Raw genomic sequence first — 57,671 nt, forward strand, 5'->3', positions numbered from 1 at the left:
TTTGGCAAAGCGATTAGGCGGCGAAGGCGAGAACTAGATTTATCCCAAGAAGAACTGGCTGAAAGGTCAGGGCTTCATCGTAACTACATCTCAGGTATCGAAAGCGGAGAGCGAAACCCTTCATTAAAAAATGTCGTCAAGCTAGTGGCAGCTTTGGAAATTTCTGTTTCTGGTCTCTTTGTTAATTACGGTATTGAGGTCAAAAGCGAACCGGAAAACGATGCCTAAAATTTGCTGATTACGACCAAAACACCAACGGTTGGGCTGGTTACGCTTCCCTTTGCCATAGAATCAAGTGGCAGTTTAAAAAGACGCAAAGTGAGCAGGCGATAGCTGAGGCGTGAGCGATCGCCACAAAATAAGTTTGCTATCGGAATGTCCTAACTGCGGAGCAAGGTTTAAGGTTCCAGCGTTGTGGGCTGATGGATGGTGTCATCAGTGTTTTTTGTCGTTTGTTGAGATGGGAAGGTATCAAAAAAATTTTTCAGTGTGAGTTTTTGAGTAATGGCAAGCATCATTAATGACAGAAGCCTTAAAACGAAGCATAAAGGTTGCTCACTCTGTCTCATCTACAGGATTGTTATGCCTCCTGCTACTGGTCAACATTCCGTACTGTCACTTCAAAATCATCACAAAGTTTATTAACCAGGTCTTCCATTTCTTTGAAAAAATAATCTCCAACTTGCTTCCGATTTAACACTTTATACTTGCGATATATTTTGGCAAACTCTTCATATATTTCATCTTCTGGAACATTTGATTTGATTTTGATAATCAAACGCTTTCCCTCCTCAGAATTCCGCACAGACTCAAATAAATCGCTAATTTTTGATTCAAATTCTTGAATACGTTCCCCTTTCAAGCTTTCTTGTTCATTACGCGCATCTAGGATAGCAAGAATATCAAATTGATACACTGTACTGCTAGGTTCTTTCCCTTCAGCAACTTTAGTCAGTTTCTTTTTCTTTAGTTCTGGCTCTTTTGTTTCGACTTCAATGATGCCGATTTGATTATCAAAATAGACTTCGATCGCGTCTTTAATATCATCAATACGGTGCAGTCTGTTATAGATGGTATTGAACAGACGCAGGAATGCTAACAAGCTAGGTTCGCTGTACTTCTCGTCCAGACTAATCACATACTCAATGCGGTTGAGGATGGTGAAATACTGGGCGGCTTTGGCTTTGGTGTCGGCAGTGCGCTTGGGGTTGGCATCAATATACTTTTCGATGCTGCTTTCTAAGTCGAGATAGCTTTCCGGATCATTGTGTTTTGCGTTATTGTTGAAAACTACGAGAAAGACATCAAAGAATTGTTCGTAAACATCAGATTTTTTAAGCTCTGTAAACAGAATCTCTAAAACTCGTTTGTCACTGTGAGGATCGAAGTCACTAACGACGACATCAGAAAAATGCTCGAAGGCATCTTTGATGTTTTGCACGTTGACATTGTTATAGGAAAAATCAACAATTTTACAGTCATTTTTATTTTTGGCAGTGCGGTTTACTCGTGAGATGGCCTGAATCGCGGCAATGCCTTTAATTTCTTTATCTAAAAATAGGGTATGCAGTTTTTTCTCGTCAAATCCGGTTTGTAGTTTGGCGACGACGATGATTAAGCTATTTTTCTTTAGGGCAAAGTTTTCTAAGACTTTTTCTTCGGTGAGTCCATCGTTTAACCCTGTGGCGCTTTGTTCGTCTTGGTTACTAGAATAGACAACATGAATGGGAGCGTCGGCATATTTGGCGTATTTGGGCTGTTTTACCAGTTCGTTGAAATGTTGGGTTACAGCCTGTTTGTAGGCGATCGCTGCTTTAATCGAATACACCGCTAGCATGGCTTTGCCTGTGCCCCGGATTTGCCGATAGACATCTTTTACCAGCAGATCGGCAACATATTTGGCAATAGCATCGATCCGTTCTCGGTTTTCGTAGATGTCTTTTTTGTCAGCGTCTTTATAGTTGGGTGCCTCAAAGCCCTCTAGTTCGTTGCTGGGTAGGTCAAACAGCATCTTGGAGGCGACGGGGACAATATTTTTGAGGGGGTTGAGAATAAAGCCATCTTCAATGGCTTCTTTCATGCTGTAGGAGTCGAAAGGAACCCAGAGCTTTTCGCTTTCGGCATAGCCACTGAACTCCCCAAAGCGGGCGAGGGTGTGGTCATCGGGGGTGGCGGTGAAGCCCACAATCAGGTTTTTCTTAGTCCGGAGCAGGTTGTACTGCCTTTGTTCGTCGAAGGGGGTTTGCAGTTCGTCAAAGATGTTGACCATTTCATCGTGCTGGTCGCCGCTGTTGGAACGGTGAATCTCGTCGATTAAAAAGACAATGCGGAGTTGAGCGAGTTTTTGTAGCGTATCCGCATCGAGCATTTCTCGCACAGCACCAAACTTTTGCAGGTTGACAATAACCAGGCGAGTGTCAGATTTGAGGGCTTCCTGGAAGGTCTTTTTGTTGTGTGCCTCAATGAACATCTTATTGTCGATGTTCATATTGAGCATTTTGGAGTCGATCTGGCTGCGGAGTTGCAGGCGATCGACCACGATCATGATTTTGTCGTAGACATATTGACCATTGCGGCGCAGGTCTTTGAGTTGCAGGGCTGTCCAGCCGATGATGTTGGATTTACCGAAGCCAGCGGCGTATTGCAGCAGCAGGGAATAGACATTTTTGTTGTTAGCGTAGGCTTTGCGCTTCTCAATCAGTTGGGCGCGTCTGGCGGTGGAAACATGAGCTAGCTGCTGTTCTAGCTGGTGAATGAAGTAGTCGTCTTCGGTTTCATGCGCTAAAAACTCGTCGATTTTAGCGAGGATTTCATCGGTGCCAAATTTTTGCTTGGGGCGAGGTGAAATCAGGTGCCCTAGCTCGTTTTTGAGTTCCTTTTTGCCATTGACGACATAGACATCGCGCTCGATGAAGTTGTAGTAGAGGATTTCCTTTTCAATGAAGCTTTTGCCGTAGTGGGCGGTGAAGAGTTCTTTGAGTTTGTTTTTCTTGTCTGCGTCGGGGTTAAGCAGCGGGTAGGGTTTGAAGACCTTGACGGCTCGTTTTTCGTATTCTTCGCGATCGAATTTTCCTTCGCGGCAAGTGGTGAGGATTTCGTCAAAAAAGTCAGAGATCGTGCGAATGACGTAAGTTTCGCCGATATCGGTGCTGGTGATGTGAACGGCTTTTTCAAAGATTTTGAGGAAGTCTTTGCGGTAGGAGTCTTTCTCTTTGTCGCTAAGTTGAGCGTTTTTATCAAACGTTTCGGCATAGACTTTGACGGCTTCAAAGTAGTCTTTGATGACTTTGCCACGCCCATTTTTACGGGCGGTCTGGTTGCTAAGGTTAGATTTTAGTTCGCTGTAGCCGAAGTAGATGCCATTGACGAAGAAGCACAGGTCTGGACGGAAGGAAAAGATTTGTTTGCCCTGATACTGGTATTTGTAGGGCAGTTCTTGAACAACGGAAAAAATATTTTGGGCAAAGAGGCTGCTGTCGTGAATTACGCTGTCGTCGGTGTAGAACAGGTGGAGCTTAATGCCTTGCAGAGTAACGGATTTATTGGCGTTGATGAAGAGTGCCATGTTACGACTGCTAGCGATACGCTCTTGAATCAGGGCGATCAGATATGCCAGCAGTTGTTGGGCGTTGCCGCCATATTTCTTGAGCAGTGTCTCGTAAGATTTTTGATTAAGGTCAGTTGTAGAGATAAAGGCTTGTAGGTCTTCTTCAATAATGAGGGAGTTCGTAACGGTGTTCGCTTTGACTTCCTGGTAGCCTAACTCCTCCCGAAAAAATGGGACGAGAAATTTATCTTGTAGGTGTGTTTCACTCATAGGTCAGACTACCTTTATTTTGCCTGTGACGACATCATTAATGAGAGTTTTACGGAGTTCTTTAAGCTTCTCGATTTGGGTATTGATGGTTTGAATAATTCGGTCAATGTGGGCAGTTTTGGTATCGAGATAATCAACGATCACTTTTTGCTCAGAGGGTAGGGGAAGTATAAAAGGAAAAATTTTGACATCATCGAATTTCATTGATTGTCGAAGTCCACCACCAAACCAGTAAAAGACTTTGGAAATGTCATAGACAAAGAGGAGGTAATAGGCGAAATTTGGATGAATATTTCTCAAAAATTCTAAACACAAATATGCTGAAGTTATAATTCCTCGTTCTTTAGCTAATCCAACTCGTAAACTTCTTTGATCATTTTGCAAGTCAGTCAATCTAAGAATGATATTTCCAGCTTCAACAATTTGATAGGTTTCAAAAGATTCAGGTAGTAAGCCAAAGCTAGTATCAATATCTCTTCTTTTGATCTTCCCATAACTTAAGGAAAGTAGGTTCTTTTCAACAAGTCCGGTGTTCTTTCTCTTTGATTGAACTGCTATACTGTTAATTCTTCTAGTTTGCCAATGTTCAGGAATTTCACCTATCCACTCGATGCCGCTATCTTTCATCGGTACAGATTTATCAAGCCCGCGTGTTACGGTTTCGTTGATGAGGGATTGTTTGAGGTTGCTGTATAGAGTTGCTTTTTGGGTGAGGAGGTCAATTTTGCGATCGATCTGTGTGGTTTTTGTGTCGAGGTAGTGGGCGATCGATTCTTGCTCAAGAATCGGGGGGAGAGTAACCCATAACCTTTTGATTGCTTCTTGGTTGATGTTGGGATCTTTCCTCGCACTATCAGCAAAAATCTCCCAATGAGGTCTGAAATATTGTATGTAGTACCACAGGTATTCTGAGACGAATCTTTTGTCATTTGGAAAGATGGCACAAACAGACTGATTGATGGTTACTTCTTCTTGAAGAATTGCATTCTTACCAATCGTTCCCATTCCTCCATACATCGCCAACAAAATACTTCTGATAGGAATAGAAATCAAGTTATAGTGTTCGCGTGCAAGATATGTAACCTTAAATTCTGAAGAGTACAATTTATTGTTGTTTAGATCTGTGGTGCGAACCCAAAAATGAGTTCCATTGTCATAATACTGACTCAATCCACTTTGAGGAGTAGTTCCTGATTTTGTTTTTGTTAGATTTTTGATTCTAAATAAACTCCAATGCTCAGGCACTTCATTTAACCACTCAATCTCAGTAGTTTTATAAGCTTTATGACGTTCAATCTTCATAACGCTAACTCCTCTTCAAGCCTCTTCAACTCCTCATCAAGGAACCGGATTTCCTTCAAAATATCTCCAACGTCCCGCAATTTTTCAGGTTTATAAAACACCTTATTAAAATTAATTTCTACTCCCACCACATTCTCTAAATACTCAAACGGCTTCGTGATGTACTTCGCCATAAAGGCTTCAATAGCTGCCCGGTTTGCTGCCTCATTCCGATGAAATGGAATGATCTCATAATCCTTCTGATAATTGGGCGTTAACTCTACTGTGATTTCAATTCGTTCTGGCTGGGTTTTCGTTGCCTTTTTCAACGCAGCTTTCACCACGATCCTGCCGCAGCCCAACGCTTCCTTCTGACCCAATGCCTCTTTAATCAGCGTTTCCTGATCGGCATCAAAGCTATACATTGCTTCTTTGGTCATCACTACCAACGGCTGCTCTTTGTAGTCCAGCGAATCTACAAATGGCTTAATGTCTTGCTCATATACCTCTAGCAATGAGCTAAACCGTTCCAAATCGTACTTCGTAATCGTAAATTCCGTAAGCGTTCGCTCTCCGTTTTCCAGCTTCACTGGCTTCAATTTCAGGCTGGTTTGATCTTCCTTGAGATGACTTGCAAAGGTTCTGCCCTGCTCATCTACATTCGTGAGCATGATCGCCTGCTTGTTGAAATAGAAAAACTCCTTGTCAAACACCCGTGCATAGTCGTTGTCTACAAAGTTCGTCAGGGTTTCCACAATTTCTAAGCGGCTGGCTTCATCCACCTCTTTTCGCTTCGACCCCTTATTCTTTTTCAGCGGCTTAAACTTCTCACTAGCATTAATTAACATCACCTGATCCCGACGTTTTTTATTCTTATTTAGTACCCAGAGATAGGTGTAAATGCCTGTGTTAAAGAACTCATCCGTCGGCAACTGGATCACCGCTTCCACAATGTCTGAATCCAGCATCCACTTGCGAATATTGCTCTCGGCTGACCCTGCATCGCCACTAAACAGCGTCGAGCCATTGTGAACCACAACCCCCATACCGTTGGCGTTCAGCTTTGAGATCAAATGCTGCATAAACAGCAACTGACCATCCGAAATCGACGGCAGATACTTAAACCGCTGGGTTTTGTCGTTTCTGAGATCCTTCTCGTATCCCTTCCAACTCACCCCATAGGGCGGGTTAGCCGTCACCACATCAAACTCATCGTTGTAGAACTTGTCATCTGTCAGCGTGTTGCCATGCTCGATCTTAGAATCGACCCTAAACCGACTCTCGATCTTAGCTAGAGCGTAAAGCGCATCATTCCAGTCCTGCCCAAAAGTTTGGGTCAGCCGCTTGACCTTAACTTTAATCCGGTCTTCCACCCCAAATAGCAGGTTGCCGCCGCCACAGGTGCAGTCGTAGATTTTCAGCAGGCGATCGGAATCCTCAATCTTAGAGGCAATAATCTCAGCAATCAGCGCGATCACGTCATCTGGCGTGTACTGTTCCCCCGCCGTCTCTGCTGAAATATCAGCCCAACGGCGCTTAATGTGTTCTTCTAGGGTTGTGATTGCCGAGTTATCAAAGGGTTTGAGGTCAATGCCGCTCCACTCCTTCGTATAGCCCAACAGCACCTTTTTTGCCTTGATCTTGGCAATTACACCTTTAATATCGAGAAACTTCTCGCCCTGCGTAGTATCCACGCCCAGCAGGTCTTTGGTTTCCCCGTCAAAGCCGTGCAGGTATCCCTCAAAGTCAATATCAAAGGATTTATCGTTCTGGCAGATGTCCTTCAGCGTTTGGTTCTTCTCAAAGATATAGGCGTTATAGCCCTGCCCCTTGTCCTGAATTAGCTCGATCAACTCGTCTTGAGAAATATCCGCCCAGGCCTCTTCCCCAATTTCCGCCTTCAGTTCGTCAAACATCCTCACCAAGCGGCTTTCAATCATCACTAGGGCAAAAAACGGCATCATAAATGACGGCCATTCAGATTCCTTGATGCCACAGCCCCGCAGCAGGTCAGCCGTTGCCCAGATTTTTGATTCGTATTGAAGGATATTAGGTATCATACAAAGGATTTTTTTACACTCAATATTAGAGTGAGCTTATTTTGGCAACAGGGATAGCAATTAATAACCAGCAAAACACAACGCCAAGCGCTTTGTTAACAGTAATTACACCCCATTAACAACAAGCTCTTAACTTATCCCCTACTTAAAGTCTCTAAGTTTCTCCTGCAACTGCTGATGAATGCAGTCCAACCACACCGGAATCACGGCATGACCTCGATCTATGGATGCGATCGCATCTTTCTTTTCAAATTCCTTTAATCGGAAATCTTTTTCCTTTTTATCCCAGACCAGCATAAATCGCTTCTGCACCACTGGATCGGAAAATTCCGGCGCTTTATGCTTCAAAGCCTGCAACGCCCTAGCCGCAACCTCAAAACTCAACCCCACCGATAGCCAGTATTGCATCACTGCCAACTCAGCTAACTCAGAACGAGAGTAATAAATACTCCGTCCTGTTCCAGTGGCACTAATCGGAGGTACAACAACTCCCCTTTCCCGCCAATATTGCAACTGGCGTAAACTACAGCCTGTAATCTCAGCTGCTTCCTTACTGCTAAAGAATCTTTCTGACATACCTCTGATTTTACAGAAGGCAGTTAATAATACATTTATGTCTGTATTAAACACTATTGTTTAAAAAGTATGAGCCAGATAACCGTTCAGTGTGTTTGTTTGCAAGTGAATAAACTCGCCATCCTCTTTGGAAACTGATGGCAGACCTGAACACGCCCTTAATTAACAAATTACTGGCGCAAATGGCTTAACATTCTGATTGGCGAAACAAGGGCAGTCTTCCGGCTGGAATAGTCAAACAATTGTGCCAACCCCTCAAAACTGACCCCCGATTCACTAATCAACCTGCACAGTTCTATACAAGTGGAAGGCGTCGCTGAATACGGGTATGATTCCCCAAAATTTAGAACGAGCCTTCGAGGTTCCAGCGATCACTTCATACCTGCATTCAGCAACGCCCAAGTGGAATTGCCGTTGTTGAATACATTTATGAATGCTGGTTTAAGTGATCGCCTTTCTTCTCTTGAAGCAAACGGTTGTGATGAAGCTTCAGCTCAGTTCAGCTAATTATTCTCCAGTTCAACTAATTATTCTCCAGTTCAGCTAACTATTCTCCTTTTACAAAGAATAAGAAACGTTATAACAGCTTATTCAACTGTTACCGATTTTGCCAAATTCCGAGGCTGGTCTACATCTAAACCGCGAAGCGCCGCAATGTGATAAGCCAACAGTTGCAACGGAATTACTGTGAGGATCGGAGAAAGCAACTCTTCCACAGCAGGAACGGGCAACAAATCATCAAATGTTTCCGCTGCCTCTGGGTCGTTCATCGGCGTCACACCAATTAAGCGGGAATCCCGCGCCTTCGCTTCCTGGGCATTCGAGAGGACTTTTTCGTAGACAGTCCCCGGCATGGCGATCGCTACTACGGGCACTTTCGCATCTAACAATGCAATCGGGCCGTGTTTCATCTCTCCCGCGGGATAACCTTCGGCATGGATATAGCTGATTTCTTTCAATTTCAGCGCCCCTTCCAAGGCAATCGGGAAATTAATCCCCCGTCCTAAAAAGATAAAATCTTTTGTTTCGGCAAAATCGTGAGTCAGATGTTCAATATACCGCTCCTGACTTTCTAAAATCAGTTCAATCTGGGCTGGCAACTGCCGCAAGCCAATTAAAATTTGCTCTAACCGGATTGCCGATACCGTTTGACGCCGATAAGCTAAATCCAGCGCCAAACAGTAAAATGCCATCAGCTGGGCAACAAAAGTTTTCGTCGCCGCCACTCCAATTTCAATTCCGGCATGGGTTTCGATAATCTGGGGCACCATCGTCCCCAAAGTGCTTTCTGGACGATTGGTAATCCCCAGCAATCGCGTCTGAAACTGGGGCGGCTGACTGGCACGACGCTGGGATTCCATTGCCAAAGCTGCCAGCGTATCCGCTGTTTCTCCAGATTGGGTTACGCCAATGGTCAGCGTATTGGCAGTGAGAGGCGCGGGTGCATAGCGAAACTCAGAGGCATACTGCACGATAGTGGGAATTCCCGCTAACTGTTCCAGCAGGTATTTACCCACCAGTCCGGCGTGCCAACTGGTACCGCAGGCAAGAATCTGAACGTGTTCTAAATTCTCGTACAGTGACGCTGGTAAATTCAGTTTAATCGGAGATTGACGAGAGTCGGCGGTCCAATCTGCGTTTAGGTAAGCTTCTAAACAAGCGCGAACCACCCCCGGTTGCTCATAAATTTCCTTGAGCATAAAGTGTTTGAATCCCTGTTTTTCCACCTGTACGGGATTCCAACTCAACGTCCGGGGACTTTTCTTCAGCCTATCGCCTGCGAAATTGTACACCTCAACGCCAATCGGGGTCATTCTTGCCAATTCACCATTTTCCAGGGTCAGGACGGCACGAGTGTGGGGAACCAGCGCCGGGGTATCAGAGGCGCAGAAAAACTCTCCTTGACCGAAACCAATGGTGAGGGGAGCTTGTTGCCGTGCCACAATCAATTCATCGGGATAGTCGGCACAGACAACTGCGATCGCAAACGCTCCCTCCAGTTTATTCACCGCCTGCCGTACCGCTTCTAAAAAGGAAGAATGCTGACTTGTCACCGCTGAGTTCTGTACCTGCTGTGTCATCACTTCAGCCATCAATTGCGGGATTGCCTCCGTGTCTGTCCCCGCCTTCGTCACTGCTTGCCGCACTGCCTCTAAAAACGGAAACTGTTGAGGTGTAGAAGCCGAGTTATGTACTTGCTGTGCCATTAGTTCGGCGATTAACTGGGGGATTAACTCCGTATCCGTCCCCGTTTTCGTCACCGCCTGCCGCACCGCCTCTAAAAACGGAAACGGTTGAGCTGTCGCCGCCGCTTGCTGCGCTTGCTGTGCCATTAGTTCGGCGATTAAGTGGGGAATCACCTCGGTATCGGTATCTGAGCGAAACTCGTGTCCTTTGGCTTTGAGTTCTTCTCGCAATTCCCGATAATTTTCAATAATCCCGTTTTGGACTACCGCGATTCGCTTCGCCGTATCTGTGTGGGGATGGGCGTTGTATTCTTCTGGCTTGCCGTGAGTCGCCCAACGGGTGTGTCCAATGCCAATCGTCGCCGGATTAACTTCTCGTTGTAGCTTTTCGCGCAGGTTGTAGAGTTTGCCCTTTGCCCGCACGCAATGGATATCACCTTCCAAGACTGTGGCGATACCGGCAGAATCGTAGCCCCGATACTCCAGTTTTTCCAAGCCTGCCAGCAAAATTTCTGTCGCCGCTTGAGTGCCAATATAGCCAACGATTCCGCACATATATCACAACACTCCTGTTCACACTTAATCTTAAAAGCTACTGGGCTATCCCAGGAACGTCAAGGTCAACAACATTGTATTGGTTACGGGCGATCGCGCTCTGATTCCGCAAAAAAGAGGGAGCAATTTGCCCCCTCAATGCCTTGGAATCGGAATGATAAAAAGTGTTTTCAAGCCAGCTTGTTAGTATGCCAAGCCCATGCTGCGAGTCGTTTCAGCATTGCTCAAATAAACTCGGATGCTCAAAAAGTCGGTAGGACAGGCAGTTTCGCACCGCTTGCAACCTACACAATCTTCAGTCCGAGGAGATGAGGCAATCTGTTGGGCTTTACAGCCATCCCAGGGAACCATCTCTAGGACGTCCGTTGGGCAAGCGCGAACGCATTGGGTGCATCCAATGCAGGTGTCATAGATTTTAACGGTATGAGACATCGAAAAACGGCTCCTTTCTGAGTGTTCTCTACTAATGACACTAGAATCAAGGCTTAGTTTACCGCAGGCGCATAGACGCCTCTGCAAAAGGCCACAGAACTTCAAACTCTGTAATAGATTGCCCCTAATTGCGACTTTCCGACAAAGGCGGGGAAATCCCTCTGTCTCAAGGCGGTTTGCCTCACCGGCAAAGCTGGGGTGCCTTCGACATCATAAAGAAGTGTGAACGAAAGGCTTAACTCAGTTGAACAAAATTCAATTCCAGCGTTCGACACAGAGAAGTTTTAACCCTTGGGAATCGACTATGACACTGATTCGTTGGCAACCTTTTCAAGAAATGGCAACCCTGCGCCGTCAAATGGATCGAATGTTTGACGAACTGGCAAGCGTTAATCGGGATGCTCCAATCACCTGGAAGCCTGCGATTGAGCTGCAAGATACAGAGGACAGCCTAATCCTGCGGGCACAAATTCCTGGCATCGAAGCCAAAGACCTTGATATCCGCATTTCTCGTGAAGCGGTTGTGATTACAGGCGAACGCCGCTACGAAAAGAAAGAACAAGAAGGCGGTTACGTCCGTTCTGAGTTCCGCTACGGAAACTTTCAGCGAGTAATTTCTCTGCCTGTTGCGATTCACAACGATCGCGTCCAGTCTGAATTTAAGGATGGTGTCCTGATGCTGACGCTGCCCAAAGTAACGTCAGTTCGCGATCGCGTGGTCAAGCTCAATCTAGCAGATAGCACCAGTGCGGCTCCAGAAGTCACCGACGCACCCGTTGCTGACACGAAGAAGCCCGAAGCAACTGAGAGTGCTGAACCGGCTAGCGTCTGGGATTAATCCAGATAATTTTCGGTTAATCCGTAGCCGCGAAAACTTCTTAGTCTAACCACTCAACCGCTGAGCATCAGCAAGGCGGTTATTTTTTCGCCTTCTTCCAGAAGTCGGGAAAATCCCCAAAAGGCAATTCGGTTTTCCTCACTGACGTAACCAGACTGTTTTGACATTATAAAAACGTGGGAACTAAAAGCTTCATCCCATTGAACAAATTTCAATTCAAGCATTTAGTCACTGCAAATTGGAGGTAACTGTTTTATGGCACTGATTCGTTGGCAACCCTTCCAAGAAATGGAAACTCTACGTCGTCAAATGGATCAAATGTTTGATGAACTTGCCGGAAGCGATCGCGTAGCTTCTCGCCAGTACAGCACAACTTGGAAGCCTGCCATTGAACTCCAAGACACTGAAGACCATCTGATCCTGCGGGCTGAAATTCCAGGCGTAGAAGGTAAGGACATTGATGTCCAAATCACTCGTGAAGCGATCGCCATTAGCGGCGAACATCGCTTTGAGAAGAAGAATGAAGAAAAAGGCTTCTTCCGCTCCGAGTTCCGCTATGGTAGCTTCCAGCGCGTGATTCCTCTACCAGTGCCGATTCAGAATGACCAAGCCAAGGCTGACTTCCAGAATGGCATCCTGACATTAACCCTGCCGAAAGTCACGGAAGCGCGGCGTACCGTCGTCAAACTCAATTTAGGAAGCACCACTACGACTCCAGAATTGACCAGTCAGTCAACTCCTGAAGCCAACCACGCCAACGTGAACTAATCTTGCCCTTGCCTTCCTGAAGGGTCTTGAGCCTGGGTAAGAAACAATAGCCTAATTTAGTTATTTAACCGCTGAGTGGTCTTCAGTAGAATCCTACCCTCCACTCAGCGGCTATTTTTTTGGCGTTGCACCTTGAAAAACTATTTATTTTAGAGACAATCCCTCAGTAAGTTGCCTCTAGAAAAAACCATCTCCTAATTGGACAATGTCATCTTTTTAGCTATCGTCAAGGACGATACACTTGTGCAAGATGCCTTCTTTGGGAAAAAACTCAAAATGCCAGATTCCTTGATGTATCGACAAGATGCCTTCGTTGTTCTGGAACCCAACCAACCAGAGCAATTCCTCACTCCCGCAGAAATGTTAGAAAAACTGAAGGCAATTTTGGCAACTCGTCAAGACAACCTACCGCCAGATTTGCAAAAATTTCCTTCAGTAGAAGCTCAAGCTGAATACCTGCTAGAAACGTCCTGCGAATTAGATATGGGGCCAGGACAATTTTTACAGTGGTATGTCGTGCGTTTAGAAAAATAAGAGCGGAGTTCCTCCGCCCCTACGTTTAGGGTGTAGCAATTAGCGCTACATCAACACGTTGTTCAGCTGGTTGAGTCACGGTTACGCGCACACCAGGGCCAAAAAACCCTTCTATTTTCTCCCGCTTCTGTTGCCAAACCTCTAGAGGGAAGAGCGGCGACTCAAATTCCAACACCAAAGCGTAAGCCCCATCGATCGCAGTTTCGTGTAATCCTGTTAGCACAGGTCTTTCTTCATCGGTTGGACTCAGCCCCAAGCTGCTCAAAGAGCTATCGAGATGAGCATCTTGACCGTAGCGATAGCGGGTGACATCTAGACGAATTTGATTTTGAGTTGCAGTGGCTTGCTGTTCTCGGAGTGCCAGTATGTCCTTGGAAGTCGGTTTGGTGAATGGTACGGGCGTAAGTTCTGAGGCTTTGAGGGCAAGCCCTCCCAGCAACAGAGGAACCCCATAGAAGAATCCGGCTAGATTCAGCGTCGGGTTGTCGGTAACGTAAGCAACCAGTCCCGCCAGAAATAAAACGCCACCGACACTTAAACCCAACGTTCCCAAAGAAGTTTGACGTAACATTTTAATTAGGATACCCAATTGACAATCTCTTCAGCTTTATTATCCTTGGCACTGGGTAACATCTCTAGTATGGGTGGGATTTTTGTTAAAACTACGTGCTTTGCTTTGGGTCGCGATTGAGAAGCACGAAGCTGAAGAAGTCTCCCTAATTTGATAGCCCTTGACGAATGAGTGCAGAGTCTGTAAAGTAGCCCATCAACCAACGGTAATTCATAACTCAGGGCGTTTACAAAAGGAACCCCTATTATCAAAATAAGTCGCTGTTGTCCGCCGCCATCAATTCATAACTGAGATAATAAAATGATTCAAGAAGACAATTCCGGGGCTACAAAAAAGAGTAAAGCCATCCTGGATCAACTCAAAACGCTGAAGCAGGAAGATGAAACGCTTTATAACATCTTGGCTGTAGATGTTTGGGCTTTAGCCAAAACAATGGATGAGTTTCAACCAGGATTTTGGTCGGCTTTTATGAAAAATCGGGAGAAGGCGCTGAAGCGGTTTATTTCTGAAGTGATTAAAAATAAGCCTACCGATCCGAAACGTCCTCCTTTCCTTCGCTAGGATTAATTATTGTAAATAAATAATCGACAGAGGAAGCAAACAATGGACCCACAAACACTCAAGCAATGGATTAGCCAGATTGAACTCAAGCGTGAGTCGCTGGTAAGGCTCCTGGAGGAACCAAACCTGGGAACTCTACGAATTGATGTTAATCAGGCACTCGAAGAAATTGATGACCTGATTGATGAATTTCGGCGCACCTTCCCAGAGGCAGATGCCAACTAGAAACTAACGCCTTGCCGAGCTGAACTCTAGCCAAGAGGCTACGGCAAGGACGCCAATCACTAATTGCGCCCCTTTCTAATGACTGACTGCCCGCTGCCCTAGCTGCTTGACTAGAGCAATCAGCTCTTGAGTAGCGGTGTCTTTTTTACAAAAAGCATCAATTCTGGCGGTTTGGCTCATCACCTCAATCTGCGGGTCTTCGACTGAGGAATAGGCAATAATCTGAGCGTGCGGATCGATGTGCTTGATCTGGGTAGATGCGCTCAAACCGTCTAATACTGGCATTTGTAGATCGAGAATAATCACATCAGGGTGGTGACGCTCGACCATCTCAACGGCTTCTTGACCGTTACTAGCCAATCCAACTAACTCGATGTTTGCCTGACTCTGGAATGCTAATTTCAGGCTAAAACGAGTTAGCTCGTGGTCATCAACAACAAGAACACGAAGAAGGGGGTGCTGACAGGACAACATAAGAGGATAACTATATCATCTGACGGTTCTAGTTTAGGGGCATAGGATACAAAAGTCCCTCTACCATCCGAGCGAACTGCTGCAAGAAATACTCATTTTACCTCCAAACTAAAGTAGATAATTTTCTAAAGTTTAAATATTTATAAAGAAATCTGGAAGTTTAGTTTTTATATGTTTAAACCAATTGAACAGCCGCTCGTTTCGCTTTTGTCTTTCTAGCGCGATCGCTCTTGCGTTTCAGCCATTCACTTCCAAGGATACCAAGACTGTTTCGGGCTGTCCTCTCCACCCAGAGGGATAGACTGAAAGAGCGATCGCGCTCTTGATTCGGTGGGGAGTGCGATCGCATCTTTGAAGTTTCTGATTTAAGAATTCAAAACTGACAGGAACTTCAAAATAGTCTAAATGCTTAGAATTCCTGTAAGAGTTGGCAGATAAGTTTTGAGGACTTCAGCTAGTTTACTGGCATCCGTAACAGCACTAGCAACACCCTTAAGGACATTCACAGCCATCGAGCAAAGTTAAGCCCCCGTCTTCCGGTGGCTTGTTCGCCTCTTATTCTATAGTTCCCACAGCGTCCAAAACATCTTTCTTGGCATTGTTAGAAAGGGTGGAATCAGTTTTAATTGATTGTTACAATTCTGCCAAAATCTTCTCCAAATTATTGCTATCAGCAGTATTAATTTCCTGGAGTTGCGGAATAGTATTTGTTACCTGAACGATAACATTGTCCACAATGCTAGCACCTGTAAAATCGCCACCACTCGTGACCTTATCTACCTTGTTTTATGTCTTTCATCCCTACTAACTATGTCCCCACCGATATTATTTCCTGTAATTTCTATTATTTCAACTCCACTGCTGATTTAATGAGATGTTGGCTTTTTAAGGTTGAATAGAGACTTGGTAAAACTAAAATCTGCTTAAAATCAAACAGGAATTTTGTATTTTAGTAACGCATATTAAAATTTAGGCAGAAATATCTGATGCCTAAAGAGTACAAAAAGATAAAGTTGGATTTCGCTGTTGGGCATTCTGTAACTAAGGATTATCTTCCAGAGGTGAGAAGCGAAAAGCTGCCAGGGGCTGTACCTTAGCGGTGAAGGGCTAGGAAGGAGTTTATGCAGATACAGACGCCAGATTGGGTTAAACACGCAGTTTTTTACCAGATTTTTCCGGATCGCTTTGCTAAAACGAAGCATTCTCACAAGCGGCTTTTGAAGGATACCCGATGGGAAGATTGGCACGAAATACCGACGCTTCAAGGGTACAAGGGCGGTGATTTGTGGGGGGTGATGGAACAGCTGGATTACTTGCAGGATGTAGGGATTAATGCGATTTACTTTACCCCCATTTTTCAATCGGCTAGCAATCACCGCTATCACACCCACGACTATTACCAAGTCGATCCGATGTTGGGGGGGAATGGCGCTTTTCGGGAGTTGCTGGAAGCTGCCCACGAACGGGATATTAAAGTTGTACTGGATGGGGTGTTTAATCACTCTAGTCGGGGCTTTTTCTTTTTCCACGATGTTCTGGAAAATGGCCCCCATTCGCCTTGGGTGGATTGGTTCAAGATTGAAGGCTGGCCTTTATCGGCGTATAACGGCGATTTTCCGGCGAATTATGAGGGCTGGGACGGAAATCGGGCGCTGCCAGTGTTCAACCATGAAAATCCGGAAGTGCGGGAATATATTATGGAGATTGCCGAATATTGGATTAAATTCGGCATCGATGGCTGGCGCTTGGATGTGCCGTTTGAGATTAAGGCTCAAGGATTTTGGCAGGAATTTCGCGATCGCGTAAAAGCCATTAACCCGGAAGCCTACATCGTGGGCGAAGTCTGGGGAGATTCCCGCGAGTGGCTGGATGGGACTCAGTTTGACGGGGTAATGAACTATTTATTTGCTGCGCCGACGATTGCTTTTGCCGCAGGCGATCGGGTAGACATTGAGCAAGTGAAAGATCGCTCTTACCATCCCTACCCGCCCCTCTTTGCACCAGAGTATGCCGAAAAAATCCAGCAATTGTTGGATTTTTATCCGTGGGATATTCAACTGACTCAGTTGAATTTGCTAGCTAGCCACGATACGGCGCGACTGATTTCTATTGCAGGCGGTGATAAGGAGAGTGTTCAACTAGCAACATTGCTGCTATTGACTTATCCCGGTGCGCCCAGCATCTACTATGGTGATGAAGTGGGATTACCGGGAAAACTCGATCCGGATTCGCGTCGGGGTTTTCCGATGGAAGCTCACTGGGAGCGTGATGTTCTAGATTATCACAAGCAACTCATCGCCCTGCGTCACCAATATCCTGCCTTGCGTACAGGTTCTTACCACGTTCTGTTTGCGGAAGGAACAGTTTACGTCTTTGCTCGGAAATTGGGAGATGAGGAACTGATTGTTGCCATTAACGTGGGGACGGCACCAGCAGATCATGTGAGTTTTGAGGTGACGGGGCTACAATCCAAGCCTAATCAGCAATTGTATGGCACTGCCGAGGTGTCATGGAGCGGTGAGGGAGAATCCAACCATCTGTCCTTGCATTTGCCAGCGCGTAGTGGATGCATCCTGGGTTAAACAAATTTCGCGAATGTTTGCCAAGAAGGGTGGATTGATTAACCTTTAATTGCCTGCGTAGGGGCCTGTTTGTGCTATGCCCTTACAGAATGTGAATTTGACCAATTATTTAATCCACATTCCTTGGCGATCGCCCAAATCAAAAGGAGGCACCTTTGCAAAGGTGCCTCCTTTTTTATGTCAGCAAATCGAATTTTAAATTTTTACGATGTCGTTTAGATCGCACTGACTCCAAATTTGCTTTTGTCTTACCATTACCCAGTTTTTGGTCAATAAATTCTGTCTGAAGACAGAAGTTAGCAGCAGAAATTAGTGCCTATTTAGACATTATCGTCGGTGTAAGTACTGAATCAATGACATGGATGACGCCGTTATCGGTAAGGATATCTGTTTTTAGCACCTTCGCATCATTCACTTTAAAACCGTCGTCGGTGCTATCAATCCCCAGAATGCCGCCCTCAACTGTCTCAGCGGAATCTATCTCGACGAAGTTATCAGTTCTAACATCCCCAAACAGGACGTGATACATTAAAATTTGCTTCAGCTTGGGGATGTTGTCCATCCAAGAAGCCAGTGTATCCTCTGGAATTTTGGCAAATGCTTCGTCGGTTGGAGCAAAGACAGTATAGGGTCCTGGACTCTTGAGAATCTCAAACAGACCAGCAGCCTCAAGAGCATTAACCAGAGTTTTGAAAGATCCTTCATTAGTGGCAGTTTCTAAAAGGTCAGCCATGCGTTTTGATGATTTTAAGTGAGTGTCCTGTTTAGAGATACTCGCTAGAAGACTTGCAGTGCATCCTTCAAAAGTATTGAAGGCGCGATCGCTAATAGGTTAGCACCCCTACCCATTTCACTTCATTTCGCTAGCGTGCAGCCACGCATCAGATCCCTCAACCCCTTACACAACTCAACTACTGGAACGAATGCCACGTTGTTGTAGCTGCTGAATAAAAAAGTCTTCCAGAGAAGGACGGGATAGGTTCATTGTTGCCAGATGGGCATCCATCAGCCGGAGACTAGCCAGAAACTCTTGGGGTTCGCCTTGTAAGTGTCCATGCCAACCATTATGCTCAAATGCCAAATCGGGTATCCAGCGTTTGAGAACCTCCAAGTTCCCGCCTTTGCCTCTGACATGGTAGGATTCGGCGGTACCTAGAAGTTCATCGAGGGAGCCGACGCAAATCAGATCGCCTTGGGCGAGGATAGCGACGCGATCGCATATCTGCTCCACTTCCGCCAGAACATGACTATTAAAGAAAATAGTTTTTCCCTGCTTTTTGAGCGATAAAATAATCTCTCGCATCTGGTATCGCCCCATTGGGTCAAGACCCGACATCGGCTCATCCAAAAATACCAGTTCTGGATCGTTAATCAGCGCTTGAGCCATGCCTACCCGTTGCAGCATCCCTTTAGAATACTGACGCATCTGCTTTTTACGGGCAGCAGATTGAGCCAATCCGACTAATTCCAGTAGTTGGGGGATGCGTTGACGTTGCACCGATTTCGGGATTTGAAATAATCCAGCCGTAAATTGCAAAAACTCCCAGCCGGTGAGAAAGTCGTAGAAATAGGCGTTTTCTGGTAAATAACCGATGCGTTGTTTCACTTCGCGATCGCCCAAAGGTTTTCCCAGAAGTACCCCTCGTCCACCCGTAGGGCGTACTATTCCCAAAAGCGTCTTTAACAGCGTCGTTTTCCCAGCCCCATTTGGTCCTAGCAGCCCAAACGTTTCCCCCTCAAACACTGACAGCGTGCAGCTTTTGAGAGATTCAATTTTTTGATTTAGCCAAAATCCGGTGCGATAAACCTTTCGCAGTTCAAAAGTCTGTACTACCGATTGACGGTAAACGGTAATCGGTTCCCCTGACTTATCTTCAACAGAATTCATATTAGTTCGGCAAGCGATCGCATTCTCTACAATATTATTGATTCCCTATTTTGCGGACTTTCGTATCAGTTTGGAATGATAGATGATATGAGTCCTATATCTGTTCTATTTCTTAGGGATAAACTGGGCGGATGCTTATCTTAACTGAAGCCGAGTTTCGAGAATCGGCAGAATCCTCTCTGCGTCTGGTTTTTCTGAACGACGACCCGTTTAACCAGCGTTTTGCACCAGATGTCCCGGCGCGAAGGATAATCTACGAGTATTTCTACCACATAGAGCCGCCGCTCATAGATGCTGTAGTTGCGGCTGCTTCCAGTGTGGGAGACACTGGTTGTTACCTCTCAAATCTATGGCGTAACAAAGAACAAAACGAACGCCCCAATCACTGGTATATCCCTTTTTCTGAGATTTCAGCTTACGTAGCAGCCGATGACAAAGTGTTTAACCATGCTTTGACTTCGGAGAATGTCCTCTATTCGCCGCAAGGAAAATGGGGAGTGATGATGTCTCACGAGCATCACGGTTTACTGGCGGGTACGCACGAGTTTATGGAAGAAATTCGTCGGCTAATACCAGACCTCGATCGCCAGGTGTATGGGTTCCTAGATTATTGGAAATACTGGTATAGCCAAGGTAAGAGTGCTGATGTAACTTGGCTACCGGGATTATTAACGCAGATTTACGGGCGAGAAACAGCAAAAACCATGCTGCGAGAAGCAGGTTTAAAGTCTATCTGGCGAAAATACAGTTCTGAACTTCCATTAACTTAGACTGGATTTAGGAGCTTTCAAGAGAAGAGAAACGAATGGATAGATCCAAAATAGTTGCAATTATCACTGGGGCAATTTCTATAATTCTAGCGATCGCCTATCTGCTGCTGGTTCAGTTACTAGACTTCCGGGGTGAAATGATACCCGCGCCCACAAGTCAATTGCCGCCAGTCGTGCAAGTTGCCCAAATATCCGCGATTCAGCTTTTATAAAGAGCAATGTCTAATCGGAGTTACGCCATCCTCGGAACAGGAGCGCTGGGGGGCTACTACGGAGCTAAACTACAACGAGCGGGGCTGAATGTCCACTTCCTGTTGCACAGCGATTACGAACAAGTCTGTCAACAGGGTTTAGTCATTGAGTCCCCAGACGGCGATTTTACCCTCCCCCACGTTAACGCCTACCCTGACGCTAACAAAATGCCACCTTGCGATGTGGTAGTTGTGGCGCTGAAAACGACGCAAAACCACCTGCTACCTGAAATGCTGCCATTTATGGTTAAGGATGATGGCGTTGTCTTAGTGCTGCAAAATGGTCTAGGAGTTGAAGAGAAAGTCGCCAAAATTGTGGGTTCCGAACGGGTGATGGGAGGCTTGTGCTTTCTCTGCTCTAATAAAGTGGGGCCAGGACACATCCGCCACCTAGACTATAAAGCGATTACACTCGGCGAATATACCCCCGATTATCAACCCGCTGGGATTACCGAGCGAATGCGTCAGATTGCGGGTGACTTTGAAAGTGCTGACATTCCCATCCAACTTGCTGAAGACTTGCTGTTTGCTCGTTGGCAGAAACTGGTATGGAATATTCCATACAACGGGCTTTCTGTTGTTCTTGATGCTACAACAGATGAGCTGATGAGCGATCTTCAGACTCGATTATTAGCTGAGCAGTTGATGGGTGAAGTGCTGGCAGGTGCATCTGCCGTTGGTCGGAGGATTCCTGATAGCTTTGTCGAAAAGATGCTCGATCACACGGCAAAGATGAAGCCGTACCGCACCAGTATGAAAATCGACTATGACGAAGGGCGTCCTCTAGAGGTGGAAACCATGTTCGGTAATCCCCTACGAACTGCACAAGCAGCAGGTGTTGATTTGCCGAAAATTGCGATGCTTTACCAGCAGCTAAAATTCTTGGATGCTAGAAATCGCCACAAATAGTATGTTCTTTTGGCATCCGATTTTTCATGACTTAAATATACCTAACACCCTGAAAAAAAACCTTAAATAATAATTAGTCATGAAAAAAGCGCCTTTAGAAAATCCGATTTTTACCGTCCCCAACGTTCTATCAAAAGCAGAGTGTGCCGAGTATATCGCCTTAACCGAAAACATAGGCTATACTCCGGCTGGTCTCACCGTAGGACAGGATGAATACATAATGGCTCCATCAATCCGAAATAACGATCGGGTGATTTTGGATGATGAAGAACTTGCAGCAAATTTATGGCATCGTGTGGAAACTTATGTCCCCAGAATCGGTAACTGGTGTGCAATGGGACTTAATGAGCGCTTGCGGTTCTACCGATACGATCCGGGTCAGCGCTTCGCACCGCATCACGATGGTAGTTATTGGCGAACAAACGGCGACCATAGCCGTTTAACTTTTATGATTTATCTGAGCGAAGACTTTGAGGGAGGCGAAACTCTGTTTTTTTCACCCAACGTCTCTATAGTTCCTCAAATCGGTATGGCGCTGTTCTTTATCCACGAAATAAAACATGAAGGCGCACCCGTAATCCAAGGTCGAAAGTATGTACTGCGTTCAGACGTGATGTACACGTATGCGAGCCAATAAAAATCGGGGGAAGTTGACTTTTAAAAAAGGGCGATCGCTCTACACAATTTCATTTAATTATTCTTTATTCTTCTGGTAAATAGTTGTAAGATAAAACTGCTATTCCCCCATTTATTTATACCCCATGTGTAACTTTTTATGTTATTGTCTTTGCTAACCCTGTACTGGGTTTTCCTCAGAAAAACAATTGAAAAAAAGTCTGCATATCTCGTATCTTTAATTCACCCAGTAGGAAGCTTTTAGAATTTGCATTGTTTAGCTTGGACGATAAGAAATAAAAAAGGAGATTGGGAAGTTTTGTGTTCCCAGTCTCCAATTGCTATGACGATGAATTTAAAACAGCAATTTAAAATTTGTTGAGCATCTGAAAAATCGTCATTTTATGAGCCATGAAAGAAAGTGAAAAAGTGAGCTTCTCTTTCTTTAGTCATTTTTGTAGATTTTGGCGATATATTCGGGTTTTTTGTCAGATCCTTTTTTGTCGGATAAGGTTCTTCCGCTAAAGGCGAAAAATATCCAGGTGAAGGCAATTGCGGCAATCGTTAATTCCATAGAAATTTCTCCAAGTTAAGCAAGCTGTCTTGTTAACCTTATTAATCAACTCAAGAATTGCTATATCCGGATAAATTTCAGGTTGGCAGATAAAATTTATTTGTAGATCAAGAGAATTTGCAAGCGCACCCTTAATCTGTAACCCAGAACTGGTATATTTCTGGGTGTTACCAATGAAGGAATATCGCTTCGCAAACGCTACTATTGTTGAGGCGGATCTGATTGGCGTTCCTCTTGCGGTTCTTTCGCTTCTGCTAAAGGTTTGACGACTCGCGCGATCGCTTCTTGCACAAATGTCTTGATAAACTCATCCCGGCGATTTAGCTGAAACTGTCGCTGCACAACTTCTGTGATTCCGCCATCGCCCCAATCTTGATCGTGACGGAAGTATTCAATAAAACTCTTCCCAGCAATTCGAGTCAAATAAGCGGCGGTAACGCCTTGAATCACCTTACCAATAGGATAGGCGGCGACACTCAGTTGGAGGACTCTAGAAAGCAACTCAATTGCTCCTTGGACAATTCCCAAACTCGCAAGAGTTTTCCCTAAAGAAAGCGCTAATTCGCGCCCTCGATCCATATTCAGCTCGCAACCGTAAATTCTGCCAATTTCTACAACCATTTGGGCATTTACAGCGGCGGTTGCTAGCAAATCCACCACTGGTAGGGGTGTCACGGTGATGACACCCGCCCCAATCCACTGAAAACGTTCTACCACCTTCTCCGCTTGGCGTCTGCGCTGAGCATCCAGCAGGCGTCGAGCTTCGTCTCCCAGTCTCTGAGATTGCAGTAGGATGTTGTCAGCCACTAGGTCTTCCCCTTCGGCTCTGAGAACCACCGCCATGCGGCGAATTAACGGCATCACATCCGGTTCAGGTTGGAAGGTTTCGCCACTTTCCAATTCAGCTAGCTGGGGATTCGCAGCGATCGCAACCACATCGGCGGTGGCGATAAATCCCCGCACTCGTTCCCGCAGACGTGCCAGAATTGTTTCCTTATCGGTGTCTGTATAAAGATCGGTTTTGTTGAGGATCAGCAGCGATCGCTTGCCAATCTCTGCCAAGGTTCGCAACGGGTTATACTCCGACTGCCGCAAGTCATTATCTACGACAAATAACAACAAATCTGCTTCAGTTGCCAATTGCCTTGCCAGTTGTTCTCTCTGGGTTCCCGCGACCCCTGCTTCTAAAATTCCGGGGGTATCGGTAATCAAAATTTGCCGATTTAATCCTTTCAACTTGAGAACGTAAGTTTCCCCTACCTCCGTCGTTCCCATTGGCGCGTCTACCCGTCCTACCATGCGCCCAATCAGGGCGTTCACCAGAGAAGTCTTGCCAGCAGAACCCGTGCCAAATACGACGACTAACAGTTCCCCACGCGCCAAATTTGCTTCAATTTCGCGCGATCGCTCAAGTAATGCCTGCCGCGACACCTCATCCTGAATCTGTGCCACTTGCTGCCGCACTGCTTTGAGGGTTTCTGAAGCCGCCTCTGTCTTCGCTTCCGGGACTTTCGGCAATCTGCGGCGTTGCCGCGAACCTTTTGCAGTCCCCTGAAGAATCATCACATAGTAGATAAATCCACCGATTAGCACCCCCAGTAGGACAATCAGCAACAAAAGCAGCAGATTTCCCAGTAAAGGTGCCGTAAAAGAAATCTGAATATACAGCCGATAGAGAGAATTAATCAGCCACAGCATCAGCCCCAGAATTACACTGAGGCCAACGATCAGCGTTAATAAGCGCGACAGGGGCATGAACGGGATTGTGGTAAGGAGATGCTTCTAATCTTAATCTCCCTATCATTGTCTGCTATCAGCAACAGGCAAGAGATGCTTCCACGAATAAAGTAGAGCCTGTTGCCGTGATTTTTTCTCGGCTAGATAATTAAAACAAAGCGTCTTTCTGAGTAATTTTAAAAAACAGTAAATTATAATACAAACTAGCTTTTAAAATTATCCCCCACCGGATAGATCGATGATCTCTGAGCCAAACGTCAGGAAGCCTCAGATACGCTTAGGCAGTGCGTTCCCTCACCCAGTCAGTATCACAGGCTGGCTCAGCCGGGTCACTGGTCGTTTCAGCGTTAGCCAAAAAATTAGTTATGGATATGGGCTAACCCTAGGCATTGCCGTTTTGGGAACGGCTGCCGGATTTATGATTGGAGATTACTATCAGCAACGAGCTACGAAGTTGCATGAATATAGCAACCAAGAACTCAACCTTCTCCATCGCTTGCAAAATGGCGTACTACAGGCACGTACGCACCAACAACAATTGATTCCGCTAGCAGAAAATCCGGAATTGTTTTGGGACGAATACTCTCATTTTCTGGAACATACTGCTGAAATTAAGCGGATATTGTCTCAAATCAAATCTTATACAAACAGCGCCGTTTATCAACGCGAGGCAGCGGCTCATGTACACGCTGATGGAATACCCAGTTTTCTAAAAACTTACGAAAACGTACCAGAAATCTATTTTCATCAGGTTGATGAATTAGTACAGCAAATTGAGCTGTCTCATTTAAAGCCAGATAAAATTCAGGAAGCACAAAAACTACTTTTAAATTTTACGAATGGTTCTGTAGCGCTAAATTTTGATGGTCTCTCAGACGACTTAACTGGAGTTATTCAGGGATCTTACCAGGATGTTAAGCAGACAGAACTGGCTTTGATTGCTGCGGAAACAATCCGATTTAAAATTATTGTTGCAAGTATTTTATTGTCAATTGCGATCGCTATCCTTTTAGCCATCTACACTTCTCGCGCCATCGTCCGTCCCCTGAAAGCTGCAACTGATGTAGCACAGCGGGCAACTCAAGAATCTAATTTTGGCTTGCAAGTGCCGATTACAACTGAAGATGAAGTGGGAATGTTGGCAACCTCCCTCAATCAGCTCATCCTACAGGTGGGGCACCTTTTGCAAGAACAAAAAGCAGACAGCGAGTTACGGTTAATCCAAAGTGAGAAAATGTCTAGTTTGGGACGAATGCTTGCCGGAGTCGCCCATGAAATCAATAATCCGGTCAACTTCATCTATGGCAACTTGGCTTATGCGGGTGACTACGTTAAAGAACTTCTCGCATTACTAGAAACTTACCAAGCTGAAATTACCAACCCTCCTAAAGCGATTCAAGTTCAAGCCGAAGAAATCGATATCGATTTTCTTAAACAAGACCTGCCTAAAGTTCTGCAATCGATGAAAGTCGGTTCTGACCGAGTTCGACAAATTGTTCTAAGTTTAAAAGATTTTTCTCGCCTCGATGAACCACAACCTAATTCTGTAGATTTGCACGCCTGTATTGATAGTACCCTGCTGATTTTGAACAATCGGATTAAAAATAATATCAATATTATTCAAAACTACGGCGATATCCCAGCCATCGAAGGTTACACCGGCTTGCTTTATCAGGTATTTATGAATTTACTCAGCAATGCGATTGATGCTCTAGAAGAGGCAAAAGAGCCTGGAGAAATCGTGATTTCTACAGAACGCCTAAACAAGGATACCGTTGGGGTGCGGATTGCTGACAATGGTTCTGGCATTTCACCAGAACATCAAGAGAAAATATTTGATGCCTTTTTTACCACGAAGCCGAGAGGCATTGGTACGGGCTTGGGTCTATCAATCAGCCATCAGATTATCGTAGAGAAACATGGCGGTAATTTTAGCTGCAAATCAGAAGTTGGTAAAGGGACAGAGTTAGCGATCGCTTTACCGATCAAACATCAAGTCGGTGTCGCATCAACATCAACAACAAAAATTCTCTGCTAATAGCTAGAGGCGAACTACAGTCCAAAAGTGAGACATTTTGTTCAAGTTATCGGAGTAGAAAGAGTTATGGGGCTTTTTGACCAAATTATCAATGCCTTAGACAGTCCAGATCGCGAAGCGACTCCCGGACAGATGGATAATATTTTTGGCACGGTGCAGCAGGTAGGCAATAATTATGGTGCCGACCCGTCAGCAGTGCAATCTACAATGTCCCTTGTAGGTAACTACGTGCGCTCTGCTCTACAACAGAAGCAAGCTACCGAAGGCCCTCAACAAGCGCAAGCCCTTGTCAATCAATATGGCGGCACTTCTCCCAATCCTCAAGCTGTTGATGCGCTTTTTGGTTTTTCTCAAGTGCCGCAAATCGTGCAAGTCATTGCTCAAAGAACCGGCTTGAATCCGGCGATGATTCAACAGATGTTGCCGATTCTCGTTCCCCTGGTGTTAAATCTTCTAAAAACTGGCTCCAGCGCTCAAAATCCGCACGGGTCGAATCCAGTTCTGAATACTTTCTTAGATGCCGACCGCGATGGCGATGTTGATATTGCTGATGCGATGCAGTTAGCAGCTCGCCATCTGGGTAGATAAAGCAGGGAATGGGTAATGGGTATCCCATTACTCATTACCCATTATTAATATCTAACCGCTCAACCCCCTCAATTTCCAAAATCAAATCGGCACCATAGACTTTGGAAGGCGTCTGAAAGCCGACACTCACCTGTCCGGCAAGCACCTTAGTAACAATAGCCAGCGCCGTCAGTGCTGTGAGCGTATAGCCTTCTGGACATTGCAGTCGGGATACCTTAGTTGCGCCATCATCTGACACCTCTCCCCACAATCTAGTTTTCCCCTGTTGCCTCTGTGCATCGGTTGGTCCTGGTGGTTGAGCTTGGATTAGACGTTTCTGTAAGCTTTGCATGGGTGGTGACCCCAATAACCAACCCAAATATCTACTTGCGACTAGCGCCCAGTAAGTGGAGGGAGGGGTTGCCATATAAACTTCAATATTGGGAATCCCTGTGCTGTAGAAAGCGGTAGACACATCTCCCCAAGGAAGTGTGGTGCCTAAAACAGGGCCTTCTCCAAAGTCGATGGTTCGAGTTTTCCAAGCAGTCGGAACCGGAGTCAGAACGCCACCCCGCCGCACTAAGCCTCCTTGCTTCTGAGCTTCCACGATTGTTGTGGCAGTTCCCCGCGATGTCTGACCGGCGGTGAAAGCCAGCGACAGACTTGTTGCTGAAGGCAGCTGTCTCTTGAGATGAGCCGCGAGACAGTCAGAAGGAACGACATCAAAACCGACGCCGGGAAGCAGCATTACGCCTGCTTTTGTTGCCTCAGCATCTTTGGCAGCGATCGCCTCGAATACTGCCACCTCTCCGGTAATATCCAGATAATGGGTTTTTGTCCGCAGGCACCCTTCAACCATTGGCTTAGACGTGCGCGAGAATGGCCCTGCACAGTGGAGTACCGCTGTGACATCGTTCAGTGCTGCATCCACAGTGGACTCATCTTCTAGGCTAAAGGCGCGGTGTTCTAAACCAAGCGATGTCGCTAACGGCTGCAACTTTTCAGAATTGCGTCCTGCCAGAATCGGGCGTAACCCTTGCCGCACTGCCAATCGCGCAATCAGGGTTCCGGTATAGCCATTCGCACCGTATAACAAAAAGTTTGAGGACATTAGTACAGAAGTTACGACACAGCAGAGATAGAAAGCGATCGCTCTTTTTATCCCGCTTTGTCAATTGAGGGTATAACAGTCGAGCGACTGCATACTTACTATTGTCCGCTTGGGAGTGTTTTCTTCAATACGGCAAAAGGTACAGGTAAGATGACAGAATGTTTGCTTGGCTTTGCTTCCCACCCTAGGATAGCTATGGCACTGATTCAATCGTCTCGCCCCTGAAACTATGTTGGCTGCAATTTTATTTGACTTGGATGGGACTCTGGTAAATACTGACCGAATCCATTACAAATCTTGGCAGGATATTTTAAAACAATACGATATTGATATTGACGAAAATTTTTACCAAAACCGGATTAGCGGACGCCTTAATCCAGTTATTATCCAAGATATTCTCCCTCAGTTATCCTTATCAGAAGGCGAACAACTCGCTGAAGCGAAAGAAGCTTATTTCCGAGAATTATCACCAGAACTTAAACCCCTGGCTGGACTTTCTAAAATTTTGGCATGGACAGAAGAATTAAAGTTGCAACGAGCAGTTGTCACAAATGCACCGCGTAAAAATGTCTACTTCATGCTAGAAGCTTTGGGTTTGGCAGATGCCTTCGCCACCGTTGTTTTAGCAGAAGAAGCGATCGCGGGCAAACCCGATCCGGCTCCCTATCAACTGGCGTTAGATTATTTTGGTATTAAAGCGAAACAAGCGATCGCTTTTGAGGACTCTCCCTCCGGCATTCGTTCATCGGTAGGCGCAGGCATTGTGACAATTGGCATTGCCTCAACCTACGACCCCAAAGTTCTCTGCGACTGCGGAGCAATTTTTGCAGTGCCTGATTTCACCTCTCCGCAGTTGTGGACGTGGCTAGATTCTCCCGCAAAAAACGATCCCGATCCTAATTGAATTTATTAACGCTACACTTTCTTCGCTATAAAGCACTGAGGACGAGTAAGAAGAGATCTCTCCGATTTTATGAATGAATTAGGATTGCGATATTTATATTTCTGTGGATGTACAGTTTGATTTTTGTAGAGGTAGGTTTGATAGCCAAAGACCTAATTTGCCCCTAAAATTGGGATAAAGCCGCCCTCCGCCACTTAGGAAAGGATAATGTGTAAATTCTAGGCGATCAGGATCTAAATAGCGCTGCTTAGTTTTACAATGAATTGGCGAAATCTGATAGCTCAAAGTCAAAAAATCAATGGGACCCTCTCTCAAGCTTCCTCAAAAAATTATGCTACTTGGTTCGGGAGAACTAGGCAAAGAATTTGTCATTGCTGCTCAACGTCTGGGCAACCATGTCATTGCAGTGGATCGCTATCATAATGCTCCAGCAATGCAAGTAGCTGATGAATTTGAAGTAATTTCTATGCTCAGTGCTGATGACCTAGAAGCCGTCGTGCAAAAACATCAGCCAAATTTAATTATTCCGGAAATTGAAGCGATTAGGACGGAGAAACTGATTGAATTTGAAAAGAGAGGGTTTACAGTCATTCCAACTGCTACTGCTACCCATTACACGATGAATCGAGACCGAATTAGAGAACTTGCCCATCAGCAATTAGGACTTAGAACTGCTAAATATGCGTATGCAACAACGCTGGAGGAATTTATTGATGCTTGTGACAAAATTGGGTTTCCCAATGTCGTGAAACCTGTGATGTCATCCTCTGGAAAAGGTCAATCGGTTGTCCATTCGAGCGATGAGGTTGAAGCGGCATGGAAGTATGCGATTGAAGGATCTAGAGGAGATACTCAAAAGGTTATTGTCGAAGAGTTCATTCCTTTTGAATTAGAAATAACCTTGCTAACCATTAAGCAGTGGAATGCTCCGACTATTTTCTGCCCTCCTATTGGTCATCGTCAAGAAAGAGGGGATTATCAAGAATCTTGGCAACCCGCAAAAATGCCAGAAAAATTGCTTTTGGAAGCACAGGCGATCGCGCAAAAAGTTACTGATGCTTTGGGAGGCGCTGGAATCTTCGGGGTGGAGTTCTTTATTACCAAGGATTCTGTAATTTTTTCCGAACTTTCTCCCAGACCTCATGATACGGGAATGGTGACATTAATTTCTCAAAACTTGAATGAATTTGAATTGCATCTAAGAGCGGTTTTAGGCTTACCAATTCCTAAAATAGAACTATTAGGGGATTCAGCAAGTGCAGTAATTCTGGCAAGTAAACATTCAAATTCAATCGCTTTTATGGAGGTGCAAGAGGCTTTATCTGAACCGAATGTAGATATCCGGTTATTTGGAAAGCCAAATTCTCGCCCTAACCGCAGAATGGGAGTCGCTTTGGCGAAAGCAAGTAATGTCCAAGAGGCGCGGAATAAAGCGACTAAAGCCGCTAGCAAGATTAAAATTGTTAATCAAGACGATCATTATTGATGCTTGATTATTAGAAATCCCCCAACCCCCCTTTTTAAGGGGGGCTAGGATAAGATTCTACCTTTTGCCAAAGAATATAGGGTGGAGCAAATATTTTGTCTTTAAATATGAGAATTGTATTAATAGGTAAATTAGAATTCAGGAGTTAGTCAAGTTGAACGAGCTTATCTTTTCTGATATTCAAAACCATTGGGCGCAAGAGTGTATCAAACAACTACATGAACGAAATCTAATTAGCGGCTATCCAGATGGTACCTTCCGTCCGAATGCACAGGTGACGCGGGCAGAGTTTGCGGCGCTGGTGCGAAAAGCGTTTCCCAATACTGTCCCGATTCGGAATGCGATTAACTTTGTGGATGTACCTTCAAGTCATTGGGCTTATCAGGCGATTCAAATTGTTTATCGGGCTGGTTTTTTGTCTGGCTATCCAGATCGCACATTTAAGCCCAGTCAGGCGATTCCGCGAGTGCAAGCTTTTGTAGCTTTGGCATCCGGGTTGAAGTATGGCGCTACCACAAATCCTAGCGAGATATTAAAGAAGTATTTTGAGGATGCGGCGCAGATTCCCAATTATGCAATTGGCGCGATCGCGTCTGCAACCGAAAAATATCTTGTCGTTAATTATCCGAATGTCCGACGCTTTAACCCCAATCAGAATGCCACGAGAGGCGAGATTGCGGCTTTGATTTGTCGCGCTTTGAGTATTCCTGGCGTGCCCTTGCAGTATATTCCAGGGATGGAATTTGTGGTGATTCAACCGCAATTTGATGAAGCTGAAGCTTTTTCGGAAGGATTGGCACGAGTCAAAATTGCTGACAAGTGGGGTTATATCGATAAAACAGGTAAACTCGTAATCTCGCCACAATTTGATGAAGCGGATGCTTTTTCTGAAGGAGTGGCACTGGTTAGACAATACGCGCCAAAGAGGCAGTAATGGAAACTCGCGGTGTCTGGATTACCACGACAGATAGCAAAGTCCTGAATTCTCGGCAAAACATTGCTGCGGCGATGGATTTCCTCGCTCAAACTGGGTTCAATGTGGTTTTTCCTGTTATTTGGAATAGTGCCTTTACGCTATATCCCAGTAAAGTGATGCGAGACAATTTTGGGGTCGAAATTGATCCGCGATATCGCGATCGCGATCCCTTAGCTGAAATGGTAACTGAGGCGCGTCGAGTTGGACTTGCGGTGATTCCCTGGTTTGAATACGGATTCGCCGCTTCTTACAATCAAAATGGCGGGCATATTCTAGCGAAAAAACCTGATTGGGGTGCCCGCGATAACAGCGGGAATTTAGTTAAAAAGAACAGTTTCGAGTGGATGAATGCTCTTGATTCTGAAGTGCAGGAATTCTTACTCAATTTAGTGCTAGAAGTTGTCAAAAACTACGAGATTAGCGGCATTCAAGGGGACGATCGCCTGCCTGCACTTCCAAGCGAAGGGGGCTACGATCGACGAACCAGCGATCGCTACTTTCAGCAGTTCCTCCAAAATCCTCCGCAAAACCCAAAAGATCCGCAATGGCTTCAGTGGCGTGCGGATATTCTCACCGATTTTTTAACTCGTCTCTACCAAGAAGTCATTAATATTAAGCCAGACTTGCTGATTTCACTGGCACCGAGTCCCCACGGTTGGGCACTTCAGGAATATCTGCAAGATCCCAAAGCTTGGAGCGATCGCGGGTTAGTTGATATGATGCATCCACAGTTGTATCGCCGCGATTTCTCTAGTTACAAACAACTGGTTGATAGTCTTGTCGCCCAGCAATTTACCGCCGCACAACTACCAACCCTGATACCCGGTATTTTACTCAAAGTCGGTGGATATCGCATCAGCGCCGAATACTTGTTGCAAGCGATCGCTTACAATCGCTTTCGTGGCATCCAAGGCGAAGTTTTCTTCTTCTACGAAGGTCTGCGAGAAGACAACGACGCCTTAGCCAAAGCCTTGCGTTCTGGCCCCTACTCCCAGCCTGAACCCTTTAATCCCTCACCATTAAAACAGCTTGGCTTTACCAGTCGGAGAATTGGCGGCAAATATAGCTATATCGACACGACCGGAAAAAGTGTCAGCCAGCCGCAATTTGACTGGGTGGATTCTTTTCATAGCGGGTTGGCGCGAGTCAAAATGGGCTATAAATGGAGCTTTATTGATAATACTGGAAAATTGATTAGCCGATTCCAATTTGATAGCGCTGAGTATTTTAGAGAAGGGATGGCAGCGATAAAAATTGGTAGCAAATATGGTTATCTCGATAATACGGGGAAACTCGTCGTTCCGCTGCAATTTGATGAAGCTAAGTCTTTTTCAGAAGGGTTGGCAGCAGTCAAGATAGAGAACAAGTGGGGCTACATCGATCGGAGGAACACTAAGGCGCTAGATGCTCCTCAGGGTTGGATCAACAACTTTCTGCTTCGCTTCCAAACTATTTTTAATCCAAACACCCTCACAATTCCTCCGCAATTTGATAGCGCTGATGCCTTTTCGGAAGGAATGGCACGCATTGGTGTTGGTGGAAAATATGGTTATATTGACACGACGGGAAAGCTGGTAATATTGCCACAATTTGAGGACGCTAAATCTTTTTCAGAAAAATTAGCAGCGGTAAAACTTGCTGGGAAATGGCAGTATATCGATAAAACTGGGAAGGTGGTAATTTTGCCGCAATTTGAGGATGCTGAGTCTTTTGTAGAAGGGCTAGCAGCAGTCAAAATTGCTGGCAAGTGGGGCTATATTAACAAGATAGGAAAGCTGGTCATTCCTACAGAATTTGACAACGCGCAATCCTTTTCCCAAGGATTGGCGCTGGTTAATATTGGTGGATCGTGGCGTTCCGGTGAGAATGGGGAATTGTCTTTCAGCGGCGGGAAGTGGGGCTACATTCGGAATGTGCTGTCTTGAAGGGCTGAGGGCTGTAAGGGTGAGTTTCCCGGTCGTTACTGAGTTGCGGGTGGCAAACGCGATCGCACAGACTGAGCAAAGTCCTCGCGTCCAATCTCCAATTGTGGTGGAACGCCGTTGGGATAGGTTTGAGAGATCAAAGCCTGTAGTTTTTGAATTCGGTTCTCAGGGTTGGGGTGGGTGCTGAAGAACTCCGGAGATGCACCGCCACTCCTCGCACTCGCCAGAATCTGCATCACTTCGACACTGGCTTTAGGGTTGTATCCAGCTTGCGCCATAAACTGAACGCCAAGGCGATCGCTTTCTAGTTCGTCCTCCCGTCCGTAGCGCAGATTGACAATCTGGTTCACTGCCTGGGCAATCACTTGTGCCTGCCGACCGCCACCTTGGTCATCACTCGCCGCGACTCCAACTGCTGTCACCAGTGCTGTACCGAGTTGCTGCTTTGCCAAGCGTTCCGCCCCGTGTCGTCCCACAACGTGCCCGACCTCGTGCCCCAACACAGACGCCAGTTGTGCTTCAGAAGAAAGACGACGCAGCAAACCCGCAGTAATAAAAATTTGTCCTCCCGGCAACGCGAAGGCATTAATCGTTTGAGGGTCGCGCAGCAGATGAAATTCAAAGGGATAGCCGGAAGTCTTCGCCTTTGACTCCTGCACTACCTCATTTCCTACTTTGTCAATATAGTTTTGTAGCGCCGGATCTGGGTACAGACCGCCAAATTTCGCCGCCATTTGCGATCGCGCTTGCAGTCCTAGGACGACTTCCTCCTTTGGCGAAAGTTGCACCCGCTGCTTTTCCCCAGTTACCGGGTTCTCGACTGTCGTAGTGCAGTAACTAACTAACCCAAATAGCATAAGTAACAGTGCAATTCCCAGCCGGATCAGCGCTCTCACTGCTTATTCCCCCGATTTATTCGTCCGGAGATTATCATACTGCTCGGCAATCTAACATCAGTCCGAAGGATGCTTTATTTAATTTTTTTGTAGGATAAAGGCAATTCTAGAGCTTGAACCTAAGCGTTTATCTTCTTTTACCCCAATGTTAAATATTATTAATTGGCTGGAAAGTTCGGTGCAATCATATAGAGGAATTAGCGCTGTAGGAACCTGAACGTGAAAAGAATACCGTTTGCCTATCTTTTGGGGTAAAGACACTTATATCGTGTGGCAGATAGGATTGCTCTATTTGAACTGTTAATCTGTAAATGTAAAGAAGAGACTATTAAGGAATCAGAACCATGAACATTATTGCTTGGATCGTTTTAGGTCTGATTGCTGGTGCAATTGCTAAAGCTATTTATCCGGGTCATCAAGGCGGTGGTATTCTAGGAACCATCGTACTAGGTATCATTGGAGCTTTCGTAGGCGGTAGTATCGGTACTTTCCTGCAAACGGGGACTCTACAATTAGCAGCTTCTAGCTTGAGCATTCCTGGAATCATTGTCGCTGTTTTAGGCGCAATTGTTGCAGTCTTCCTGTGGAACTTACTCACTCGCCGCGCCGCTTAAGTAGCGCTACATCTGCCACTTCGTTCGGCAGATTCACAATGCTCAATCTGCGATCGCAGCTCTTGGGCAAGTCTTGGGCAACTGATTAATTTTCAAGGAAGTGAAAATTGCGTTGTAATAGACGACAGGTAAGTAGTATACGCCTCGTCAGTAGGGGAGTATCATAGACTCCCCTACACTTTCAATGCAATGAGATCGAGGAACGCGATCGCTTGGAGCAAGATTGATATTTTTTGATTGAAGTATGATTCGGGAATTCTCAATCTTGCTATACATAGTTATTTTATGGCTTTGAAAATAGCTTTAAAATAATTGCCAGAGCCTTGCATCTACCATTCGTATAAAAGTTCAAGATAAAAATTGAAGTGTGAAACCGCAGGCTGCAACTATAGTCCTGCGAACCATTCATAACCTTTATCTTCCCAATAGCCTTTATAAGGTAACAAATCGCTAACTAGCGTAATGCTTGTCACCCATTTGCTTTGCTTGTATCCGAGTTTAATCGGGGAAGCTAGACGTAGAGGGGCACCATTCCCAACCGATAAAGGTTGACCATTTTTTTGATACGCCATGAGAGTTTGGGGATGCAACGCAGAAGCAATATCCCAACTTTCGTAATAACCATCCGCCGACTTAAAGTAAGCATAGCGGACATTCGCTTTTGGTTGCGCCAGAGATACAATTTCCCGCAGTTGGATTCCCCCCCACTGCACAATTGCCGCCCAACCTTCGACGCAGACATGGCGAATTGTCATTGAGGATAAAGGCATTTGCTGAAGATCCGCCATACTAAGACTCAAAGGATTATTAACCTCGCCATTTACATTTAGGCGAAACGCAACAGGATCTATTTGTGGCGTAAAGTCAAATGTATTAATAATTAAAGCATCTGGCTCAATCTGGCTAGCAGGAAATTCAGGTACAGGTTTTTGCGGATTTAGCAGTAACTCTTCAACACTTTGGTTGAGGGGTTCAAAAGCTTTACCTGCAATCCCCTCAAACACGCTGAACGCACAACCCCCCAGAAGTAAGCTAATACTAGAAAGTCCTGAGAATTGCAGAAATCTGCGACGGGGAACTTGAATCAAGTTCATAAAATATCTCTACTAAAATATTCAATAACTTAAATAGCAACCTCCTCCTTTAAGAGTTCCTGTAAGAAACCCAGTGAACTCATTTTAAAGAAGGAAACTAGATTGATAATGAGCTTTAGGATTGTTGTAATCCAACCTACAGCTCATTATAAAATACCGCTACCAGAACATAGAATCAATTAAACGAGAACCTCCTACTTTAAGAGCTAGCCAAGAGTGAACCATTGCAAAGAGTATGACAGTTGGCACACTCATAAAGTGAACAATTCGCAATGCTTGCCAATCGCCAAATAAATCAACAATCCAGTGAAATTGAGCTGGTTTATACATTCCCAGTCCGCTTAGCAAAGCGAGCAGTAAAATCGGAATAATCGCGGTGTAAGCAATTCGATGCCAAGCATAAGCAATGCGCTTGGGGTTGTGGCTCAATTGCAGTGCCTTCACATCCTTCTCACCTACAAATCGATGCTTCCAGCGCCGAGTTATCAAAATATAAATCCCGTACCAAACTAAATTTAGAGCAAATAGCCACATGGCAGCAAAATGCCAGTGTCTACCTCCAGCAAGCCAGCCGCCTAGCAAAAACAAGGGTGGAAAATGCCAACCACCGCGTCCGCCAAAAACCGGATTAGCATTGTAAATCTGTAGTCCGCTGGTAATCATTAAAAGCAAGCTAATAATGTTGATCCAGTGAAATGATTTTACCGCCAAAGCTTGTGTCGGTAGCAGTGGGGGGCGAGGTGTTTGGGAGGAAATAGACGAACTCATAGATTTATAAGTATAAATTTATCTTTTTTTGATTTCATCTTAAACACTATCTTCTCACATCAAAACTCAAAACTCTTCTTACCAATTTTCTATTCAAACCGTTTCTCCTTTTACTGGCACTAAATAACACCCAGTAATTTTCCATTTACCCTGAGATTGCTTTTTCATCAGATAAAGTGCCCTGATCAAATTCCCATCTCGATCGAGTAGAAGCACTTGCTGAGCTGGGAATCCTTCAATTGTGGTCAGGTTCTCAAACATCACGGAACGAGGACGATGAACTGGTTGATAAGCAGCCTTCACCATCCTTAAAAAGTTGTCTGGCGTCCCGAATTGAGCTTGAATTTCTGCGCTAGCAAAGGAGAAAGCTCCTTCAGCATCGTCTTTCTGAAATGCTTCCAGTTGGTTAGAAATCACAGAACGGATAATCAGGCGATCGCTATCAGTTACTTCCATTTGTTGAGCTTTAACAGGTAAGGTGAGCGGTAAAAAAGCCAGCAAGAATTTCAGGAAACAACGGACGCAACACATCTGAAAATTATTTTGACTTATCGGAGATTTTAATCTGGATTAGCAAGCCGGATTGGAATGAGCCAAGAACTCCGTTAGGGTCAATCAACCAGATTTAATCTGAGACAATCTATCTTGCATTTCTACATCCACCGACACCGAGCGAATTTTGCGCCCGATTGCTGGAGGCTGTCGCAGTTCGCACCGGAGATCCGCAACTAATTCGCACAAGTGTTGCGCTATGTCCCGATCCAATGGCGTCTCTGGTTGAAAGCTATGTTCAATCTGACGAGCTAGTTGAGAACCCCACGGAAAGCCAAACATCCCTAAAGAACCCGCTAGCTTGTGAGCTGCCCAAACTGCTCGGTGGCGCTGTTCCAACCCCAATTCGTCTCTCAATAAGGCAGTCGTTGCCTCCTCAACAACATCTATCCGAGAGATAATCTCTCCTTGCAAGCGCTCCCAAACTTTCATCACTGCTGCCTGCGTTTGAGCAAGCGTCGGCGGCTGGTGTAGGGCGGAGGATACCGCTTGTGTTGGAGGATGAGATTGAGCTGGCTTGAGGCGATATCCTAGCCCATAAACCGTCTCAATCAGATCGGTGGGAGCGCCCGCGGCTCTCAATTTTTGCCGCAACCCTTTAATGTGAGATCGGACGGTTTCTTCAGCGGGTGGTTGCTCAAACGACCACAGGTGTTCCAGAAGCTCGCTGCGGCTAAAAACTTGATTCGGACAGCGCACAAACAGTTCTAGTAGCGCATACTGTTTGGGGGTAAGATGCAAGTTTTTCCCTTCATAGCGTCCCTCTAAGGTAGGCGGGTCAAGACCTAGGCTGCCATTCTTCAGAATTGGCGGCTTTAATAAACAGCAATGACACAGGAGAGTGCGGACACGAGCCGCTACTTCTTCTAAATCAAAGGGTTTGAGGACATAATCATCCGCACCAGCATCCAGCGCAATGACTTTATCGCCATCAATTTCATGGGCAGCGTATAAAAGAATCGGCATCAACCGCCCTAAAGAACGTAGCCGCTGACAAAGACTGATGCCATCCAGTGTGGGGAGCATCACATCTAGCAAAATTAAGTCATAAGTACCAGCCCGTGCGAATTGCCAGCCTGCTTGCCCATCGGCTGCCCGGTCAATTATATAATTGCGATCGCTGAGGGTTTTGGTGAGAGCTTGTGCCAAACGCTCATCATCTTCCACTAGCAGAATGTTCACTTTGAGATTTCCCCTAATCCTGATTCGCTTCCCGTCAAGCACTGGCGACAGACGCCCGCAGGCATTTTCTACATATATCAATTAATTTGTCAATAGTGTTTTAAAAAATAAGCATTTCTATGAAGTTATTTAAACTAAGTTTGCCTGATATTAAAGATAAAAGCAAAAAAGCAAATAGGAATCATCACAATTTGCCTTCTGCTGGCAGCAGTAACCGTAGCAGTGAAGCATCTTTTGAAATTGGCAATTGCGGTGGGTTTTAGAAAGATTTTTAAGTACGACAATCACTAACGATGGCTGTCTCTGCAACAATAACATCTAGCAATTTTTCGTTGTGCTATTCGATTCATCTTGGGTTCGCAATTCAAGGCAAATTGCGATCGCTAATTTCCGCTAACTTCTAACTAAACAACCGCGCCACAGGACAAGTAAAACCGGGAAGCAAGGGTGAGGTGAGTTCATCGCTGGCAAACAATGTTGCTGTTAGTACCAATGTTGCCCCCTCTCGTCGATAAATCTGAATTTGCTGCAAACGCCAATCAACTATCCAGTATTCCCTGGCTCCCTGCGATGCGTAGAGTTTCAGTTTCACCTGTCTATCTCTGCGTTCATTCTCCTCGCCTGGAGATAGCACCTCAACTACCAACTCTGGCGCTGCGGTTAAATGCCCTGCATCATCTAACACAGCAGCTAATCGTTCCTTGCTTGCCCAAACTACGTCAGGAATCACGTTATCAACATCCGTAAAAATGATGCCAGCACCACTTGCAGATTCTCCTAAACCAGTCTGCCGCGACCAAAGATTCAACTCTGTACAAACATTGCTACATACTCTTTGATGGCCCCAGTGTGGTGCGCGTGTCACAAATAATTCTCCATCCACAATCTCATAGCGATTCCCGTTATCTGGCAACAACTCCAGATCGGCAACTGTCCAACGGACTCGATCCGTAGTGGTCTGACTCATCAGGCACTCCTTGAGCGTGTTACTCCATTTTATTAGTGCAAGGACTGAGAACTAAATTGTAGTCCTCAGTCCCCAAAGAGAGTGCGCTACGCTAACACTCCTTAGTTCTATTTTCAGATGCAGGCTTTAGCCGCGCAGATGGGCGGCGTTTTCCACCAGCTGCTGTTGCAGGTTGGCGGGTACCGGCTTGTTGGAGGCGAACTCCATTGAGAAGTTAGCTTGACCGGAAGAAAGCGATCGCAACTGTGCGGAATAACCAAACATCTCCACGAACGGTACTTCAGCACGGATAACGGCGTAATTTTCCATCGTCTCAGAAACCAGCAGGACGCCGCGACGAGACGAGAGATCGCCCTGGACTCTCCCCACAAACTCGTTCGGTGTCTCCACTTCCACGAGCATAATCGGTTCGAGGATGACAGGTATTGCTTTGGCAAAGGCTTGCTTGAGGGCAAGACTCGCCGCAGTTCGGAACGCCATTTCCGAAGAGTCAATTGCGTGGTAAGAACCCGCTTCTACTATCGCTTTGACACCAACAATCGGATAACCGATGAGATGTCCGCTAGCGATCGCTTCGCGGAAACCTTTCTCGCAAGCGGGAATGAATTCTTTGGGAATTGCACCACCAACCACCCGATTCTCGAACGCAAACGGTTGTTCGCAAGGTTCAATCCGACCGATAACATGAGCATATTGACCGGGGCCACCGCCTTGCTTCTTGAGCCTGTAGTCGAAGGTTGCCGACTGGGTAACGGTTTCGCGGTAAGCTACGGCGGGCGCACCGACGTTAACTTCGGCGTTGTATTCCCGCTTCATGCGTTCGATGTAGATTTCTAGATGCAGTTCGCCCATCCCCGAAATCAGGGTTTCCTTGGACTCCGGATCGATGCTGACGCGGAAGGTAGGATCTTCCCGTGTAAAGCGATTGAGCGCTTTCGACATTTGAGCGGCATCTTCCCGTTTCTTGGGTGCGATCGCTAGCGTCATTACGGGTTCTGGCACAAATATTCCCTCCAAAGAGAGGTTCGTTCCTTCCGAGCAGAACGTATCGCCAGAAGCGCAGTCTACACCCAGCAGAGCTACAATGTCTCCTGCGGCGGCACTTTCTACCTCCTCGCGTTTGTTCGCGTGCATGCGTACAATTTGGCTCACTAGCACCCGTTGGTTGGTGCGAGTGTTGTAGATGCGTTGTCCCTGGCGCAGCGTCCCGGAATAGAGGCGGGTATAAGTCAGTTGTCCATACTCATCTTTGGCAATTTTGAAAGCCAAGGCAACCAGTGCGACTTCCGTGTCTGGATAGACATGAATCGGCTCATTGGTCGGAATCGCGATCGCTTTCACCACTTCTCTATCGACAGGTGACGGCAAGTAAAGAGCAACAGCATCTAAGAGGTTTTGAACCCCCTTATTTTTGAAAGCAGAACCCATCAGAACTGGAGTTAATTGCAAGCTTAAAGTTGCCCGACGCAGGGTTTCCCAAATCATTTCTTTGGGAATTTCCTCGCTCTCAAGTAGCATCTCCATCATCGGTTCGGAGAACATAGAGAGTTGATCGAGCATCTTTTCTCGTGCTTCTTTTGCCTCATCCCGTAAGTGTTCGGGAATCGACTCAATAACGCGAATTTCGCCTTTTTCTCCAGCAAAATAGTTTGCCGTCATTTCAACCAAATCAATGACGCCTTCAAACTTATCCTCGCTGCCGATAGGATACTGAAGCAGTACCGGGTTCAAACCGAGTTTTTCTCGCAGCGATCGCACGACTCGGAATGGATTTGCACCTGTCCGATCCATCTTATTAATGAAGGCAATACGCGGCACTCGGTATCGCTTCATCTGCCTATCTACGGTGATAGATTGCGATTGCACACCAGCAACCGCGCAAAGCACCATAATCGCACCATCAAGAACCCGCAATGCACGTTCAACTTCAATCGTGAAATCTACGTGTCCCGGAGTATCAATCAGGTTAATCTGCGTATCATTCCATACACAAGTTGTCGCGGCTGAAGTGATGGTAATGCCTTTTTGTTGCTCTAACTCCATGTAGTCCAACGTCGCGCGATCGCTACCTCCCCGAACTTCGCCAATCTTGTAAATTTTGCCCGTGTAGTACAGAATCCGCTCGCTGAGGGTTGTTTTACCAGAGTCGATGTGAGCAGAAATTCCAATATTACGGATGCGCGTTCGGGGAATCATAGGACAAATACTCTGCCTTATTAGAGCCATGAAAAGACGTTTGCCACTTGTGCGGCAATATTTATACTACATATATACTACAGAAATGTCAAGGTATGGAAAGGTAGAGCGATCGCTTCTTTTGTTCCAAATATAAGTGAGTCAGCGCGATCGCGTAGTATTGGCTAAGCAAAGGGTGTAGATGCCGAAAAACAGGAATTATCTGGATAAGCTCTCCAGAGCGATCGCATTCTCCCCCTTTGCAAACTCGCTCAAAGTATAAAAAAGCTGACCTGTAATTTTGGTCAGCTCATAAGATTAGATTTAGCGCCAAATCTTAAGTCCAGTAGAGAATGCGACCTTGGGGAAAGCGCTTAGTAATCTCACCTTCAAAAAAGCGCCGTAGGGTCTTCATCGTGTCAGTGTCATAAACATACTTGGTGCCGCCAAACTTGTTACGCTTAACAGTGCGTGTTTCTTCATCCATGTCCAGCTTTGATTGGGGATACCAAGTTTGCAAAACCTCTTTTGAGCCAGGTGTGAAGCGATGGGAAATCAACTCGAAAGTCAGGTCACAATCGAAATCGAGTGCTTCGCTAATCGAGTCAAGCAAACGAGTGTAGTGTGTCTCCCAATCCTCGATAGACATAATTGGCGCAATCACTAAACCCACTGGATACCCACCACCACCAGAAGATCGAGGTAAAGCTAACCGCCGCAAAGCTTGAAGCCGGGAAGCTACCGACGCTGTACCGCCTTCAAAGCGACGAGACACTGGATCGGCATTCACACTGATTCGACAACGGGTGTGACCATTGTGGGGTAAATCGAGTAATTCATCCACCGCATCGAACTTGGAAACCCAACGCAGATATCCGTTCGTCCTCGTCCCAAAATAGCGGATACATTCTGCAAGGCTGCCGGTTAAATGCTCAATACCCAGAGGGTCGGTGTAGCAGCTAACCTCAAAACTTGTGGCGTCGCTTCCTTCGTAAGCTGCCAGATTCTCTAATATCTGGGGCAAGTTCGCAAAGACGCGAATCACGGGTGGCCCTGATAAACTACCAGCTAAATAACAGTATTGACAGTGTGCTGGACAGCCTTCCGCGATGTGAAATTGCCAGTCAGCCGATGGAGGGATGGGGCTGAGTTTAAAGGAACTAGGCGGTGCGGTGACGACGGCGAGGGTACGCTTGGCGATGTTGTAGGTATCGCGATCGCTCTCGCCACGCAAACCAGTCAGACGGTTTCGCGCCAATTCTTCGATGGGTAAATTCAGCGACTGGACGCGAGAAAGTATCTGCTGACCGTAAGGTTCTTCTAAAGCAGCGGGTGTGAATAAAACTCGCTCCGGCATCCACAAACGGGTGGATGGCGCTTCTGGAGATGAAATGTTGTTTGCGATCGCGTACATACTGTCAGGTTCTCCGGATTGATCAATTTGGAGCTGAAGTAAGGGGCGATTGCGATCGCCCCTTACCGATGACCTTAATTCTCTAAAACTTGGCGGATACGCCGTTCCAACAGTTCCAGATCCAGACCGCCTTCATCCCGACTAATCCGACGCACCGTTGAGTTAACGTTGCCCAAATCTACCAATAAATCTTGGAGAATTTCTTGCTGTTGACGGGATTGGGTGACTTCACGCGGTTCTTGTACCAGGTCACGAACGATGGTATCTTCAGCCCGCGAGGCAACGATGGGGTCAGCTTCTCCCTGTAGATGAACGAAGGTTCGCCGCCCCGGTCCCCGCTCTTCCTCGATGGGGATAATTGCTGTCACCTGGTCGGATCGCACGTATTTTCCGAATCCTAGATGGACTAAAACCGATGATTGTAGTTTCATTTAGAAGAATGTTTATTTTGTCCCTTACTTCTATTTTAAACGCCTAACAAAAGACCTGAGACCTAGAACTGGAGCGGGTTTTACTCCCTTAAGAGTAGTAGTATCCGGTGGCGATCGCGCGACTTTTTGACACGGCTATCATGGACGACCAAATATCTGTTTACGAAAAAGAGTTATCTGCACCTTGACAAATTAAGATTTTTATGAAATTTTGAGATTACGGTAAGGATGTTGCCTTCAACTTCTTTGCATCCAGACTGCGGCTGCTGAACCGAAGTCTCCTAAACTCTTCACAAAATTGGGGTCACAGTGTGACCCGTAAAGGAACTTATTCATGCAGCCAAAAAATCTGAATAGACTCCTCCGGGCTTTGACCCGTGAGGGACTTGACGTAAGTTACGAAAATAGAACTTACTCTGTTCGCCTAAATAATTCTCTCGACGCACCAGCAGCAGAAGTTCTGCTTCCCGAAGATTTCCCCGTAGAAGCTAAGGCGCTTAAGCAACTAGCAAATCTAGCCAATGTGCGTCATCCTAGCGGGGGTCATGTTTGCAAGTGCTGTGCTACGCCTGACTTTCATCCTGGTGATGCTGGGGTTGCTATTGGCTCAATTTTGGAAACTAAAGGGATGCTAATCCCTGCTGCTGTCGGTTCGGATATCAACTGCGGGATGCGATCGCACGTTGTAGACTTGTCGCTTGAGGAATTTTTGGCAAAGCGCGATCGCTTCGTGGAATTGATGAAAGGCGATTATTTCTTCGGAACTCGCGATGTCACCATGACAGCCAAAACTGCTCGTGCCTTGTTCCAGTACGGGATTCCCGGCTGGTTGGATGCAATGCTAGATTCCCCTATGGGTAGTATTGTCAAGTCTGACTTAGACCAATTGGCGGCGGAATGCGATCGCGTCTACTTAGGCGGTTCCATGAACGGCGATGTCAAGTTTGCACCAGAGGAACTAATTCCAGAAGACGGGTTAGTGCGGGATGGTGGACTAGCTACCATCGGCGGCGGGAACCATTTTGTCGAAATTCAGGTGGTGGAACGGGTAGAAGACAAAGCAACAGCTTACGCCTGGGGAGTCCGAGAAGGACAACTGGCGTTTATGATTCACTCAGGTTCGCGCAACGTGGGGAAGTATATTGGGGGAATGTGGCGCGATCGCGCTAAATCTGTATGGGCTAAAGGTGCAAAATACCCTGAATCTGGTCTTTTTCCCCTCTCAGTTGCAGCAAATCCGGAACTTGTCACCCGTTACCTGCAAGCTGAGGCGACTGCTGCTAATTACGCCTTTATTAATCGGTTGCTGTTGGCGGAACTGTTGCGCCTGCGCCTGCGGGAAGTTTACGGTAATGTCGAGGCTCCCCTCGTCTACGACTTGCCACATAATATTACCCTCAAAGAAGGTGCTGGATGGGTGACTCGCAAAGGTGCTTGTCCCGCCCATCCCGGACAACCTGTGATTATTCCCGGTTCGATGGGTGCTGCATCTTACTTGCTGATTGGCAAAGGAAATCCAAAATTTTTAAGTTCTGCTTCTCATGGTGCGGGAAGGATGCGGTCGCGTTTCGATCTCACCCGCCAAGGTGCAGACCAAACTGAAGCAACTTTGGGCTTAACGGGAGTAGACTGCATCACTTTGCGCGAAGAACGCAGAATCGAAGAAGCACCCGCAGCGTATAAGCCAATTGTGCCTGTAATTGATGCCCAAGTTGAGGAAAAAATGGTTAGCGTAGTGGCAAAGATGAAACCTGTATTGACTTTTAAAGCGTAGGAAAGAATACTGTGGCATTGGAGCGATCGCGGTGTTGGATAACTGCTATACAGTAAGGCGATCGCTCATTTTACCCACTGCTTGCGATCGCTAAGATTCCAACATCTAACACACCAGATAGTTTCTATTTTCCTCTGTTTAGAAGGATGAAGAAGGAACCGCAGAACATAAGGAAGTTGGCATTGCGGGCGATCGCTACAGAAAGATTCGATTTTCTATGGGATATTATCTGCATAATCCTCTCGGAAATTAGAGAGTGCAAGATGATTAAAACTTTGTGGCAACCTCCCCGCCTGCGGACGCCTGAAGAGAACGAAAAAGAACGCCGCGCGACTTGGTTAGAACTCTTTTATGACTTGGTATTTGTGGCAGCGATCGCGGAAGTGGCGCATAATCTCAACGAACACGTCTCGCTGCTGGGTTTTTTGGGTTATATGCTGCTGTTTGTGCCGATTTGGTGGTCTTGGGTTGGGGCGACTTTTTACGCAAGTCGGTTCGATACTGACGACTTAGGACACCGACTGCTGACATTACTGCAAATGATTGCGATCGCAGTGCTGGCAGTAAACGTGCATTACGGCTTAGGAAAAACTTCCGACGGCTTTGCCCTTTCCTACGTAACTGTTCGATGTATTTTAATTTTCCAGTATCTAAGTGCTGGATACTTTGTGGTGGCAGCGCGGAAGTTGACAACTTGGTACGTGATAGGCTTTAGCATCGCCGCCGCCATCTGGCTAATCTCAATTTTTGTCCCAATTCCTTGGCGTTTTTGGCTTTGGGGATTGGGATTTTTGATTGACTTTGGCACACCTCTCACCGCCAGACAGTTGGCTGCCAAGGTGCCGCCGAGCTTTTCACACATCCCAGAACGTTTAGGCTTATTTACGATTATCGTGTTGGGTGAGGCGGTGATTGGCGTAGTCAAAGGCGTTTCTCAGCTGCAATGGGGTATTGCATCTGCCACTGTGGCTGTGCTAGGGATGATAGTTGCTTTTAGCCTGTGGTGGATCTACTTTGACAGCGTGGATGGCTCACCCCTGCGGAGGATGGGAACTGGCAACCTGAACTTTGGTTTAATCTGGCTCTATTCCCATTTACCCCTCGCCATTGGCATTGCTGCTGCTGGTGTAGGTGTGGAACATATTGTCGTGTCCAGCAAAACGGCAGGAGCGTTACCCAGTAACGAACGATGGCTGATCTGCGGCGCTGTGACGATGTGTTTGATAGCCTTGGCGGTGATTCACCTGATTACCTGTACTTTAGGGACAAAGCGACATCGTAAGATTTTAGCCGCCTATCGTTTGGGTTCTGCGGCTTTTATTCTAGTGATTGCGATCGCGGGTGCGGCTTTGTCACCGATTACAGTCGTTAGTTTGGTAGCTTTAGCTTGTGCTGTGCAAGTGGTGCTGGGTTTCCTGACACCCCCTCACGTTCAGCCTGAGGCAAAGTGCTGATCGATACGATAAAGGTATTCAGCCAGCCTCAGGCTTGGGAAAGCGATCGCCCACTTTCCTCAAAATTGCGTGCGATCGCGAGAATTCCAACCTCTAACGCACTCGATAGTTTCTAGCTTCCTCCCTCTAAAGGGATGAAGCAGGAACCGCAGAAGAGGATGAGGCTGGCGCTACGGGCAAACAGCTTAACAATTTATCTTCGATTGCTGAAGGCAGGAACCGCAGAAGAGGATGAGGCTGGCGCTGCGGGCGATCGCTGCCCAATCGATGCCTGGAATATAGGATAATTCCCATATTTTCCTAAAGGTAAGAATTCCATCGTAAACTGCTGGTTTTTTAAAGGCAGCTTTACCTCTTCAGGCTTTTTCTCAGAGATTTGGCAGGAACGAGTGTAATAGCAGACATAAATAAACTTCTCTTTTTTCTGCTCAAGTAACGCCTCGCCCAAAGTTTGTAAATCCTGAGGTTCTTTCGTCAGGAAAAATACTTTTTCAAGTAGGGGTGCTTGGAGAACTTGAGCAACATATTGGTTGGACATCGCGACTACTGTTTCTGGTTGCGATCGCAAGAACTGAATAGCTGGGGAAATGCCTTGATAATTTTTACTGAGATAAGCTGTGCCGGAGTAGGTGTTTTTATAAACCCCAATGATAAAAAGCACCAAGAAAATAACCGTACCTATCTTTTTAATACTTCCTTTCGCCAACCTCCGGACAAATTCAAACTCTTTGATTGCGACTAAGCAAATTAGCGGTACCAAAACCAGCAAAAACCGAGGTCCCCATTGCTTGCCTCCTGCACCAGCCGGAACCATTACCGCAACCGCCACAGTAAATAAGAAACAGGTTGCATAGATAACCGTCATTCCCAAGCTTAGTTTTAGCTTTTGTCGGCTAAATAAACTCACTCCTAAATATAAAATTGCAAATAAGGTTAGGGGAAAATACTCAAACAAGCCAGAACTCATTTGATTAAAATTTGCTACCGCCACTAATAATCTATCGCTTAGGGAGAATTTCTCTACTATCTGAACGGAATGCATTCCTAGAGGATGCTTATAAATCAATGTATTCAGCACAAAGAAGATGGCAATCGTTAAAAATGTGCTGACAACAAAGAGTTCCTTTCTTCTCGCTAAAAACTGAGCTTTTTTTAATTTTAAAAAAGATGCAGCATAAACCAGGACAGCCAAAAACGCGACAATGCCTAGAATTTCTTCTCTAAACCAAACAGATAAGCCAATAAATACCCCACTTAATACAGCATCCTTTTTAGACAACCCTTCTGTCCCCGGTATTAATAAAGTTGCCATTCCGTGAAAGCAAAGCGCTACAGCGAGGCTATGTTCCCAATACATCGCGCTATAGATAGATAAAGGGGAAGCAAAAATTAGGATTGCAAGCGCGATCGCTGTGCTAAAAGCGTTTAATTTCAACCGTCTGCAAGCAAAATAAAAACTTACCCATACAGCCCAAGTTGCAATCAAGGGAACGACGTATAATCCTCTATAGCCGAAAAGCGCTTGGAAAGGTGCGGTAACAAGGGGAAAAGTAAACGGAAAGGTGATGAAGTAGTGCCCAAATCTGTTATAGACAAACGGTTCTTGAAACGGGTATAATCCACTTTGCCAAAGATTCCGAACCCAGTCTTCTACAGGTAAGTTCAGGTCAAAGCGAAACTGCCCGCGGCTAAATTGTTTCGCTAACAAAGCTTTAAGCCCAGCATCTCCACTAAAAAAGACATCATTTGGGAGTTGCGATTGCAAAAACAGTGAAAATAAAACGCCCGCTAGAATAATGAGTAAGGGGAATCTATATTGGTTTATTTTAGCCTTACTATCAGAATCGCTAGGATTAGATGTAACATCTCTCCACGTTTTTGACATATAATTTCTCATTTTTTTATCCCCTCAATTTACAAGCATTAATATTAAATACAAGATTCACAACCGGCTCTCGTTTGGGTAAAGATTCCTTCCATAATTTTTACCAACTATCCCTTTACTTGGGTATTGTAAAAATTGGCTACTTACGTAAAGTCGGGCAATCCTCAAAATAGGTTCGCTATATTTTACGCAATTAGACTGAAATTCTACGACAAAGAATAGGCTATCTTTACTAAATCTTCAAATAATAGCTATTTTTCACCTGAATTTGTAAAGATTAGGTGAAGTGAGGTCTAAACTATACAGAAATGAAATAAAGGCTGAGCCAGCCACTATGGTCGCAACTAATAAAACTAAGTAAAATCTGTAAATTTAGAAACAGTTTTCATCGATAGTCTTCCTAACAAACCGATAATTTAACTAAACTGCCCTCCGGATGCATAGAGAGATAAATTTTGATTCAATGCTTGTACGCAATTCGCTGACACAATAGCTAACTCTTTCTCCAGCCGATTTGCTACCGCGATCATGGGTGTCCGATTATAAAGAATTTCTATTTCATACCATTAAATTGCTCGGTATTTCCCTAAAATTGCTCATTCTAGAAAACAACCTAGAGGCTTGGTGAAAAATTAGGCACAATTTTGAGTTTAGAGCGAATTTCGCTAACCGATAAACCCGTGAAACTGACTGCTGGCGCTACTAGCGAACTCCCAGAAAAAACATTTACTGCCAAAATTGAGAAGAGTGACCTATTTTACCGGGAAGTGCTGTGACGACTAAAACTGTTGATGCCATTCTTGAGGGTGCCCTGGCAGGTGGCGATTTGTCACAAGAAGAGGGAGTTGTACTATTAAAGCAAACCGATCCAGATGTCCAGTCAGCGATTCGGGAAACATCTGACAAGCTGCGACTCAGGCAAGCGGGTGAGACTGTCACCTACGTAATCAATCGCAATATTAACTTCACCAATATCTGCGAACAGCACTGTAGTTTCTGCGCCTTTCGCCGGGATGAAGACGAAGAAGGCGCATTTTGGTTAGAGAGTCCCCAAATTTTGGAAAAAGCGGCTGATGGAGTCCGGCGGGGGGCAACTGAGATTTGTATGCAGGGGGGACTCCATCTTGGGGCAAAAATTAATGGTGCTTCTTTGCCTTATTACCTGCAACTGGTGAAGACAATCAAAGAGGAATTTCCCCAACTGCACCTGCACGCCTTCTCCCCCCAGGAAGTGCAATTTATTGCCAGGGAAGATGGTCTTAGCTACGAGTCGGTGATTGCGGCGCTGCGAGATGCCGGTGTTGGCTCAATGCCGGGAACTGCGGCGGAAGTTTTGAACGATGAAGTGCGGCGCGTCCTTTGTCCGGAAAAGCTGGATACTGCAACTTGGCTAGAAATTGTGGGAACAGCACACAAGTTGGGAATGCCAACCACTAGCACCATGCTTTCCGGTCATATTGAGACCCCAGAACAGCAGATGCAGCATTTAGACAAGTTGCGATCGCTCCAACAAACTGCTGTTACCCAAGGACATCCTGCCCAGATTAGCGAATTTATCCTGTTACCTTTTGTTGGACAAGAAGCTCCTAAACCCCTACGTCGTCGTGTGGGACGAGATCAACCGATTTTGCAAGACGCCTTGTTGTTGACTGCTGTGGCGCGAATTTTTTTAGGAAATTGGATTCCCAACCATCAACCCAGCTGGGTTAAACTCGGTCTCGCGGGTGCGGTGGAAGCCCTGAGATGGGGCTGCAATGACATTGGCGGCACCTTAATGGAGGAGCATATTACGACAATGGCTGGGGCAGTGGGTGGCACCTGCATGGAAGTGGAAACTTTGCAGGAAGCGATTCGTTCATTAGGGCGTCCTTACCAACAACGGGATACACTCTACAGAGTGCTAAAGAGGGACACGGTTGCTGTTCTCTCCTGAGCGGGCAGTTAATATTTGGCTCGACTCAGATCCGGGCGTCAGCGTTGCACAGCATTGGCATCCGAATCAGTCGGTTGTTGCTCAAGATGGCTCGCCCGAATGCGAAAGCTCCTACGACTCTTGACTTGGTTTATGCCTCAGAAAAATCAACGTTCCCTTCTGACTGTGGCAGCTGCCGTGTTGCTGATTGCTGGCGGCGCAGTAACTTACTGGCTGCTGATGCAGCGGAATCTATTTCAGGCTGATGTCCCGGTGGGTGCCGAAATGGTTCCCCAGGATACCTTGCTCGCCGTGTCAGTCTCGACTGATGAAAAGCAATGGCAGCAACTGCGGCAATATGGCACTCCCGCTAGCCAATCCGCATTTGGCAAACAACTCGCCGAACTGGAAAAAAATCTCCTCACTGCTAACGGCTACAACTACCAGCAAGATATCAAGCCTTGGGTGGGTAAAGAAGTCACGATCGCTTTTTTGTCACAGCAGTTACCCCAGAATCCCAATGCTGTCCCGGTTGGTCAACAATCGGTGGTGATGGTATTGCCGATTGAAAATCCTCTGCAAGCAAAGCAAGCGCTAGAAAAATATAGAAACCCGACCTCTAGCAAGTTTGTTGAACGCATTTACAAAGGCATCAAGATTCGAGAAACCCAAGGCAGTCCCGCCCAGAAATTCTCAACGACGCTGCTAGAGCGTTCCTTAATTGTTAGCACCGATCCGAAAGGGACGGAGCGTGTCATTGACGCTTACAAAGGCGGTGCCTCCCTAGCGGATACTCCAGGTTACGCAGAGGCGTTGGGGAAGATTAAAGCGGGTGCGCCGTTTGCCAAAGTGTATTTTAATGTGCCTGTGGCAACAGCAATGGCAGCCACCTATTCAGCGCGATCGCTTTCTCCCCAAAATCTTGCCTCGGTTCAACAAAGGCAGGGAGTCGGCGCGACGGTGACACTGGAACCGGAGGGACTTCTATTTAAAGGAGTGTCTTGGCTGAAGCCGAATAGCGAGACAAAGTATGTGGTGGAAAACAACGCCAAAAGTATGCCTCGACGTCTCCCCGGCAATACTCTGATCGTGACCTCTGGTGGCAATTTGCAGCAGTTGTGGCAAGATTACGTTCAAGGTGCCCAAGCGAATCCGCTGATCCGGGTTAGCCCAGAACAGATGAAAGCCGAGATTCGGTCTAAATTGGGTCAAGATTTAGAGCAAGATTTGCTGCCTTGGATGAAAGGCGAGTTTTCTCTAGCTTTAATTCCCACACCTCCAGGAACTCCCTCGATTTTAGGTGCTGGGGTGGCGTTCCTGGTGCAAACAAGCGATCGCCCTAGAGCTGAAAAATCCCTCAAGCAGCTGGATGAGGTGATGGCACAGCAATATAAGTTTCAGGTACAAGAAACGACGCTCAACGGTCAACCAATCGTCAATTGGACGTCGCAACTCGGTGGCTTAGCCGCCACTCACGGCTGGTTAGATGGTAATGTTGCTTTCCTGACATTAGGGGCACCCGTTGCTAGTACCCTCGTCCCCAAACCCCAAGCGACTTTGGCGGACAGCGAGTTATTCAAACAAGCGATTCCTCAGCAGCTCAATGACAAGAACGGTCTGTTTTTCATTGATGTTGACCGTACCATTAACGCTGGGAATCTGTCGCTCTCGCAAGTCGATCCAAATCAAAAAATCTTTACAAACGCGATACGCTCCATTGGCGTCACGGGTGGCATCAGTAGCGATCGCAGTAGCCGCTTTGATATCTTCGTCAACATGAAGAAAGTTGGAGATCTCAGTCCTTCGCCAAAAGCCAGTCTCTCTCCCAGTCCTAGCCCTTCTCCTTAAAGTTTCGGTTTTCAACCCCAAGGTACGCTAAGGTTCGCGCTAAGGTACGCAAAGCTCAATAATTCCTTTGCGTACCTTGGCAATTGCCTTAGCAGGATGACAGCGTTAAAAAAAATAACAATTAGTTGGCTAAACCTGGGTGATTCTACCAAGCCTCAGAGCGACCAGAACCGATAGGATCAAAGTGGCGCTTGTGTGAGCGACTTAGATAACAATTGCTGGAAAGAATACAAGATGAACCTGGTTGCACTCCAGAATGGGTTAGATAATATCTCCTTCGCCGTCCTGTTTGCGACGATGTTGATGTACTGGATAGGAGCAGCTTTCAATGGCATCCCCTATCTGTGGGCTTTATCGACGGCAGGGATGGCGATCGCAAACCTCTGCATTGCCGCCCTACTGGGCGCACGATGGCTGGACGCAGGCTACTTCCCTTTGAGCAATCTCTATGAATCCCTCTTCTTCCTAGCTTGGGGGATTACCACGATCCATCTGATTGCTGAAAACATGAGCAAAAGCCGCTTAGTAGGCGTCGCCACGTCACCCATTGCAATGGGTATCGCCGCTTTTGCCGCCTTGACATTGCCATCTACGATGCAGTCGTCAGAGCCTTTAGTGCCGGCACTAAAATCCAATTGGCTGATGATGCACGTCAGCGTCATGATGCTCAGTTATGCCGCGCTGATGGTGGGATCGCTGCTTGCGATCGCTTTCTTAGTGGTAAGTGGCGGTCAGAATGTCGAACTCCGAGGCAGTTCTGTCGGAAGCGGCGGATTTCGCAGTAAAAATGACCCGGCACGCCCCTACCGTCTGCAACGCGCCAGCGATTTCGTGCCCCAGCCACAAGGAGCAACCAGCGAGTCATCTTCTGCTGTGGAGCGTATTTTTGAAAGCAATGGCAGCACGAAAACAGCCGTTCTCGATTTAGTGACCTCCCAGCCTTCTCAAGCAGGGGTATCTGAATTACCAACCCTTTCGCCCCAGCGCCTAAGCCTTGCCGAAACCTTAGATAACATCAGCTACCGCATCATCGGTTTGGGATTTCCTCTCCTGACGATTGGAATTATTGCCGGTGCTGTCTGGGCAAATGAAGCTTGGGGTTCTTACTGGAGTTGGGACCCAAAAGAGACTTGGGCACTGATTACCTGGTTGGTATTTGCCGCCTATCTCCATGCCCGCATCACCAAAGGCTGGCAAGGAAGACGACCGGCAATTTTGGCGGCGACAGGCTTTGTTGTCGTCTGGATTTGCTATCTTGGGGTCAATTTACTAGGAAAAGGACTCCACAGCTACGGTTGGTTCTTTTGATCTTTTAGTCAATTTGCGAACGGCTTTTAACAATTCGCTATTCGCCATTCGCAATGGCTGATGACCAATGACCAATAAGGAATAACTCTTTAAACTATCAATTCAACCGGGGGAGATGGTTGTGGATAATCAGTTCGACTCGCTAGCCAAAGGTGAAGTTCTCTCTGTCGATGAGTCGTCCCAAATCTTAATTGGGCACCGCACATTCAGAGTCGGGGAATTCGCAGATGCAATCAGAACGCAATTGGAATATGGTTTAGGCGGCTGGACAGAAGAAAAGGATGGCTGGTTTAGCGACCAAGGCATTCCTTGCGAAGTGCTGAAATTCGGCTCCAACGGCTGGCAAAAGGGGAAAGTCAGATTTAGCTTGGAATTTTGCCCGGAAGATCCGCAGACGCAGCAGTCATCAACCATTGAAGACAGTGAGCCACAAAGGGCACCGATCCCAGCCACCTTGGATGAGGAAGTGTTAGTTGGAGCCGAAGCACCGTTAATCTATGAGGAAGAGTTAATTCTCATAGAAGTGCCAGAATCCGCTTTGGAAGAACTGGAAATGGCACCAGAAGCAGCCTTTGGTGCGGACGATCTGGATCTCACTGGAGAATCAGCCTTTGGTGCGGATGATTTGGAAATGGCACCAGAATCAGCCTTTGGTACGGATGATTTGGAAATGGCACCAGAAGCAACCTTTGGTGCGGATGATTTGGAAATAGCACCAGAATCAGCCTTCGCCGTGGACGAACTGGATCTCACTGGAGAATCAGCCTTTGGTGCGGACGAATTGGATCTCACCGGAGAATCAGCTTTTGGTGCGGATGGACTGGATCTCACCGGAGAATCAGCCTTTGGTGCGGACGAACTGGATCTCACCGGAGAATCAGGTTTCGGTGCAAACGATCTGGAATTTCCAGAATTGTCTGAAAAGGAAGAGAACCCATCAGACTCGCTACTCGATGATGTCTGGCAAGACATGAATGAAGCTAGCTGGCGTAACAATCAGTAGGGAAGCCGAAATTGGGCGAGTAATCATCGCTCATCACAAGCTAACTGATATCAGACTCACGAAGAAGGGGCGCTGTTATATGACAGCGCCTCTTTTTCTGTAGTTGATTTAATGAAGGCGCACGCCGCTTTACCTGACAGTTTTAGAACGACTTGGAAAGCGATCGGGGATCTTTATTACCAACAAAATTGAAAATTCAGACCGATAATAGTAAGTCTTCTCCAACTCAAACCTCAAAATCCAATCTCTCCCCCACTGTTAAGCGAGTCCCATTCGCAAAGTCCCAACCCGACTGAGGACGTTTTCCAGCCATCTGTATCTCTCGCAACAGCAACAGTCCATCGCCAGTTTGAACAATTGGGCCAAATCCTTTGGCAATGCTCACCACCTCGCCTGGATGTGCCGAACTAGAGGACAAGGAAGACCCATCCGATAGCGCCTTTAATTCTGGGGCGATTTGCCAGTAAGCCTCTCCTAAAGGGGCAGTGGCGCTGATTTTGAGCGGATTTCCTCGAAATGTCGTCACACAATCCGGGAAAAATCCCCTGACTTGGTTATGTAATGCGATCGCGCTTTTCGACCAATCAAGACAATAATCCGGTTTTTTAATCAGCGGCGCATAAGTCGCCTGCGATTCATCTTGGGGGATTGGTTCAATTTCCTGGCGTTCCAGCTTCAGGAGGGTTTCTACTAATAAATCTGCCCCAATCTCGGAAAGCTTTTGCGCCAAATCTTGAGCATTATCCAACAGTCCAATCGGCGTATTAGCTTTTAGCAGCACTGCCCCCGTATCCATCCCCGCATCCATTAGCATCGTTGCGATCCCCGTTTCTGTCTCGCCATGATAGAGGCACCACTGGATGGGAGCAGCACCCCGATACTTGGGCAAGATCGAGCCGTGTACGTTGATGCAACCCAATTTGGGCATATCTAGAATTTGTTGGGACAAAATTTGTCCGTATGCCACCACAACAAAAACATCTGCATTTGTCTGTTTTAGCTGAGCGAGCGTTTCCTCGTCTTTTTTAATCCGCTGCGGTTGCCAAACAGGTAGCTGATGCGTCAAGGCGACTGATTTTACTGGAGAAGGCATCATTTGGTTGCCCCGTCCCCGACGTTTATCCGGCTGCGTAACAACGCCTAAAACTTCAAATTCTGGATTAGCGAGTAACCGTTCTAAAGTAGGGACGGCAAATTGTGGGGTGCCAAAAAATATGACTTTCATTTCCTTAGGGAACGGTAATTGGTAATTGGTCTTGATTGAAAAGCAATTTTTCCCTTAACCATTAGCAAAAAAGTAAAAACTAAGGGTTAATAATCGCAATTTCGATGCGGCGGTTTCGTTGTCGGTTGGTATCGCTATTATTTTCTACTAAGGGAAAAGTTTCGCCGTAACCAACAACAATCATGCGATATTTTTTCTCCAAAGCAGTGAATAAATACTGCTCGGCAGCTTGGGCGCGTCGAAACGATAGCGCTTGATTGTCTGTAGATTCACCAACGTCATCGGTGTGAGCAGCAATTTGAATTGTGGCACCTGGATAGTTCCGTAAATCGGCGATGACATTGTCTAAAATTACGGGTGCCTGTGGTAGCAGAACACTATCGCTGTCTTTAAATAATAAGTCGCTAGGTAGGGTGACTTTCAAAGCATCCGATGGTACAGAAACCCTAGAAGCGTTAGTGACTTGATTGGAATTGGGAACGCGATCGCCTTGAAGTTGCTGGGAGATTTCTTGTAGACGTGCGGCGAGGGGTTCGCTGGAACTCTGGCGACCGACTTGGGTTTCCAGTTTAGTCGTGCGATCGCGCAGTGCTTGCAATTGCGTCTGTAACTGTTGCAGCTCTGCTTCCAGTTGCTGTCTTTGTTCCGCACTCAGTTCTACTGGCGGACTGGCGCTGGTGACAGCAGGGGACGGCTTAAAAGTAGAGGAGGCGGTGGATGTCTCTAGTTTGGCGCGGCGCAGCACTTTCACAACTAGGGGCACCTCTGGCGTCAGGTCGGGAAAGACTCCCGCGAGGACGAGACCGAACAGCCACGCCAAGCCACCTCCCACCCCCAGCAACAGCACTCGCCAGAGTAAAACCAGTAAAAACCTCCCAATGCCTGTAGATTGGCGAGGAGAAGTGTTATCGGCAAATGGTGCTTCTTGTTTTGTCACCCGTTTTCCTATTTTTATCCAGACAACAGATTAACACTCGATAATTGCGATTAAGCTTTTTTCGTTGTCCGAGGCAATAAAAATGGGCGATCGCATTATTAACTTGCGCGAAGAGACATTTGGGAATACTTTTGGGATATAACCCTGGAGTGCCGTTGTGATGTTATTAGGTAGCCCTCAGTCACTGTCTAGGCAAGTATGTAGAAATCAGTCAACCTGCCCCCAAGAAAATTTCTTGCCTTAGATTAATTTTTAATCGCTTTTCGACCGTCTTGTGGAAAAATATCATAACAAGAGCGATAAGGTGTTTCACCCATCAAGCCGGATTCATTGAGATATGATAAATTTTTTTACATCTTTTGTTTTTTTTGACAGGTTTTGTGGATATACATATAGATATAGGGACGCTGCACCGTTCCTTGGGCGTTGCTCCTCACACAAGAAACGCCGTTTAGCAACCCCACCCCCAATCAATGTTCATTCGCCTCTTCCGCTCAGGATGGTGCTCTAATCAACCATACCTTCCGCTTATTGCGGCTGCGCTGCTGATGGCTCCTAGCTCATTTGCCTTAGCTGGCACGGCTGCGTCTACAATCGCAGGTCCCTCTACCATGCAATATCCGCAAGCCCGAAAGGAATTATCTGAAGCTGCTCCCGACATGACTCAAGCAGTAGTGCAAATCGACCCCCTCGATAGCCCTCATCCCGTCCCGTGGAATTGGGTAATGACTACTCATGCAGAAGTTACCGCCAACGGCGGCACTGGGGTACGTTACTATCGCAGTCCCTCTTTAGTGTCTCCTGATGGTCAGTATGCTGCTTACAGCCGGATTCAGTTGCAGGTGCAACCGGAGTTGTACCAATGCCGCATTTCCAGCGTCATGTTTGTAGAAAATTTGAGGACAGGGGATTTACGAACGATCTCGGCGTCTTCTCCTTTGGCTGACAATCCCTTTGTCAGTAACGAAGAAGCGGATATGCCGGGGATCATCGCCATCTTGATCCCCATTTCGTGGTCAGC

53 protein-coding genes and 1 pseudogene (1 of these 54 running past the window's edge) are annotated in these 57,671 nt (G+C 46.3%); 28 read left to right on the forward strand and 26 right to left on the reverse strand.

Annotated elements, in window-relative coordinates:
- Positions 1-228 (forward strand): helix-turn-helix transcriptional regulator (locus tag NDA03_RS22925; protein ID WP_348239251.1); only part of this gene is annotated, 228 nt, incomplete at its 5' end.
- Between the two features lie 364 nt (positions 229-592).
- Here NDA03_RS22925 and NDA03_RS22930 read toward each other — a convergent pair.
- From NDA03_RS22930 to NDA03_RS22945, 4 genes are all read right to left on the reverse strand, one after another.
- Complete coding sequence (locus tag NDA03_RS22930; RefSeq protein ID WP_348239252.1) at positions 593-3,817, reverse strand: DEAD/DEAH box helicase family protein; 3,225 nt, start codon at positions 3,815-3,817, stop codon at positions 593-595.
- A gap of 3 nt (positions 3,818-3,820) precedes the next feature.
- Positions 3,821-5,119, reverse strand: coding sequence for a restriction endonuclease subunit S (locus NDA03_RS22935; RefSeq protein WP_348239253.1), 1,299 nt, complete (start codon positions 5,117-5,119; stop codon positions 3,821-3,823).
- A complete protein-coding gene (locus NDA03_RS22940; RefSeq protein ID WP_348239254.1) occupies positions 5,116-7,158 on the reverse strand; it encodes an N-6 DNA methylase in 2,043 nt (680 codons plus the stop codon). The genes NDA03_RS22935 and NDA03_RS22940 overlap by 4 nt, the downstream gene beginning before the upstream one ends.
- Positions 7,159-7,299: 141 nt before the next feature.
- Positions 7,300-7,734 (reverse strand): MerR family transcriptional regulator, encoded by a 435-nt coding sequence (locus NDA03_RS22945; protein ID WP_348239255.1) that lies wholly within the window; start codon positions 7,732-7,734, stop codon positions 7,300-7,302.
- A 69-nt stretch (positions 7,735-7,803) separates the two neighbouring features.
- Between NDA03_RS22945 and NDA03_RS22950 the strand changes: the two are divergent.
- A pseudogene (locus tag NDA03_RS22950) lies at positions 7,804-8,039 on the forward strand (hypothetical protein); the annotation flags it as partial.
- A 282-nt stretch (positions 8,040-8,321) separates the two neighbouring features.
- Here NDA03_RS22950 and glmS read toward each other — a convergent pair.
- Complete coding sequence (glmS, locus tag NDA03_RS22955) at positions 8,322-10,475, reverse strand: glutamine--fructose-6-phosphate transaminase (isomerizing) (protein WP_348239256.1); 2,154 nt, start codon at positions 10,473-10,475, stop codon at positions 8,322-8,324.
- A 183-nt stretch (positions 10,476-10,658) separates the two neighbouring features.
- Positions 10,659-10,907, reverse strand: a complete 249-nt coding sequence (psaC, locus tag NDA03_RS22960; RefSeq protein WP_089128523.1) for a photosystem I iron-sulfur center protein PsaC — start codon at positions 10,905-10,907, stop codon at positions 10,659-10,661.
- Positions 10,908-11,211: 304 nt separating this feature from the next.
- On the opposite strand from psaC, the gene NDA03_RS22965 reads away from it, so the two are divergent.
- The 3 genes from NDA03_RS22965 (at position 11,212) to NDA03_RS22975 (ending at position 13,047) form a co-directional block, all read left to right on the forward strand.
- Positions 11,212-11,745 carry an Hsp20/alpha crystallin family protein gene (locus NDA03_RS22965; RefSeq protein WP_190410513.1) on the forward strand — a complete coding sequence of 178 codons (534 nt, stop codon included), beginning with the start codon at positions 11,212-11,214 and terminating at the stop codon, positions 11,743-11,745.
- A 255-nt stretch (positions 11,746-12,000) separates the two neighbouring features.
- Complete coding sequence (locus tag NDA03_RS22970; RefSeq protein WP_348239257.1) at positions 12,001-12,513, forward strand: Hsp20/alpha crystallin family protein; 513 nt, start codon at positions 12,001-12,003, stop codon at positions 12,511-12,513.
- Between the two features lie 276 nt (positions 12,514-12,789).
- Positions 12,790-13,047 (forward strand): chlororespiratory reduction protein 7, encoded by a 258-nt coding sequence (locus NDA03_RS22975; protein ID WP_190410511.1) that lies wholly within the window; start codon positions 12,790-12,792, stop codon positions 13,045-13,047.
- Positions 13,048-13,072: 25 nt separating this feature from the next.
- Here NDA03_RS22975 and NDA03_RS22980 read toward each other — a convergent pair whose 3' ends face one another.
- Positions 13,073-13,618: a DUF2854 domain-containing protein gene (locus tag NDA03_RS22980; RefSeq protein ID WP_190410510.1), complete on the reverse strand. Its 546-nt coding sequence runs from the start codon at positions 13,616-13,618 to the stop codon at positions 13,073-13,075.
- A 300-nt stretch (positions 13,619-13,918) separates the two neighbouring features.
- On the opposite strand from NDA03_RS22980, the gene NDA03_RS22985 reads away from it, so the two are divergent.
- On the forward strand, positions 13,919-14,179 hold the full coding sequence (locus NDA03_RS22985; protein ID WP_190428356.1) for a hypothetical protein: 261 nt from the start codon (positions 13,919-13,921) through the stop codon (positions 14,177-14,179).
- A gap of 42 nt (positions 14,180-14,221) precedes the next feature.
- On the forward strand, positions 14,222-14,404 hold the full coding sequence (locus NDA03_RS22990) for a hypothetical protein (protein ID WP_190410508.1): 183 nt from the start codon (positions 14,222-14,224) through the stop codon (positions 14,402-14,404).
- A gap of 75 nt (positions 14,405-14,479) precedes the next feature.
- Here NDA03_RS22990 and NDA03_RS22995 read toward each other — a convergent pair whose 3' ends face one another.
- A complete protein-coding gene (locus NDA03_RS22995) occupies positions 14,480-14,878 on the reverse strand; it encodes a response regulator transcription factor (protein WP_190410507.1) in 399 nt (132 codons plus the stop codon).
- Positions 14,879-15,053: 175 nt separating this feature from the next.
- On the reverse strand, positions 15,054-15,227 hold the full coding sequence (locus NDA03_RS23000) for a hypothetical protein (protein WP_348239258.1): 174 nt from the start codon (positions 15,225-15,227) through the stop codon (positions 15,054-15,056).
- Between the two features lie 772 nt (positions 15,228-15,999).
- On the opposite strand from NDA03_RS23000, the gene NDA03_RS23005 reads away from it, so the two are divergent.
- Complete coding sequence (locus tag NDA03_RS23005) at positions 16,000-17,460, forward strand: glycoside hydrolase family 13 protein (RefSeq protein ID WP_190410505.1); 1,461 nt, start codon at positions 16,000-16,002, stop codon at positions 17,458-17,460.
- A gap of 316 nt (positions 17,461-17,776) precedes the next feature.
- Here the strand turns inward: NDA03_RS23005 and NDA03_RS23010 are convergent, their stop codons facing one another.
- Both NDA03_RS23010 and NDA03_RS23015 read right to left on the reverse strand, forming a co-directional pair.
- Entirely contained in the window at positions 17,777-18,193 is a 417-nt protein-coding gene (locus NDA03_RS23010) for a fasciclin domain-containing protein (protein WP_190410504.1), read from the reverse strand.
- Between the two features lie 174 nt (positions 18,194-18,367).
- On the reverse strand, positions 18,368-19,348 hold the full coding sequence (locus NDA03_RS23015; RefSeq protein WP_190410503.1) for an ABC transporter ATP-binding protein: 981 nt from the start codon (positions 19,346-19,348) through the stop codon (positions 18,368-18,370).
- Positions 19,349-19,479: 131 nt separating this feature from the next.
- Between NDA03_RS23015 and NDA03_RS23020 the strand changes: the two genes are divergently transcribed.
- From NDA03_RS23020 to NDA03_RS23035, 4 genes are all read left to right on the forward strand, one after another.
- Positions 19,480-20,118 (forward strand): hypothetical protein, encoded by a 639-nt coding sequence (locus NDA03_RS23020; protein ID WP_348239259.1) that lies wholly within the window; start codon positions 19,480-19,482, stop codon positions 20,116-20,118.
- A gap of 35 nt (positions 20,119-20,153) precedes the next feature.
- Entirely contained in the window at positions 20,154-20,330 is a 177-nt protein-coding gene (locus NDA03_RS23025; RefSeq protein ID WP_190673450.1) for a hypothetical protein, read from the forward strand.
- A 6-nt stretch (positions 20,331-20,336) separates the two neighbouring features.
- A complete protein-coding gene (locus tag NDA03_RS23030; protein ID WP_348239260.1) occupies positions 20,337-21,278 on the forward strand; it encodes a putative 2-dehydropantoate 2-reductase in 942 nt (313 codons plus the stop codon).
- A 79-nt stretch (positions 21,279-21,357) separates the two neighbouring features.
- A complete protein-coding gene (locus tag NDA03_RS23035) occupies positions 21,358-21,915 on the forward strand; it encodes a 2OG-Fe(II) oxygenase (RefSeq protein WP_190431592.1) in 558 nt (185 codons plus the stop codon).
- 423 nt (positions 21,916-22,338) lie between these two features.
- Here the strand turns inward: NDA03_RS23035 and NDA03_RS23040 are convergent, their stop codons facing one another.
- Both NDA03_RS23040 and NDA03_RS23045 read right to left on the reverse strand, forming a co-directional pair.
- Positions 22,339-22,467 carry a hypothetical protein gene (locus NDA03_RS23040; protein ID WP_277877468.1) on the reverse strand — a complete coding sequence of 43 codons (129 nt, stop codon included), beginning with the start codon at positions 22,465-22,467 and terminating at the stop codon, positions 22,339-22,341.
- Between the two features lie 201 nt (positions 22,468-22,668).
- Entirely contained in the window at positions 22,669-24,222 is a 1,554-nt protein-coding gene (locus NDA03_RS23045; protein ID WP_190535035.1) for a GTP-binding protein, read from the reverse strand.
- 220 nt (positions 24,223-24,442) lie between these two features.
- Here NDA03_RS23045 and NDA03_RS23050 point away from each other — a divergent pair, with 220 nt between their 5' ends.
- The gene (locus tag NDA03_RS23050; protein WP_348239261.1) at positions 24,443-26,242 is read left to right on the forward strand and encodes an ATP-binding protein; all 1,800 of its coding nucleotides are present in this window, start codon (positions 24,443-24,445) and stop codon (positions 26,240-26,242) included.
- Between the two features lie 66 nt (positions 26,243-26,308).
- Positions 26,309-26,830 (forward strand): DUF937 domain-containing protein, encoded by a 522-nt coding sequence (locus NDA03_RS23055; protein WP_190535041.1) that lies wholly within the window; start codon positions 26,309-26,311, stop codon positions 26,828-26,830.
- A 34-nt stretch (positions 26,831-26,864) separates the two neighbouring features.
- Here the strand turns inward: NDA03_RS23055 and NDA03_RS23060 are convergent, their stop codons facing one another.
- Positions 26,865-27,920 (reverse strand): saccharopine dehydrogenase NADP-binding domain-containing protein, encoded by a 1,056-nt coding sequence (locus tag NDA03_RS23060; protein ID WP_348239262.1) that lies wholly within the window; start codon positions 27,918-27,920, stop codon positions 26,865-26,867.
- 229 nt (positions 27,921-28,149) lie between these two features.
- Between NDA03_RS23060 and NDA03_RS23065 the strand changes: the two genes are divergently transcribed.
- The 4 genes from NDA03_RS23065 to NDA03_RS23080 all read left to right on the forward strand — a co-directional run bounded on the left by NDA03_RS23065 (position 28,150) and on the right by NDA03_RS23080 (position 33,211).
- Positions 28,150-28,824, forward strand: coding sequence for an HAD-IA family hydrolase (locus NDA03_RS23065; protein ID WP_190410494.1), 675 nt, complete (start codon positions 28,150-28,152; stop codon positions 28,822-28,824).
- 298 nt (positions 28,825-29,122) lie between these two features.
- The gene (gene purT, locus NDA03_RS23070; RefSeq protein ID WP_348239263.1) at positions 29,123-30,310 is read left to right on the forward strand and encodes a formate-dependent phosphoribosylglycinamide formyltransferase; all 1,188 of its coding nucleotides are present in this window, start codon (positions 29,123-29,125) and stop codon (positions 30,308-30,310) included.
- Between the two features lie 154 nt (positions 30,311-30,464).
- The gene (locus NDA03_RS23075) at positions 30,465-31,244 is read left to right on the forward strand and encodes an S-layer homology domain-containing protein (RefSeq protein WP_348239264.1); all 780 of its coding nucleotides are present in this window, start codon (positions 30,465-30,467) and stop codon (positions 31,242-31,244) included.
- Complete coding sequence (locus NDA03_RS23080) at positions 31,244-33,211, forward strand: WG repeat-containing protein (RefSeq protein ID WP_348239265.1); 1,968 nt, start codon at positions 31,244-31,246, stop codon at positions 33,209-33,211. The genes NDA03_RS23075 and NDA03_RS23080 overlap by 1 nt, the downstream gene beginning before the upstream one ends.
- A gap of 35 nt (positions 33,212-33,246) precedes the next feature.
- Here the strand turns inward: NDA03_RS23080 and NDA03_RS23085 are convergent, their stop codons facing one another.
- Entirely contained in the window at positions 33,247-34,068 is an 822-nt protein-coding gene (locus NDA03_RS23085; protein WP_348239279.1) for a M48 family metallopeptidase, read from the reverse strand.
- Between the two features lie 383 nt (positions 34,069-34,451).
- Here NDA03_RS23085 and NDA03_RS23090 point away from each other — a divergent pair, with 383 nt between their 5' ends.
- Positions 34,452-34,721 (forward strand): GlsB/YeaQ/YmgE family stress response membrane protein, encoded by a 270-nt coding sequence (locus tag NDA03_RS23090; RefSeq protein WP_190410490.1) that lies wholly within the window; start codon positions 34,452-34,454, stop codon positions 34,719-34,721.
- A gap of 386 nt (positions 34,722-35,107) precedes the next feature.
- Here the strand turns inward: NDA03_RS23090 and NDA03_RS23095 are convergent, their stop codons facing one another.
- From NDA03_RS23095 to NDA03_RS23130, 8 genes are all read right to left on the reverse strand, one after another.
- Complete coding sequence (locus tag NDA03_RS23095) at positions 35,108-35,815, reverse strand: molybdopterin-dependent oxidoreductase (protein ID WP_348239266.1); 708 nt, start codon at positions 35,813-35,815, stop codon at positions 35,108-35,110.
- A gap of 159 nt (positions 35,816-35,974) precedes the next feature.
- A complete protein-coding gene (locus NDA03_RS23100) occupies positions 35,975-36,583 on the reverse strand; it encodes a cytochrome b/b6 domain-containing protein (protein ID WP_190525235.1) in 609 nt (202 codons plus the stop codon).
- Positions 36,584-36,676: 93 nt separating this feature from the next.
- On the reverse strand, positions 36,677-37,039 hold the full coding sequence (locus tag NDA03_RS23105; protein WP_348239267.1) for a DUF4864 domain-containing protein: 363 nt from the start codon (positions 37,037-37,039) through the stop codon (positions 36,677-36,679).
- A 159-nt stretch (positions 37,040-37,198) separates the two neighbouring features.
- Positions 37,199-38,317 (reverse strand): response regulator, encoded by a 1,119-nt coding sequence (locus tag NDA03_RS23110; protein ID WP_190525237.1) that lies wholly within the window; start codon positions 38,315-38,317, stop codon positions 37,199-37,201.
- 400 nt (positions 38,318-38,717) lie between these two features.
- Positions 38,718-39,284 carry a Uma2 family endonuclease gene (locus NDA03_RS23115; RefSeq protein ID WP_348239268.1) on the reverse strand — a complete coding sequence of 189 codons (567 nt, stop codon included), beginning with the start codon at positions 39,282-39,284 and terminating at the stop codon, positions 38,718-38,720.
- Between the two features lie 126 nt (positions 39,285-39,410).
- Positions 39,411-41,480: an elongation factor G gene (gene fusA, locus NDA03_RS23120; RefSeq protein WP_348239269.1), complete on the reverse strand. Its 2,070-nt coding sequence runs from the start codon at positions 41,478-41,480 to the stop codon at positions 39,411-39,413.
- Positions 41,481-41,796: 316 nt separating this feature from the next.
- Complete coding sequence (locus NDA03_RS23125) at positions 41,797-42,873, reverse strand: spore photoproduct lyase family protein (RefSeq protein WP_348239270.1); 1,077 nt, start codon at positions 42,871-42,873, stop codon at positions 41,797-41,799.
- Between the two features lie 74 nt (positions 42,874-42,947).
- Complete coding sequence (locus NDA03_RS23130) at positions 42,948-43,304, reverse strand: hypothetical protein (protein WP_190535123.1); 357 nt, start codon at positions 43,302-43,304, stop codon at positions 42,948-42,950.
- A gap of 334 nt (positions 43,305-43,638) precedes the next feature.
- Here NDA03_RS23130 and NDA03_RS23135 point away from each other — a divergent pair, with 334 nt between their 5' ends.
- Both NDA03_RS23135 and NDA03_RS23140 read left to right on the forward strand, forming a co-directional pair.
- Positions 43,639-45,078 carry an RtcB family protein gene (locus NDA03_RS23135; RefSeq protein ID WP_190425371.1) on the forward strand — a complete coding sequence of 480 codons (1,440 nt, stop codon included), beginning with the start codon at positions 43,639-43,641 and terminating at the stop codon, positions 45,076-45,078.
- A gap of 263 nt (positions 45,079-45,341) precedes the next feature.
- Complete coding sequence (locus tag NDA03_RS23140; RefSeq protein ID WP_348239280.1) at positions 45,342-46,532, forward strand: low temperature requirement protein A; 1,191 nt, start codon at positions 45,342-45,344, stop codon at positions 46,530-46,532.
- Between the two features lie 193 nt (positions 46,533-46,725).
- Here NDA03_RS23140 and NDA03_RS23145 read toward each other — a convergent pair whose 3' ends face one another.
- Positions 46,726-48,297, reverse strand: a complete 1,572-nt coding sequence (locus tag NDA03_RS23145) for a dolichol-phosphate mannosyltransferase (protein WP_348239271.1) — start codon at positions 48,295-48,297, stop codon at positions 46,726-46,728.
- A 764-nt stretch (positions 48,298-49,061) separates the two neighbouring features.
- On the opposite strand from NDA03_RS23145, the gene NDA03_RS23150 reads away from it, so the two are divergent.
- The 6 genes from NDA03_RS23150 to NDA03_RS23175 all read left to right on the forward strand — a co-directional run bounded on the left by NDA03_RS23150 (position 49,062) and on the right by NDA03_RS23175 (position 54,488).
- Entirely contained in the window at positions 49,062-49,193 is a 132-nt protein-coding gene (locus NDA03_RS23150; RefSeq protein WP_348239272.1) for a hypothetical protein, read from the forward strand.
- Positions 49,190-50,350 carry a 7,8-didemethyl-8-hydroxy-5-deazariboflavin synthase subunit CofH gene (cofH, locus tag NDA03_RS23155; protein WP_348239273.1) on the forward strand — a complete coding sequence of 387 codons (1,161 nt, stop codon included), beginning with the start codon at positions 49,190-49,192 and terminating at the stop codon, positions 50,348-50,350. The genes NDA03_RS23150 and cofH overlap by 4 nt, the downstream gene beginning before the upstream one ends.
- Positions 50,334-50,474, forward strand: coding sequence for a hypothetical protein (locus tag NDA03_RS23160; protein ID WP_190410479.1), 141 nt, complete (start codon positions 50,334-50,336; stop codon positions 50,472-50,474). The genes cofH and NDA03_RS23160 overlap by 17 nt, the downstream gene beginning before the upstream one ends.
- A gap of 8 nt (positions 50,475-50,482) precedes the next feature.
- The gene (locus tag NDA03_RS23165) at positions 50,483-52,177 is read left to right on the forward strand and encodes a DUF3352 domain-containing protein (protein WP_348239274.1); all 1,695 of its coding nucleotides are present in this window, start codon (positions 50,483-50,485) and stop codon (positions 52,175-52,177) included.
- Positions 52,178-52,411: 234 nt separating this feature from the next.
- Positions 52,412-53,485, forward strand: coding sequence for a c-type cytochrome biogenesis protein CcsB (gene ccsB / locus NDA03_RS23170; RefSeq protein WP_348239275.1), 1,074 nt, complete (start codon positions 52,412-52,414; stop codon positions 53,483-53,485).
- A gap of 121 nt (positions 53,486-53,606) precedes the next feature.
- A complete protein-coding gene (locus NDA03_RS23175; RefSeq protein WP_348239276.1) occupies positions 53,607-54,488 on the forward strand; it encodes a KGK domain-containing protein in 882 nt (293 codons plus the stop codon).
- Between the two features lie 226 nt (positions 54,489-54,714).
- Here the strand turns inward: NDA03_RS23175 and fmt are convergent, their stop codons facing one another.
- Positions 54,715-55,713: a methionyl-tRNA formyltransferase gene (gene fmt / locus NDA03_RS23180; protein WP_348239277.1), complete on the reverse strand. Its 999-nt coding sequence runs from the start codon at positions 55,711-55,713 to the stop codon at positions 54,715-54,717.
- A gap of 79 nt (positions 55,714-55,792) precedes the next feature.
- Positions 55,793-56,650, reverse strand: a complete 858-nt coding sequence (locus NDA03_RS23185; RefSeq protein ID WP_190410474.1) for an OmpA family protein — start codon at positions 56,648-56,650, stop codon at positions 55,793-55,795.
- Between the two features lie 659 nt (positions 56,651-57,309).
- Here NDA03_RS23185 and NDA03_RS23190 point away from each other — a divergent pair.
- A protein-coding gene (locus NDA03_RS23190; RefSeq protein ID WP_190410893.1) for a hypothetical protein crosses the window boundary here: on the forward strand, positions 57,310-57,671 show its 5' portion. It continues 328 nt past the right edge of the window; 362 of the gene's 690 nt are visible here — the first part of the coding sequence; it begins with the start codon at positions 57,310-57,312; its stop codon lies beyond the right edge, outside the window.

This window comes from Trichocoleus sp. Lan, assembly GCF_039961855.1.
Classification (GTDB): domain Bacteria; phylum Cyanobacteriota; class Cyanobacteriia; order Cyanobacteriales; family FACHB-T130; genus FACHB-T130.

Bases quoted from the DNA above. Each gene is read 5' to 3' on its own strand.
- NDA03_RS22930 (WP_348239252.1), bottom strand. From the start codon at position 3,817: ATGAGTGAAACACACCTACAAGATAAATTTCTCGTCCCATTTTTTCGG.
- NDA03_RS22935 (WP_348239253.1), bottom strand. From the start codon at position 5,119: ATGAAGATTGAACGTCATAAAGCTTATAAAACTACTGAGATTGAGTGG.
- NDA03_RS22940 (WP_348239254.1), bottom strand. From the start codon at position 7,158: ATGATACCTAATATCCTTCAATACGAATCAAAAATCTGGGCAACGGCT.
- NDA03_RS22945 (WP_348239255.1), bottom strand. From the start codon at position 7,734: ATGTCAGAAAGATTCTTTAGCAGTAAGGAAGCAGCTGAGATTACAGGC.
- glmS (WP_348239256.1), bottom strand. From the start codon at position 10,475: ATGTGCGGAATCGTTGGCTATATTGGCACTCAAGCGGCGACAGAAATT.
- psaC (WP_089128523.1), bottom strand. From the start codon at position 10,907: ATGTCTCATACCGTTAAAATCTATGACACCTGCATTGGATGCACCCAA.
- NDA03_RS22965 (WP_190410513.1), top strand. From the start codon at position 11,212: ATGACACTGATTCGTTGGCAACCTTTTCAAGAAATGGCAACCCTGCGC.
- NDA03_RS22970 (WP_348239257.1), top strand. From the start codon at position 12,001: ATGGCACTGATTCGTTGGCAACCCTTCCAAGAAATGGAAACTCTACGT.
- NDA03_RS22975 (WP_190410511.1), top strand. From the start codon at position 12,790: ATGCCAGATTCCTTGATGTATCGACAAGATGCCTTCGTTGTTCTGGAA.
- NDA03_RS22980 (WP_190410510.1), bottom strand. From the start codon at position 13,618: ATGTTACGTCAAACTTCTTTGGGAACGTTGGGTTTAAGTGTCGGTGGC.
- NDA03_RS22985 (WP_190428356.1), top strand. From the start codon at position 13,919: ATGATTCAAGAAGACAATTCCGGGGCTACAAAAAAGAGTAAAGCCATC.
- NDA03_RS22990 (WP_190410508.1), top strand. From the start codon at position 14,222: ATGGACCCACAAACACTCAAGCAATGGATTAGCCAGATTGAACTCAAG.
- NDA03_RS22995 (WP_190410507.1), bottom strand. From the start codon at position 14,878: ATGTTGTCCTGTCAGCACCCCCTTCTTCGTGTTCTTGTTGTTGATGAC.
- NDA03_RS23000 (WP_348239258.1), bottom strand. From the start codon at position 15,227: ATGCGATCGCACTCCCCACCGAATCAAGAGCGCGATCGCTCTTTCAGT.
- NDA03_RS23005 (WP_190410505.1), top strand. From the start codon at position 16,000: ATGCAGATACAGACGCCAGATTGGGTTAAACACGCAGTTTTTTACCAG.
- NDA03_RS23010 (WP_190410504.1), bottom strand. From the start codon at position 18,193: ATGGCTGACCTTTTAGAAACTGCCACTAATGAAGGATCTTTCAAAACT.
- NDA03_RS23015 (WP_190410503.1), bottom strand. From the start codon at position 19,348: ATGAATTCTGTTGAAGATAAGTCAGGGGAACCGATTACCGTTTACCGT.
- NDA03_RS23020 (WP_348239259.1), top strand. From the start codon at position 19,480: ATGCTTATCTTAACTGAAGCCGAGTTTCGAGAATCGGCAGAATCCTCT.
- NDA03_RS23025 (WP_190673450.1), top strand. From the start codon at position 20,154: ATGGATAGATCCAAAATAGTTGCAATTATCACTGGGGCAATTTCTATA.
- NDA03_RS23030 (WP_348239260.1), top strand. From the start codon at position 20,337: ATGTCTAATCGGAGTTACGCCATCCTCGGAACAGGAGCGCTGGGGGGC.
- NDA03_RS23035 (WP_190431592.1), top strand. From the start codon at position 21,358: ATGAAAAAAGCGCCTTTAGAAAATCCGATTTTTACCGTCCCCAACGTT.
- NDA03_RS23040 (WP_277877468.1), bottom strand. From the start codon at position 22,467: ATGGAATTAACGATTGCCGCAATTGCCTTCACCTGGATATTTTTCGCC.
- NDA03_RS23045 (WP_190535035.1), bottom strand. From the start codon at position 24,222: ATGCCCCTGTCGCGCTTATTAACGCTGATCGTTGGCCTCAGTGTAATT.
- NDA03_RS23050 (WP_348239261.1), top strand. From the start codon at position 24,443: ATGATCTCTGAGCCAAACGTCAGGAAGCCTCAGATACGCTTAGGCAGT.
- NDA03_RS23055 (WP_190535041.1), top strand. From the start codon at position 26,309: ATGGGGCTTTTTGACCAAATTATCAATGCCTTAGACAGTCCAGATCGC.
- NDA03_RS23060 (WP_348239262.1), bottom strand. From the start codon at position 27,920: ATGTCCTCAAACTTTTTGTTATACGGTGCGAATGGCTATACCGGAACC.
- NDA03_RS23065 (WP_190410494.1), top strand. From the start codon at position 28,150: ATGTTGGCTGCAATTTTATTTGACTTGGATGGGACTCTGGTAAATACT.
- purT (WP_348239263.1), top strand. From the start codon at position 29,123: ATGGGACCCTCTCTCAAGCTTCCTCAAAAAATTATGCTACTTGGTTCG.
- NDA03_RS23080 (WP_348239265.1), top strand. From the start codon at position 31,244: ATGGAAACTCGCGGTGTCTGGATTACCACGACAGATAGCAAAGTCCTG.
- NDA03_RS23085 (WP_348239279.1), bottom strand. From the start codon at position 34,068: ATGCTATTTGGGTTAGTTAGTTACTGCACTACGACAGTCGAGAACCCG.
- NDA03_RS23090 (WP_190410490.1), top strand. From the start codon at position 34,452: ATGAACATTATTGCTTGGATCGTTTTAGGTCTGATTGCTGGTGCAATT.
- NDA03_RS23095 (WP_348239266.1), bottom strand. From the start codon at position 35,815: ATGAACTTGATTCAAGTTCCCCGTCGCAGATTTCTGCAATTCTCAGGA.
- NDA03_RS23100 (WP_190525235.1), bottom strand. From the start codon at position 36,583: ATGAGTTCGTCTATTTCCTCCCAAACACCTCGCCCCCCACTGCTACCG.
- NDA03_RS23105 (WP_348239267.1), bottom strand. From the start codon at position 37,039: ATGGAAGTAACTGATAGCGATCGCCTGATTATCCGTTCTGTGATTTCT.
- NDA03_RS23115 (WP_348239268.1), bottom strand. From the start codon at position 39,284: ATGAGTCAGACCACTACGGATCGAGTCCGTTGGACAGTTGCCGATCTG.
- fusA (WP_348239269.1), bottom strand. From the start codon at position 41,480: ATGATTCCCCGAACGCGCATCCGTAATATTGGAATTTCTGCTCACATC.
- NDA03_RS23125 (WP_348239270.1), bottom strand. From the start codon at position 42,873: ATGTACGCGATCGCAAACAACATTTCATCTCCAGAAGCGCCATCCACC.
- NDA03_RS23130 (WP_190535123.1), bottom strand. From the start codon at position 43,304: ATGAAACTACAATCATCGGTTTTAGTCCATCTAGGATTCGGAAAATAC.
- NDA03_RS23135 (WP_190425371.1), top strand. From the start codon at position 43,639: ATGCAGCCAAAAAATCTGAATAGACTCCTCCGGGCTTTGACCCGTGAG.
- NDA03_RS23140 (WP_348239280.1), top strand. From the start codon at position 45,342: ATGATTAAAACTTTGTGGCAACCTCCCCGCCTGCGGACGCCTGAAGAG.
- NDA03_RS23165 (WP_348239274.1), top strand. From the start codon at position 50,483: ATGCCTCAGAAAAATCAACGTTCCCTTCTGACTGTGGCAGCTGCCGTG.
- ccsB (WP_348239275.1), top strand. From the start codon at position 52,412: ATGAACCTGGTTGCACTCCAGAATGGGTTAGATAATATCTCCTTCGCC.
- fmt (WP_348239277.1), bottom strand. From the start codon at position 55,713: ATGAAAGTCATATTTTTTGGCACCCCACAATTTGCCGTCCCTACTTTA.